The 55,701-nt window shown below is 73.8% G+C and carries 51 protein-coding genes (2 of these 51 cut by a window edge); 23 read left to right on the plus strand and 28 right to left on the minus strand.

The genetic code is table 11. The features are described from left to right. Positions 1 to 1,512 carry the 5' end (the start) of a DEAD/DEAH box helicase gene (locus ACZ50K_RS05345; protein ID WP_468897744.1) on the minus strand. It extends 1,632 nt beyond the left edge of the window, so the window shows 1,512 of its 3,144 coding nt (coding positions 1-1,512); its start codon is at positions 1,510 to 1,512; the stop codon falls past the left edge of the window. A gap of 176 nt (positions 1,513 to 1,688) precedes the next feature. Here ACZ50K_RS05345 and ACZ50K_RS05350 point away from each other — a divergent pair, with 176 nt between their 5' ends. Next, positions 1,689 to 1,871: a hypothetical protein gene (locus tag ACZ50K_RS05350; protein ID WP_468897746.1), complete on the plus strand. Its 183-nt coding sequence runs from the start codon at positions 1,689 to 1,691 to the stop codon at positions 1,869 to 1,871. Positions 1,872 to 1,920: 49 nt separating this feature from the next. On the opposite strand, the gene ACZ50K_RS05355 is transcribed toward ACZ50K_RS05350, so the two are convergent. Further along, on the minus strand, positions 1,921 to 2,376 hold the full coding sequence (locus ACZ50K_RS05355; protein ID WP_468897748.1) for an SAM-dependent methyltransferase: 456 nt from the start codon (positions 2,374 to 2,376) through the stop codon (positions 1,921 to 1,923). 85 nt (positions 2,377 to 2,461) lie between these two features. After that, complete coding sequence (locus ACZ50K_RS05360; protein WP_468898468.1) at positions 2,462 to 3,235, minus strand: hypothetical protein; 774 nt, start codon at positions 3,233 to 3,235, stop codon at positions 2,462 to 2,464. A 208-nt stretch (positions 3,236 to 3,443) separates the two neighbouring features. On the opposite strand from ACZ50K_RS05360, the gene ACZ50K_RS05365 reads away from it, so the two are divergent. After that, positions 3,444 to 4,358 carry an oxygenase MpaB family protein gene (locus ACZ50K_RS05365; RefSeq protein WP_468897750.1) on the plus strand — a complete coding sequence of 305 codons (915 nt, stop codon included), beginning with the start codon at positions 3,444 to 3,446 and terminating at the stop codon, positions 4,356 to 4,358. A 95-nt stretch (positions 4,359 to 4,453) separates the two neighbouring features. Here ACZ50K_RS05365 and ACZ50K_RS05370 read toward each other — a convergent pair whose 3' ends face one another. Continuing rightward, positions 4,454 to 5,053: a class I SAM-dependent methyltransferase gene (locus ACZ50K_RS05370; protein WP_468897752.1), complete on the minus strand. Its 600-nt coding sequence runs from the start codon at positions 5,051 to 5,053 to the stop codon at positions 4,454 to 4,456. Positions 5,054 to 5,228: 175 nt separating this feature from the next. On the opposite strand from ACZ50K_RS05370, the gene ACZ50K_RS05375 reads away from it, so the two are divergent. The 5 genes from ACZ50K_RS05375 (at position 5,229) to ACZ50K_RS05395 (ending at position 10,487) form a co-directional block, all read left to right on the plus strand. Further along, entirely contained in the window at positions 5,229 to 6,032 is an 804-nt protein-coding gene (locus ACZ50K_RS05375; protein ID WP_468897754.1) for an MHYT domain-containing protein, read from the plus strand. Positions 6,033 to 6,122: 90 nt separating this feature from the next. Continuing rightward, on the plus strand, positions 6,123 to 9,008 hold the full coding sequence (locus tag ACZ50K_RS05380) for a sensor histidine kinase (protein WP_468897756.1): 2,886 nt from the start codon (positions 6,123 to 6,125) through the stop codon (positions 9,006 to 9,008). Beyond that, positions 9,005 to 9,448, plus strand: a complete 444-nt coding sequence (locus ACZ50K_RS05385; protein WP_468897758.1) for a roadblock/LC7 domain-containing protein — start codon at positions 9,005 to 9,007, stop codon at positions 9,446 to 9,448. Before ACZ50K_RS05380 ends, ACZ50K_RS05385 begins: the two co-directional genes overlap by 4 nt. Before the next feature lie 14 nt (positions 9,449 to 9,462). Then, positions 9,463 to 9,840, plus strand: coding sequence for a DUF742 domain-containing protein (locus ACZ50K_RS05390; RefSeq protein WP_468897760.1), 378 nt, complete (start codon positions 9,463 to 9,465; stop codon positions 9,838 to 9,840). Beyond that, positions 9,840 to 10,487 carry a GTP-binding protein gene (locus ACZ50K_RS05395; RefSeq protein WP_468897762.1) on the plus strand — a complete coding sequence of 216 codons (648 nt, stop codon included), beginning with the start codon at positions 9,840 to 9,842 and terminating at the stop codon, positions 10,485 to 10,487. The genes ACZ50K_RS05390 and ACZ50K_RS05395 overlap by 1 nt, the downstream gene beginning before the upstream one ends. Here the strand turns inward: ACZ50K_RS05395 and ACZ50K_RS05400 are convergent. Continuing rightward, positions 10,477 to 11,028 (minus strand): PaaI family thioesterase, encoded by a 552-nt coding sequence (locus tag ACZ50K_RS05400; protein ID WP_468897764.1) that lies wholly within the window; start codon positions 11,026 to 11,028, stop codon positions 10,477 to 10,479. The genes ACZ50K_RS05395 and ACZ50K_RS05400 overlap by 11 nt on opposite strands. A gap of 67 nt (positions 11,029 to 11,095) precedes the next feature. Then, positions 11,096 to 11,533, minus strand: a complete 438-nt coding sequence (locus ACZ50K_RS05405) for a PPOX class F420-dependent oxidoreductase (protein WP_468897766.1) — start codon at positions 11,531 to 11,533, stop codon at positions 11,096 to 11,098. A gap of 95 nt (positions 11,534 to 11,628) precedes the next feature. On the opposite strand from ACZ50K_RS05405, the gene ACZ50K_RS05410 reads away from it, so the two are divergent. Beyond that, on the plus strand, positions 11,629 to 12,027 hold the full coding sequence (locus tag ACZ50K_RS05410; RefSeq protein ID WP_468897768.1) for a roadblock/LC7 domain-containing protein: 399 nt from the start codon (positions 11,629 to 11,631) through the stop codon (positions 12,025 to 12,027). A gap of 120 nt (positions 12,028 to 12,147) precedes the next feature. Further along, positions 12,148 to 13,005, plus strand: coding sequence for a DUF6397 family protein (locus tag ACZ50K_RS05415; protein ID WP_468897769.1), 858 nt, complete (start codon positions 12,148 to 12,150; stop codon positions 13,003 to 13,005). On the opposite strand, the gene ACZ50K_RS05420 is transcribed toward ACZ50K_RS05415, so the two are convergent. From ACZ50K_RS05420 to ACZ50K_RS05430, 3 genes are read right to left on the minus strand one after another with little or no spacing between them, the layout of a single operon-like run. Further along, positions 12,969 to 13,367, minus strand: a complete 399-nt coding sequence (locus tag ACZ50K_RS05420) for a YchJ family protein (RefSeq protein ID WP_468897771.1) — start codon at positions 13,365 to 13,367, stop codon at positions 12,969 to 12,971. The two genes, ACZ50K_RS05415 and ACZ50K_RS05420, sit on opposite strands and share 37 nt — an antisense overlap. A gap of 8 nt (positions 13,368 to 13,375) precedes the next feature. After that, positions 13,376 to 14,278, minus strand: coding sequence for an acyl-CoA thioesterase (locus ACZ50K_RS05425; RefSeq protein ID WP_468897773.1), 903 nt, complete (start codon positions 14,276 to 14,278; stop codon positions 13,376 to 13,378). Between the two features lie 46 nt (positions 14,279 to 14,324). Continuing rightward, positions 14,325 to 16,838 (minus strand): DEAD/DEAH box helicase, encoded by a 2,514-nt coding sequence (locus ACZ50K_RS05430; RefSeq protein WP_468897775.1) that lies wholly within the window; start codon positions 16,836 to 16,838, stop codon positions 14,325 to 14,327. Between the two features lie 121 nt (positions 16,839 to 16,959). Between ACZ50K_RS05430 and ACZ50K_RS05435 the strand changes: the two genes are divergently transcribed. After that, positions 16,960 to 17,751: a metal-dependent hydrolase gene (locus ACZ50K_RS05435; RefSeq protein ID WP_468897777.1), complete on the plus strand. Its 792-nt coding sequence runs from the start codon at positions 16,960 to 16,962 to the stop codon at positions 17,749 to 17,751. A 129-nt stretch (positions 17,752 to 17,880) separates the two neighbouring features. Here ACZ50K_RS05435 and ACZ50K_RS05440 read toward each other — a convergent pair whose 3' ends face one another. The 4 genes from ACZ50K_RS05440 to ACZ50K_RS05455 all read right to left on the minus strand — a co-directional run bounded on the left by ACZ50K_RS05440 (position 17,881) and on the right by ACZ50K_RS05455 (position 25,069). Further along, positions 17,881 to 19,662: an ABC transporter ATP-binding protein gene (locus ACZ50K_RS05440; protein WP_468897779.1), complete on the minus strand. Its 1,782-nt coding sequence runs from the start codon at positions 19,660 to 19,662 to the stop codon at positions 17,881 to 17,883. After that, positions 19,659 to 21,473, minus strand: coding sequence for an ABC transporter transmembrane domain-containing protein (locus tag ACZ50K_RS05445; protein WP_468897781.1), 1,815 nt, complete (start codon positions 21,471 to 21,473; stop codon positions 19,659 to 19,661). The genes ACZ50K_RS05440 and ACZ50K_RS05445 overlap by 4 nt, the downstream gene beginning before the upstream one ends. Before the next feature lie 137 nt (positions 21,474 to 21,610). Next, on the minus strand, positions 21,611 to 24,538 hold the full coding sequence (locus tag ACZ50K_RS05450; RefSeq protein WP_468897783.1) for an FAD-binding and (Fe-S)-binding domain-containing protein: 2,928 nt from the start codon (positions 24,536 to 24,538) through the stop codon (positions 21,611 to 21,613). A gap of 30 nt (positions 24,539 to 24,568) precedes the next feature. Then, the gene (locus ACZ50K_RS05455; protein WP_468897785.1) at positions 24,569 to 25,069 is read right to left on the minus strand and encodes a MarR family winged helix-turn-helix transcriptional regulator; all 501 of its coding nucleotides are present in this window, start codon (positions 25,067 to 25,069) and stop codon (positions 24,569 to 24,571) included. 91 nt (positions 25,070 to 25,160) lie between these two features. On the opposite strand from ACZ50K_RS05455, the gene ACZ50K_RS05460 reads away from it, so the two are divergent. Together ACZ50K_RS05460 and mltG are read left to right on the plus strand one after the other, a co-directional pair. Then, complete coding sequence (locus ACZ50K_RS05460; protein ID WP_468897787.1) at positions 25,161 to 27,005, plus strand: ABC transporter ATP-binding protein; 1,845 nt, start codon at positions 25,161 to 25,163, stop codon at positions 27,003 to 27,005. 63 nt (positions 27,006 to 27,068) lie between these two features. After that, positions 27,069 to 27,905 carry an endolytic transglycosylase MltG gene (gene mltG / locus ACZ50K_RS05465; RefSeq protein ID WP_468897789.1) on the plus strand — a complete coding sequence of 279 codons (837 nt, stop codon included), beginning with the start codon at positions 27,069 to 27,071 and terminating at the stop codon, positions 27,903 to 27,905. A 3-nt stretch (positions 27,906 to 27,908) separates the two neighbouring features. Here mltG and ACZ50K_RS05470 read toward each other — a convergent pair whose 3' ends face one another. From ACZ50K_RS05470 to ACZ50K_RS05495, 6 genes are all read right to left on the minus strand, one after another. Further along, positions 27,909 to 29,006, minus strand: coding sequence for an NAD(P)-binding domain-containing protein (locus ACZ50K_RS05470; protein ID WP_468897791.1), 1,098 nt, complete (start codon positions 29,004 to 29,006; stop codon positions 27,909 to 27,911). A gap of 117 nt (positions 29,007 to 29,123) precedes the next feature. Continuing rightward, complete coding sequence (locus ACZ50K_RS05475; RefSeq protein ID WP_468898471.1) at positions 29,124 to 30,473, minus strand: cytochrome P450; 1,350 nt, start codon at positions 30,471 to 30,473, stop codon at positions 29,124 to 29,126. A gap of 63 nt (positions 30,474 to 30,536) precedes the next feature. Continuing rightward, positions 30,537 to 31,340, minus strand: coding sequence for a DUF1295 domain-containing protein (locus tag ACZ50K_RS05480; RefSeq protein WP_468897793.1), 804 nt, complete (start codon positions 31,338 to 31,340; stop codon positions 30,537 to 30,539). Continuing rightward, complete coding sequence (locus ACZ50K_RS05485; protein ID WP_468898474.1) at positions 31,337 to 32,545, minus strand: class I SAM-dependent methyltransferase; 1,209 nt, start codon at positions 32,543 to 32,545, stop codon at positions 31,337 to 31,339. Before ACZ50K_RS05485 ends, ACZ50K_RS05480 begins: the two co-directional genes overlap by 4 nt. An 11-nt stretch (positions 32,546 to 32,556) precedes the next feature. After that, positions 32,557 to 33,294 (minus strand): DUF1365 domain-containing protein, encoded by a 738-nt coding sequence (locus tag ACZ50K_RS05490; RefSeq protein WP_468898477.1) that lies wholly within the window; start codon positions 33,292 to 33,294, stop codon positions 32,557 to 32,559. Further along, positions 33,288 to 34,586, minus strand: coding sequence for an NAD(P)/FAD-dependent oxidoreductase (locus tag ACZ50K_RS05495; RefSeq protein ID WP_468897795.1), 1,299 nt, complete (start codon positions 34,584 to 34,586; stop codon positions 33,288 to 33,290). The genes ACZ50K_RS05490 and ACZ50K_RS05495 overlap by 7 nt, the downstream gene beginning before the upstream one ends. 150 nt (positions 34,587 to 34,736) lie before the next feature. Here ACZ50K_RS05495 and ACZ50K_RS05500 point away from each other — a divergent pair, with 150 nt between their 5' ends. The 3 genes from ACZ50K_RS05500 (at position 34,737) to ACZ50K_RS05510 (ending at position 38,844) form a co-directional block, all read left to right on the plus strand. Beyond that, positions 34,737 to 36,368: an SDR family oxidoreductase gene (locus tag ACZ50K_RS05500; protein ID WP_468897797.1), complete on the plus strand. Its 1,632-nt coding sequence runs from the start codon at positions 34,737 to 34,739 to the stop codon at positions 36,366 to 36,368. A gap of 15 nt (positions 36,369 to 36,383) precedes the next feature. Beyond that, positions 36,384 to 37,757, plus strand: a complete 1,374-nt coding sequence (locus ACZ50K_RS05505; RefSeq protein ID WP_468897799.1) for a cryptochrome/photolyase family protein — start codon at positions 36,384 to 36,386, stop codon at positions 37,755 to 37,757. Between the two features lie 61 nt (positions 37,758 to 37,818). Further along, positions 37,819 to 38,844: a MerR family transcriptional regulator gene (locus ACZ50K_RS05510; RefSeq protein ID WP_468897801.1), complete on the plus strand. Its 1,026-nt coding sequence runs from the start codon at positions 37,819 to 37,821 to the stop codon at positions 38,842 to 38,844. Here ACZ50K_RS05510 and ACZ50K_RS05515 read toward each other — a convergent pair. The 3 genes from ACZ50K_RS05515 to ACZ50K_RS05525 form a co-directional block, all read right to left on the minus strand. Beyond that, complete coding sequence (locus ACZ50K_RS05515) at positions 38,768 to 39,358, minus strand: RNA polymerase sigma factor (RefSeq protein WP_468897803.1); 591 nt, start codon at positions 39,356 to 39,358, stop codon at positions 38,768 to 38,770. The genes ACZ50K_RS05510 and ACZ50K_RS05515 overlap by 77 nt on opposite strands. Positions 39,359 to 39,478: 120 nt before the next feature. Then, on the minus strand, positions 39,479 to 40,156 hold the full coding sequence (locus ACZ50K_RS05520; protein ID WP_468897805.1) for an HAD family hydrolase: 678 nt from the start codon (positions 40,154 to 40,156) through the stop codon (positions 39,479 to 39,481). 48 nt (positions 40,157 to 40,204) lie between these two features. Beyond that, complete coding sequence (locus tag ACZ50K_RS05525; RefSeq protein WP_468897807.1) at positions 40,205 to 40,684, minus strand: Lrp/AsnC family transcriptional regulator; 480 nt, start codon at positions 40,682 to 40,684, stop codon at positions 40,205 to 40,207. Between the two features lie 109 nt (positions 40,685 to 40,793). Here ACZ50K_RS05525 and ACZ50K_RS05530 point away from each other — a divergent pair, with 109 nt between their 5' ends. Together ACZ50K_RS05530 and ACZ50K_RS05535 are read left to right on the plus strand one after the other, a co-directional pair. Then, complete coding sequence (locus ACZ50K_RS05530) at positions 40,794 to 41,696, plus strand: sterol desaturase family protein (protein ID WP_468897809.1); 903 nt, start codon at positions 40,794 to 40,796, stop codon at positions 41,694 to 41,696. A 234-nt stretch (positions 41,697 to 41,930) separates the two neighbouring features. Then, positions 41,931 to 43,424 carry an FUSC family protein gene (locus ACZ50K_RS05535; protein ID WP_468897811.1) on the plus strand — a complete coding sequence of 498 codons (1,494 nt, stop codon included), beginning with the start codon at positions 41,931 to 41,933 and terminating at the stop codon, positions 43,422 to 43,424. Between the two features lie 19 nt (positions 43,425 to 43,443). Here ACZ50K_RS05535 and ACZ50K_RS05540 read toward each other — a convergent pair whose 3' ends face one another. Then, positions 43,444 to 45,702 carry a HelD family protein gene (locus ACZ50K_RS05540; RefSeq protein ID WP_468897813.1) on the minus strand — a complete coding sequence of 753 codons (2,259 nt, stop codon included), beginning with the start codon at positions 45,700 to 45,702 and terminating at the stop codon, positions 43,444 to 43,446. Positions 45,703 to 45,852: 150 nt separating this feature from the next. Here ACZ50K_RS05540 and ACZ50K_RS05545 point away from each other — a divergent pair, with 150 nt between their 5' ends. The 4 genes from ACZ50K_RS05545 to ACZ50K_RS05560 all read left to right on the plus strand — a co-directional run bounded on the left by ACZ50K_RS05545 (position 45,853) and on the right by ACZ50K_RS05560 (position 49,143). After that, positions 45,853 to 46,194 (plus strand): thioredoxin family protein, encoded by a 342-nt coding sequence (locus tag ACZ50K_RS05545; protein ID WP_468897815.1) that lies wholly within the window; start codon positions 45,853 to 45,855, stop codon positions 46,192 to 46,194. Between the two features lie 28 nt (positions 46,195 to 46,222). Further along, a complete protein-coding gene (locus ACZ50K_RS05550; RefSeq protein WP_468897817.1) occupies positions 46,223 to 46,768 on the plus strand; it encodes a GNAT family N-acetyltransferase in 546 nt (181 codons plus the stop codon). A gap of 137 nt (positions 46,769 to 46,905) precedes the next feature. Beyond that, on the plus strand, positions 46,906 to 48,042 hold the full coding sequence (locus ACZ50K_RS05555) for a nitric oxide synthase oxygenase (protein ID WP_468897819.1): 1,137 nt from the start codon (positions 46,906 to 46,908) through the stop codon (positions 48,040 to 48,042). A 54-nt stretch (positions 48,043 to 48,096) separates the two neighbouring features. Beyond that, positions 48,097 to 49,143 carry a lactonase family protein gene (locus ACZ50K_RS05560; protein ID WP_468897821.1) on the plus strand — a complete coding sequence of 349 codons (1,047 nt, stop codon included), beginning with the start codon at positions 48,097 to 48,099 and terminating at the stop codon, positions 49,141 to 49,143. A gap of 115 nt (positions 49,144 to 49,258) precedes the next feature. Here the strand turns inward: ACZ50K_RS05560 and ACZ50K_RS05565 are convergent, their stop codons facing one another. From ACZ50K_RS05565 to ACZ50K_RS05575, 3 genes are all read right to left on the minus strand, one after another. Further along, the gene (locus tag ACZ50K_RS05565) at positions 49,259 to 50,188 is read right to left on the minus strand and encodes a sirohydrochlorin chelatase family protein (protein ID WP_468897823.1); all 930 of its coding nucleotides are present in this window, start codon (positions 50,186 to 50,188) and stop codon (positions 49,259 to 49,261) included. Between the two features lie 154 nt (positions 50,189 to 50,342). Next, entirely contained in the window at positions 50,343 to 51,032 is a 690-nt protein-coding gene (locus tag ACZ50K_RS05570; RefSeq protein ID WP_468897825.1) for a uracil-DNA glycosylase, read from the minus strand. Between the two features lie 11 nt (positions 51,033 to 51,043). Beyond that, positions 51,044 to 52,159, minus strand: a complete 1,116-nt coding sequence (locus ACZ50K_RS05575; RefSeq protein ID WP_468897827.1) for a WD40/YVTN/BNR-like repeat-containing protein — start codon at positions 52,157 to 52,159, stop codon at positions 51,044 to 51,046. Positions 52,160 to 52,298: 139 nt separating this feature from the next. On the opposite strand from ACZ50K_RS05575, the gene ACZ50K_RS05580 reads away from it, so the two are divergent. Continuing rightward, on the plus strand, positions 52,299 to 53,378 hold the full coding sequence (locus ACZ50K_RS05580; RefSeq protein ID WP_468897829.1) for an NADH:flavin oxidoreductase/NADH oxidase: 1,080 nt from the start codon (positions 52,299 to 52,301) through the stop codon (positions 53,376 to 53,378). A gap of 58 nt (positions 53,379 to 53,436) precedes the next feature. Continuing rightward, positions 53,437 to 53,787 carry an ArsR/SmtB family transcription factor gene (locus ACZ50K_RS05585; RefSeq protein ID WP_468897831.1) on the plus strand — a complete coding sequence of 117 codons (351 nt, stop codon included), beginning with the start codon at positions 53,437 to 53,439 and terminating at the stop codon, positions 53,785 to 53,787. Positions 53,788 to 53,812: 25 nt separating this feature from the next. On the opposite strand, the gene ACZ50K_RS05590 is transcribed toward ACZ50K_RS05585, so the two are convergent. Both ACZ50K_RS05590 and ACZ50K_RS05595 read right to left on the minus strand, forming a co-directional pair. Next, positions 53,813 to 55,333, minus strand: coding sequence for a cytochrome ubiquinol oxidase subunit I (locus tag ACZ50K_RS05590; protein WP_468897833.1), 1,521 nt, complete (start codon positions 55,331 to 55,333; stop codon positions 53,813 to 53,815). 102 nt (positions 55,334 to 55,435) lie between these two features. Beyond that, a protein-coding gene (locus ACZ50K_RS05595; protein ID WP_468897835.1) for an FUSC family protein crosses the window boundary here: on the minus strand, positions 55,436 to 55,701 show its end. 790 nt of this gene lie beyond the right edge of the window; 266 of the gene's 1,056 nt are visible here — the last part of the coding sequence; the start codon falls outside the window, past its right edge; its stop codon occupies positions 55,436 to 55,438.

Genomic DNA, 55,701 nt, shown 5'->3' on the forward strand with positions numbered 1-55,701 from the left:
GTCCGCGGCGGTCACCTTGCGGTCCTGCCGGGCCCGGGCCCGGCGCGCCTCGGCGGGATCGACCAGCACCCACTGGTCGCGGAGCCGGACCAGGGGGCGCCGGGACTCGGCCAGCCGGTCGAGTTCCTCTGCGGTGACCTCCCCGGCCAGATCGCCGAGGGCGAACCGCCAGTCGAAGGAGAGCAGCGCACCGGGGGAGAGCAGACCGGAGGTTTCGACCGAACGGGAGGTGGAGACGGCGGTCGGCACGGGAGCGGGAGCGGGGGCGGTCGGATCCTCGGAGCCGACCACGGCCCGGGTGCCGAGGCCGCGGGCCACCCCGCGCGGCCAGTGCACCCGCACCCCGTCGGCGGCCAGCACCCGGGCGGCCTCCCCGAGGAGTTCGGTGACTTCCTCGTCGGCGAGGTCCACGGAATCCGGGACGGCGGCGGTCAGCATCGGGGTCAGCGGGGGCCACAGACGGGCCGCGCGACGGAGCGCCAGCAGGGCGTCCATACGGGCCCGCGGTCCGAAACCGGCCGTGTCTCCCGCCCACAGCCGGGCGGCGTCGGTGACCAGGGTCGGATCGGCCAGGCTGTGCAGCTGGAGCACGGCCCGGAAACCCGGCGCGCCACCACCTTCTCCGCCGCCACCCTCCTCGCCGTCGCCACCGTCCACGCCGCCGGTGAGCTCGATCCGCAGGGAGAGCCGTATCCCCGCGTCATGGCCGGCCGCGACCTCGGCGGCCCAGGAGCGGAGGGCCGGGTGGCGGGCCGGTTCGGCGGCGGCGAAGGCCGGACCACCGGCCGCCGCGGCCGCGGCGGGGGAGCGGGGGAGGGTATCGGCCACGGCGTCCAGGAAGGCGCGCAGCAGAGGTTCGGGCGAGGGCAGCCGTAGCGCCCCGTCCTCCCCGTCCTCCCCCTTCCCTTCCGTCGTGGGGATCGGTACGCAGTGGGCGGCGGCGGGCATGGCGGCGGCCAGCGCGCGCACCCGCTCCAGGTCCGCCTGCTCCAGCGGCCCGATCCGCCAGGCGTCGTGATCGGTGGCCGTCAGCCCCGGCAGCAGCAGCCCGCGGGCGGCGAAACCCAGGGCGAGCAGCGCGGCGGCACCCCAGAAGGGGGTCGCGGCGGCCGGCCCGCCCCCGTCGGTGCCCGCTCCGCCCCCGCCCCTGCCGGCGGCCGCGCGGGCCCGGGTGAGCAGCGGAAGCGCCGCGGGCAGCGGCAGCACCAGGGCGGTCACCGAGACGGTCCGGAGTTCCGGTGTGACGACCCGCAGTTCCTCGAACCGACCGGACCCCGCAGACCCCGCAGACCCCGCAGACCCCGCAGACCCCTCGGACCCTTTGGATCCCACCGACCCCTTTTCCGGGCCCGTGCCCGGCGGCCCGGCCAGGTCCCAGAAGGCGATCCTGGCGCCCCGGGAGGCATCGGCGGGCAGGAATACGGCGGAGCAGCGGAGGAGGCCGGAGATCTCTGGGAGCACGGGTTCCTCAAACTTGACTACCGGGTACGGGGGCGGCCGAGGGTACCTCATTCGGCCACCCCGACGGCCGTGCCCCGGCCGAGATCCGGTGGTGAGCCGAATCACGTCTCCGCCGGCCGTCCCCGCGGAGGCTCCCCGTCGGCCGTCCTCGGGCCGGGAACGGTCGGCGGCCACGGTGCGTTGTAGCGGGTGGCAGGAAGTCATGGCGAGCAGGAGGAGGTGCCGGGATGTCGACCAGTGGAAAGGTCGCCGCCGCCGGTGTGGTGGCCGCGATCGTACTGTTCTGGACCGTCGGGTTCTGGCCCGGACTGCTGGTGCTGATCGGGGTGCCCGTGGCGGCGTATCTGATGCTGGACTCCTCCCAGCGGCGCAGGCTCCGGCACGTCAGCAGAAGGCAGATCGGCCGCTGACTCCGCCCCGGCCGTTCCGGCCCGGGGCCCGGAGCGGGTCAGCAGTAGGTCAGTAGTAGTCCCGCATCAGTACGGTGGCCCACTCCGGCTGGTGGAGTTCGCCGCGCGGCCCGAACTCCGCCATGTACGGCTTGAGGTCGAGCACCGGAGTGCCGGCCACCGCGTCCAAGCCCTCGACGTGGACGTCCAGCCCGTCCACCTTGAGCACCCGGCAGCGGGACACCCCCAGCCGGTTCGGCCGGTTCTTCCCCCGTTGGGCGAAGATGCCGACCAGCGGCCAGTCCGGGTTGTTCCTCGGGTGCCGGGCGCCGGTCTCCACCTTCTCGGCGGGCACCCGGTCGAAATGGAAGACGACCTCCAGATGTGAGAAGTCCGCCAGCCCGTAGAGGGCCTCCGGCCCGAACCGGCCGGAATCCAGCCGGATCACCGCGGTCTCCGCACCCCAGTCGTCATCGGCCACCTCCGCCCGCCCGCCCAGGACCGTGCCCACCGGTTCGCACTCCACGCCCACAACCGCCCCCGTCCGCCGTCTTCCACACCGACATCCTCACCAACACCTGCGCCAACCACCCGCGCCCGCCCGAGGCGCCTCAGGACGGCCGGACGGCCACCCGGTCCAGGCCTGCCAGCAGCTCGGGCAGATCCTCGTCCCGGGGCACCGGGATGACTCCGCTCGGTTCCTCGTCGAGCAGGACGAACGCCACGTCGTCGGTCCGTGCCACCAGTGACCAGCCGGGCCCGTCCACCCGGAGCATCCGGGCGTCCTCCCCGGCGAACGCCGACCGCACCCGGCCCGGCGGCGGCGGGGTCCGCGTGTACGCGCGGGCCTCGTCCAGCACCCGGGCCAGTCCGGGATGCGCGACCGGTGCCTCCCCGTCCGTCTCGAACCGCTCCCGCCAGTCCGCCCACTGGAGCGCGATCTGATCGGCGCCCATCCGCCGCTGCGCCGGACCCCACACATCGGCGGAAGGCGGGGTCAGCGGCACCCGGCCGGTGCCGTCCGCGCCCTGCTCCGGATCGTGCGGCTCGGGGATCCCCGGTGCCGCCACCGCCAGCCCCAGCGGCCAGCCCGCCAGGGACACCACGATGGTCCGCTCGTCCGGCGAGAGGTCGTACTCCATCCCGCAGTCCCAGGAGGCGATGGCCATCGCGACCAGCGAGACGTCGTCGATGACCACGGTCCAGCGGGCACCCGTCTCGTCCTGGCCGAGGACCAGGCCGTACCCCTCCGCCACCGCGGGGACCCCCAGCAGCGCGCAGGCCTGCGGGTAGTCGTCGCCCAGGATGCTGGGGAACTGGGCGGGGGTCAGCAGCACGGCGGTCAGCACGTACAGCGAACCGTCGTCCGCCTCCTCCTCGCCGATTCCGTCGGCGGCCCCCGGGGCGGCCCCGACGGATCCCACCGGTGCCTCGGATTCCTCGGACTGCTCGGACACAACGCCTCCCGGTGGTTCTCTCGTCGGCGCACCCTAACCAGCGGGTAACCCGCCCGTCGAGAGCCCACGGGCGCCGATTTCCAAGCCCACTACCTGCACGTAGAGTTGGGGGTCCGCCACAGAAAGGCTGACCCCGGTGCAGCGTTACGACCGGCTGAAGGAGATCCTCCGCCTCGACGCCGACCAGGACTTCCTCACCGTCTACCGGCTCATCGCCACCTACGAGTTCCCCTGGGACTTCGCCCGCGCCCTGGAGCTCGCCCTCTACCGCACCTACGCCGTCCCGAGCATCGGACGGCTGCTGGCCGAGACCGCCGAGTTCACCACCCGTACCCAGCGCCGCTACGACGACACCGCGCTGCTCCTCGACGCGGTGGTGGAGCACGGGTTCGACAGCGACACGGGCCGCACGGCCATCCGCCGCATCAACCGGATGCACCACGCCTACGACATCTCCAACGAGGACATGCGGTACGTCCTGTCCACATTCGTGGTGATTCCGAAACGCTGGCTGGACGACTACGGCTGGCGCCCGCTCACCGGCCATGAACTCCGTGCCTGCGCCCGCTACTACACCACCCTCGGCCGTCACCTGGGCATCGAGGACGTCCCGGACTCCTACGAGGAGTTCGAGCAGACCCTCACCGGCTACGAGAAGGAGCGGTTCGGCTGGGACGAGGGCGGCCGCAAGGTGGCCGACGCCACCCTGGACCTGATGGCCTCCTGGTACCCGGCTCCGCTCGCCCCGCTGCTGCGGACCGGCAGCCTGGCCCTGCTCGACGATCCGCTGCTGGCAGCCCTGCGCTACGAGCGTCCCGCACCGGCCGTCCGTCGGGCGGTCCGGGGCGCCCTCCGGCTCCGGGGCCGCGCCGTCCGGCTGCTGCCCCCGCGCCGGACCCCGCACTACGCCCGGCAGAACCCGGAGATCAGGAGCTACCCCGACGGCTACGACGTGGGCGAGCTCGGCACCCGTCCGGTCCCCGGAGCCGGTGGCTGCCCGGTCCCGCACCAGCGCCGCCCGGCCGGCGCCGAGGCCCCGCCACAGGGCTGACCGGGCGGCCCCTCAGGGCCCGCAAGCCCTTCAGCCCTTCAGCCCTCCAGGCCGCCAGACCCTCGGGACTTCGGGACTTCGGGCAGACGGGTCCGTCATGAGGAGCGCACGGCCAGCGCCAGGAAGCGGGCGTCCTCATCGGCGTACGAGGTCATCCGCCAGCCCGAACCGGCGAGCAGCGGGCCGAGGTTCCGCTCGGCCCGCAGGTCCTCCGGGGTCAGCCGGCGGCCGTGCCGGGCGGCCAGCGCGGCCCGCCCGATCGGGTGGAACAGGGCCAGCCGGCCGCCGGGGCGCACCACGCGGGCCAGCTCCCGCAGGTTCGCCGCCGGCTCCGGCAGGTGCGCGATCAGTCCGGCGCCGAACACGGCGTCCAGCACCCCGTCGCGCAGCGGCAGCCGGGCCACGTCCGCCTGCATCAGCACGCCCTCGGCGTCCCGGCCGGCGCGCACCGCGGCGGCCAGCATCCCGGGGGTCAGATCGGCTCCGAGGACCGTACCGGTCGGGCCCACGGCCGCCCGGAGCGCGGGCAGCGCGCGCCCGGTGCCGCAGCCGGCGTCCAGCACCCGGTCCCCGGGGTGCAGGCCGAATTCGGCGATGCCGGCGGCGAAGGCCGGGCCGTCCCCGGGGAACTTCCGGTCCCAGTCGTCCGCGCGGGCGCCGAAGAACTCCTGCACATGCGTGTGGTCATCGCTCATGTGCCCATGATCCCGCACCGGCCGGCCCCGGGCCGCAGGCCCCCTCCGTACCGTGTGCAGACTGATACTCGGCGTGATCGAACGCGAACGTAGCTCTGTCATATTCCAGCAGTTACAGCAGGTTTCGAAATGCGCCCCGTGTTCGTGTCCTCACCCGGACTAGCGTCCCTGGGCCATGGGACACCTGGACCACGCGGCCTACGGCTGGCTGACACCCGCCCTCTCCTACGTGATGGCATCGATCGGCGCCGCCCTCGGGCTGCGCTGCACCGTCCGGGCGCTCGCCGCCACCGGACGCTCCCGCCGCAACTGGCTGCTCACCGCGGCCTCGGCCATCGGAACCGGTATCTGGACCATGCACTTCGTGGCCATGCTGGGCTTCAGCGTCACCGGCACCGAGATCCACTACAACGTGCCGCTGACGATCCTCAGTCTGCTCGTCGCCATGGTGGTCGTCGGGGCGGGCGTCTTCGCCGTCGGATACGGCAAGGACCGCGGCCGGGCCCTGGTGCTCGGCGGCCTCACCACCGGCCTCGGCGTGGCCAGCATGCACTACCTGGGCATGGCCGCACTCCGCCTGCACGGCCGGATCTCCTACTCCCCGCTGACCGTCGGCATCTCGGTGGCCATCGCGGTGGTCGCCGCCACCGCCGCGCTCTGGGCCGCGCTCAACATCAAGTCCCCGGTCGCCGTGGCCGTCTCCTCCCTGGTGATGGGCGCCGCCGTCAGCAGCATGCACTACACCGGGATGCTGGCGGTCGCCGTCACCGTGACCCCCTCCGACGCGGCGCTCCCCGGGGCCACCGCCATGCAGTTCATCTTCCCCCTGGCCGTCGGCCTCGGCTCCTACCTGTTCATCACCTCCGCGTTCGTCGCCCTCTCCCCGACCGCCGACGAACGGGCCGCCTCCGCCCACGCCCGCCGCCTGACCCCCCAACCCCCCACCCACCCGACCCCACCCACCCCGGCCACCCCCTAGGCCGGGCGCCGGTCCCGAACGCCCGACCGACCGCCCGCCCGCCCGACCCGAAAGCCCCGAGCCGACGGCCCGCACCCGAACGAGGAGCCCATGCGCACACCCCGCAGGACCCCGGAGGCCCCGGCGCCCCGGCTGCCCGCGCCCCCGGCCCGCGGCCGCCGGGCCCACGCCGGCCCCCCGGCCAGGGAAGCCGCCCCCGGCGCCCCCGGATCCCCGTACCCCCCGGCCGCCGCCGCCGCCGCCGCCGACGGCCCGGACCGGGCAGACGGCCCAAACCGGGCAGACGGCCCGGACCCGGCCGCCCGGGCCGACCGGGGCGGCCCGTTCCGGCCGGGATCCTTCCGTCCCGGCACGGTCCGCGCGAAGATCGTCTCGCTGCTGATGGTCCCCGTGGTCTCCCTCCTCGCCCTCTGGGCCTTCGCCACCGTCAGCACCGCCCAGGACATCGCCCGCCTCAGCCGCGTCCAGCGCATCGACGCCGACCTCCGGGCCCCCGTCGGACAGGCCGTCACCGAGCTCCAGGCCGAACGCCGCGCCGCCCTCCGCTTCCTCGCCGCCCGGACCACGGCCCCGACCACCGCCCCCGCCACCGATGCCCCGGCCACGTCGGACGGCGGCGGCGACGACACCGGGCGGGCCACCGCCCTGGAGGAGTCCGGCCGCCGCACCGACACCGCCGTGCACCGCCTCCGGCTCGGAGCCCGCCACACCGTCGCCGACTCCGGGGACTACCCGCCCGAAGTGGTCGCCCGCTTCCGTGCCTTCGTCGAGGCCGGTGAGGCCCTCGGCTCCGCCCGCGCGGACATCGCGGCCGGCCGTGCCACCCCGGACGCCGCCTACGCGACGTACACGAAGGTCATCGACTCGGCCCTGGCCGCCACCGGCGCGCTCACCGCCATCGAGGACGCCGGCTCCGGCGGTGAATCCCGGGTGCTGCTCGAATTCGCCCGGGCCGCCGAGCTGCTCGCCCGCGAGGACGCCCTGCTCGCCGCCCCGGGCCGGCGCTCCGCCGAAACGCTTCGCCGGTTCACCGGAGCCGTCGAGACCCGCCGCACCCTCACCGACGCCGCCTCCCGCGACCTGCCCCCCGCGCAGGCCGCCGCCTGGCGGGCCGTCCTCGCCGGCCCCGGCTACACCGTGCTGACCGCCGCCGAGGACGCCGCCCTGGCCGCCGGCACCGGAGCCGGGGCGTACGGCGTCCCGGCCGGCTGGGACGCCGCCCACACCTCGGTCGCCCGGGCGATGGCCGAGGTGGAGTCCGCCGCCCGGGACGGCGCCGCCGACCGCGTCGACCCGTTCGCCGAGGGGGCGCTGAGCCCGGCCGGCGCCGCCGTCCTCCTCGGACTCCTGGCGGTCGCCGCCTCCCTCGTGATCTCCGTACGGATCGGCCGGGGCCTGGTCATCGAGCTGGTCTCGCTCCGCAACACGGCCCTGGAGATCGCCCACAGCAAGCTCCCGCACGCGATGGACCGCCTCCGGTCCGGCCAGCAGATCGACGTCACCGCCGAGGCCCCGCCCGGCCGGCCCGGGGACGACGAGATCGCCCAGGTCGGCGAGGCCCTCTCCACCGTCCACCGGGCCGCCCTGTCCGCCGCCGTCGAACGCGCCGAACTCGCCAGCGGCATCTCCGGGGTCTTCGTCAACCTGGCCCGCCGCAGCCAGGTCCTGGTGCACCGCCAGCTGAACCTGCTGGACGCCATGGAACGCCGGGCCGACGACCCGGGCGAACTCGGCGACCTGTTCCGGCTCGACCACCTCACCACCCGGATGCGGCGGCACGCCGAAAGCCTGATCATCCTGTCCGGGGCGGCCCCCGGCCGTGCCTGGCGGACCCCCGTCCCGCTCACCAACGTGGTCCGGGCCGCCGTGTCGGAGATCGAGGACTACCCCCGGGTGGAGGTCGGCCGGCTGGCCGAGGCCGCCGTGACCGGGGCCGCCGTCGCCGACCTGACCCACCTCTTCGCCGAACTGATCGAGAACGCAACCCAGTTCTCCCCGCCGCACACCAAGGTCCGGGTCAGCGGCGAGCCCGTGGGCACCGGATACGTCCTCGAAGTCGAGGACCGCGGACTGGGCATGGGCCGCGAGACCCTCGCCGAGGCCAACCGCCGCATCGAGCAGTCCGAGGACCTGGACCTCTTCGACAGCGACCGGCTCGGCCTGTTCGTGGTCAGCCGGCTGGCCGCCCGGCACGCCGTCCGGGTCCACCTCCGGCCCTCCCCGTACGGCGGCACCACCGCCGTGGTCCTGCTGCCCAACTCCGTCCTCCAGGGCGCGCTGCCGCCCGGGCGGACCACGGCCGCCGACCCCGCCGCCGCCGGCCCGCACGACCCGGGCCGGGAGCCCGAGCCCGAGGCCGTACGCCGGCCGGCCCGGGAGGCCGCCCGCGAGGCGGCCCGGGAGTCGGCGCGGGAGCCCGTACCGGAGGCCGTACGCGAGGCCGTGCGGGAGTTCGCACACGAGGCCGTGCCGGAACCGGCCCGCGCGACGGCGGAACCCGCCGGACCCGCCCCCGGGCCGGGACCCGCCGCCCGCCCGGCACCCTCCTCGGCCCGGCCGGCCCCGGTCACCACCCTCCGGCTGCGCGGCCCCGCCGGCCCCGCACAGCCGGCCGGCCCGCCGGCGCCGTCCGCCGCGGGACCGGTGTCCGTACCGAAGCCCGGCAGCGGCTCCAAGGCCAGGACCTCCGGCGGCACCCCGCTCGCCGAGGTCACCGAACTGCCCCGCCGGGTCCGCCAGGCCAGCCTCGTCCCGCAGCTCAGGGAACTCCCCGGCACCGCCCCCGCGGGGACCGCGCCCCGCACCCCGGAGGACCCGCCCGGCCGGAGCCCCGAGGAGGCCCGCGACCGGATGACGGCCTACCGGGCCGGCTGGACCCGCGGCACCGAAGACGCCGCACGCGGCGGCAACGTCCACGGCGGCGCCCACGGCAACGCGCACGGCGACGTCCACAGCAGCGAAGGAGACCACCGGTGATCGAACACCGCAGAACCGACCTGGACGGCGGCCGCCGCGGCGGTGAACTCGACTGGCTGCTGGACGACCTGGTGCACCGGGTCCGCGAGGTCCGGCACACCGTCGTGCTCTCCAACGACGGCCTCGCCGTCGGCTCCTCCAGCGGCCTCAGCAGGGAGGACGCCGAACACCTCGCCGCCGTCGCCTCCGGGTTCCACAGCCTCGCCAAGGGCGCGGGCCGGCACTTCCACGCCGGCGGGGTCCGCCAGACCATGGTCGAGATGGACGAGGGGTTCCTGTTCGTCGCGGCGGCCGGGGACGGATCCTGCCTCGCCGTCCTCAGCTCCGCCGCCGCCGACGTCGGACTGATCGCCTACGAGATGGCCCGGCTGGTCAAGCGGGTCGGCGAACACCTCTACACCGCGCCGCGGTTCGCCGCGCACCCGCCGGCCGCGAGCTGAGGACGGAACGGAACATGAACGGCCAGTGGTACGACGCGGAGGCGGGCCCGCTCGTCCGTCCGTACGCCATGACCGGCGGGCGCACCAAACCGGGACCGCACGGAGTCCGCTTCGACCTGATCGCCCTGGTCGCCGTCGACCCCGGGGCGGCGGACGCGGACGACTCCCTGCTGGGCCCCGAACACCGCTCCCTGCTGGGCCTGTGCCGGGCGGAGACCCAGTCGGTCGCCGAACTGGCCGCCGAGGCGGACCTTCCGGTCGGGGTCGTCCGGGTGCTGCTCGGCGACCTGCTGGAGGCGGGCCACGTCCGGGTCAGCCGCCCGGTGCCGCCCGCCCAGCTGCCGGACGAGCGGATCCTGCGTGAAGTCATCGACGGATTGCGAGCGCTGTGATGGGACGAGCCACCGACAAGGCCCGGGGCACGGAGCCCGACGACGCGCGCGCGGACGGATCCGGGGAGGGCGAACTGACCGCGCTGTCCCTGAAGATCCTGGTGGCCGGCGGATTCGGGGTCGGAAAGACCACCCTGGTGGGGGCCGTCAGCGAGATCCGGCCGCTGCGCACCGAGGAGGTCCTGAGCGAGGCGGGCGAACTCGTCGACGACACCGAGGGCGTCGCCCAGAAGACCACCACGACGGTGGCCATGGACTTCGGCCGGATCACCATTCGCAGCGGTCTGTCGCTGTACCTGTTCGGCACCCCCGGACAGGACCGGTTCTGGTTCCTGTGGGACGAGCTCTCCCAGGGGGCGCTGGGGGCGGTGGTCCTCGCGGACACCCGGCGGCTGGAGGACTGCTTCCCGTCCGTCGACTACTTCGAACACCGCCGGATCCCGTTCGTGGTCGCCGTCAACTGCTTCCCGGGCGCCCGCTCCTACGGGGCGCACGACGTGTCCCGGGCCCTCGACCTGGACCAGGGCACCCCGGTGGTGCTGTGCGACGCCCGGGACAAGGACTCGGGCAAGGAGGTGCTGATCAGACTGGTCGAGTACGCCGGCCGGGTGCACACGGCCCGCCTCCTCGAATCGGTCAGCCCCTAGGTTCGGGCAACACCCCCGGGGAGGTTTCGGGGCCGCGCAGCACGGCGCAGGTGGTGGTGGCATGGGCGTACAGCTTGCCGTCCAGCGTTCCGGTGACACGGGCCTCGGCGGTGGCGGTGGTCCGGCCGACGTGCAGCGCGGTGCCCTCGCAGCGCAGTGCGGGGGTGTCCGCGAACACCGGACGGATCATGTGCACGCCCAGCTGCACGGTGGTGTAGGCGGTTCCGGCGGGCAGCCGGGTCAGCACGGCCGAGCCGAGGGCGGTGTCCAGCAGGGTGGCGAGGAAACCGCCGTGGACCGTGCCCATGGTGTTGAGCAGATGGTCGCCGGGGTCGCCCTCGAACACGATGAACCCCTCGCCCACCTCGGTCAGCCGTAAACCCATGGTGCTCATGATCGGTGAGGCGGGCAGGGTGCCCTTCAGCATGGCCCGGAGGACCTCCAGGCCGCTCATGGCCCGTAGATCGGGGGCCGGTTCGGGATGCCGCTGCCAGGTGTGCGTGCGGGTACGGGTGAGGTTGCGGGACGCGTCCGAGGTCATGCCCCGACCCTAGGCGGTGGCCGTGGGCCGGGGCGGCGGGCCGGTGCGGCCGTGGGCCGCGGGTGGGTCAGTCGGCGACCCCGGACTCGGAGATCACCTTCTCGATGCGGACCCGCACCAGAAGCTCGCCCGGTACGGCGTTGCGGCGGCCGAAGGCCTCCGCCCGCTCCTCGCCCATGTAGCGGCCGCCGATCCGGGAGGCCCAGTGCAGCATCCCCTCCGGGTCGTCGGCGTGCTCGGCGATCTCCGCGCGGCCCTGGATCACCACGTAGGAGAACGGCGGGCGGTCGTCGTCCACGCACAGGGCGACCCGGCCGTCACGCAGCAGGTTGCGCCCCTTGACCGTGGTCCTGCCGGTGTTGAACAGGAAGGAGTCCCCGTCCAGCACGAACCAGACCGGGGCGATGTGCGGACTGCCGTCCTCCCGCACGGTCGAGAGCTTCCCGGTGCGCGTCCCGTACGAGACGAAGGCACGCCATTCGTCCTCTGTCATCTTCTTCGCCATGGGCACATCCTCCTTGCCGGAAAGCCGCTGGTGGGGAAGGCTGGCGGAACGACGACGCGGGGCGGTCACAGCCGCGTGAACGGGGAGGGGCTCAAATGGCACTGGACAAGCAGCTCGACTGGCTGCTGGACGACCTGACGCGGCGGGTCCAGCAGGTCCGCCACGCGGTGGTGCTCTCCAACGACGGGCTGGTCACCGGCGCGAGCGCCGGCCTGGCCCGGGAGGACGCCGAGCACCTGGCGGCCGTCTCGGCCGGCCTGCAGAGCCTCGCCAAGGGCTCGGGAAGGCACTTCCGGGCCGGTGAGGTGCGGCAGACGATGGTCGAGTACGACGAGGGCGTGCTGTTCGTGATGGGCGCGGGTGCGGGCAGCTGCCTGTGCGTCCTCAGCGCGGCCGAGGCGGACATCGGGCAGGTCGCGTACGAGATGACGCTGCTGGTGAACCGGGTCGGCGAGCACCTGGGCGTCGCGGAGCGCCGGATGACGGGCGGCTAGCCGGGACGGTCCGGGGAGGTGCCCGCGAGGTTTTCCACAGGCCGAGCGGGCGTGGCTTACGGCGCGTTACGTTCTTCACGCAGAGCGACGGCAGCGATGCCCTGAGTGAAGGAGACCGTCATGCGGACGAGTGCCGAAGAGAGCGCGATGGTGGGCGGAGTGCGGGCCGCGGGGGAACTGGGCCTGCGCCGGGCCGAGTTCGCGTGCGCGGTGCAGCTCGGCATCGTCCGGGCCGGGCCGCCCGGGCCGGGTGGGGCCTCGCGGTTCACCCGGGCGGAGCTCGACCGGATCAGGACCGGTCACGGCTTCCCGGAAAGCCTGCGGGAGCGGGTGAAGACCCTGACGGCCGCGGGCGCCGCCGAACTGCTCGCGGTCCATCCCGGCCGGTTCACCCGGATCGCCCGCTGCGGCCATGTCACCCCGGTCGGATACCGGATCAACCGCTACCGGGCCGTCGTCTGGCTGTATCTGGCCGAGGAGCTCACCGAGTTCGGCGCCCGCCGCCCCGATCTGCTGACCGGCGGCACCCCCGGTGAGGACCGCGAGCGGATCGCCGCCCGGGAGGACCAGCGCCCCAGGAGGTGGCGCGGCCGGCGGGTCGGGCTGCTGCTCCGGCGTACCGCCGACCCCTGGGAACGGGCGGCCGTGCTCGCCTCGGTCCTGCCCCGCGCCGAGCTGGCGGAGGCGGTCCCCGACCCGGTGGAGCGGGCCCGGCTGGCCGGACTGGCCCCGCCACCGCCGTACGGGCATCCGCAGAGCCCGGTGGCCGCGGCCGGCGTGGCGGGCCGGCTGCTCCAGGCCGAGCAGCCGGAGGAGATCCTCTGGTACCGCACCAGCCTGGAGTTCGCCCTCACCGGAGCCCGCAACCAGCCGGCCGCGAACCCATCGGCCGCGAACCGGCCGACCGGGGACCAGCCGGCCGGGGTTCAGCCCGCCGGGGTTCAGTCGAAGTCGACGGGGGACAGCGGGCCGACATAGACCCAGGCCCCGTCCTCCCGGCCGAAGGCGCTGTGCTCCCGCAGGGACCCAGCGTGCCGGCCCTCCCGGTAGTGCGCCCGGAACTCCACCGAGCCCTCCGTCTCGAAGATCCCGCCGCGTTCGGTGCCCAGGATCTCCAGCCGCTCCCAGCGCTGCCCCGGATCCAGGTCCAGGACCGCCGGGCGGGTCGCGGAGTGCCAGGACCGCAGCAGATAGGCGGTGTCCCCGACGGCGAACGCGCTGAACCGGGACCTCATCAGCAGCTCCGCGGTGGAAGCCCGCTGGGCCCCCGAGTGGAACCGGCCGCAGCATTCCGGGTAGGCGGCGGGCAGCCCGCAGGGGCAGGGGAGTGGCGTGGGCACGGAGCGGATCAGTCCTTCGGGGAAGACGGAGCGGAGGGGGAGGAGGTGTAGGGGCGGAACAGGCCCTCCTGGACCACGGAGACCAGCAGTTGGCCCTCGACGTCGTAGATCCGGCCCCGGGCCAGACCGCGCCCGCCGTGGGCGATGGGCGACTCCTGGTCGTAGAGGAACCACTCGTCGGCCCGGAACGGCCGGTGGAACCACATGGCGTGGTCCAGGCTCGCCATGTCGAACCCGCGCACCCCCCACAGCGGTTCCACGGGGATGCGCACCGCGTCGAGGAGGGTCATGTCACTGGCGTAGGTGAGGGCACAGGTGTGGACGAGGGGGTCGTCGCCCAGCGGGCCGACCGCCCGCATCCACACCGCACTCCGCGGATCGGCGTCCTTCAGGTCCTCGGGCGTCCAGCGGAGCCGGTCCACGTACCGGATGTCGAACGGCTGGCGGCGCGCCATTCGTTCCAGCGCCTCGGGCAGCGCGCCCAGGTGCTCACGGATCTCGTCCGCGACCTTGGGCAGCGTGTCCGGGTGCGGGAAGTCCTGACGGGGAGGCAGCTGGTGCTCGATGCTGCCCTCCTCCGGCTGATGGAAGGAGGCGGTGAGGTTGAAGATGGTCTTGCCCTGCTGGACCGCGGTGACCCGGCGGGTGGTGAAGGAGCGCCCGTCCCGGACCCGCTCCACCTGGTACACGATCGGCACCCCGGGAATGCCCGGGCGCAGGAAGTACGCGTGCAGCGAGTGCACCGGGCGGTCGCCCTCGGTGGTGCGGCCCGCGGCCACCAGGGCCTGCCCGGCCACCTGGCCGCCGAACACCCGCTGGAGCGATTCCAGCGGGCTGCGGCCACGGAAGATGTTGACCTCGATCTGCTCCAGATCGAGCAGGTCGACGAGTCTTTCGGCGGGGTTCGTCATCAGGGGTTCTCCACTGCTGTCGGTTGCGGCGGCGTTCCTCGGGGGGTCAGAGCTGGCCGACCGAGGTGACCCGGACGACCGCCCGGCCCTCCTCGTCGGAGGCCGCGAGATCGACCTCGGCGCTGATGCCCCAGTCATGGTCGCCGTTGGGGTCGGCGAAGGTCTGGCGAACCCGCCACAGACCGTGCTCCGGGTCCTCCTCGATCATCAGCAGCTTGGGGCCGCGCGCGTCCGGGCCTGTGCCCAGGTCCTCGTACTCGTCCCAGTAGGCGTCCATGGCCTCGCCCCAGGCGTCGGCGTCCCAGCCGGACTCCGCGTCCATCTCACCGAGTTCCCGGAGGTTGTCCAGGGCCGCCAGCTCCACCCGGCGGAACATCGCGTTGCGGACCAGGACCCGGAAGGCGCGCGCGTTCGCGGTGACCGGCTTGACCTGGTCGGCCTTCTCCTGGGCCTGCTCCGCCGTCTCGATCTCCGGGTTCGCCAACTGCTCCCACTCGTCCAGCAGGCTGGAGTCGACCTGGCGGACCATCTCGCCCAGCCACTCGATCAGGTCCACCAGGTCCTCGGACTTCAGGTCGTCCGGGATGGTGTGGTCCAGGGCCTTGTAGGCCCCCGCCAGGTAGCGGAGCACGATGCCCTCGGTGCGGGCCAGCTCGTAGAAGGAGGTGAACTCGGTGAAGGACAGGGCCCGCTCGTACATGTCGCGGATGATCGACTTCGGCGAGACCGGGTGGTCGCCGACCCACGGGTGGCTCTTGCGGTACACGTTGTAGGCGTGCAGCAGGAGCTCTTCCAGCGGCTTGGGGTAGGTGACCTCCTGGAGCCGCTCCATCCGCTCCTCGTACTCGATCCCGTCGGCCTTCATGGCGCCGACCGCCTCGCCGCGGGCCTTGTTCTGCTGGGCCGCGAGGATCTGCCGGGGATCGTCCAGGGTGGACTCCACCACCGAGACCATGTCCAGCGCGTAGGAGGGGGACTCCGGGTCCAGCAGGTCGAAGGAGGCCAGTGCGAAGGTCGACAGCGGCTGGTTCAGCGCGAAGTCCTGCTGGAGGTCGACGGTGAGCCGGATGGTGCGGCCCTCCGCGTCCGGGGTGTCCAGCTGCTCCACCACGCCGCCGTCCAGCAGCGAGCGGTAGATGGCGATGGCCCGCCGGATGTGCCGCAGCTGGTTCCTGCGGGGCTCGTGGTTGTCCTCCAGCAGCCGGCGCATCGCCTCGAAGGCGTTCCCGGGCCGGGCGATCACCGACAGCAGCATGATGTTGGTGACCTTGAAGCGGGAGGTCAGCGCCTCCGGCTCGGAGGCGATCAGCTTCTCGAAGGTGGTGTCCGACCAGGCGACGAAGCCCTCCGGAGCCTTCTTGCGGACCACCTTGCGGCGCTTCTTCGGATCGTCGCCCGCCTTCGCCAGCGCCTTCTCGTTCTCGATCACGTGCTCGGGGGCCTGGGCCACCACATAGCCCGCCGTGTCGAACCCGGCCCGGCCTGCCCGGCCGGCGATCTGGTGGAACTCACGGGCGCGCAGCGTCCGCACCCGGGTGCCGTCGTACTTGGTGAGGGCGGTGAACAGCACCGTCCGGATGGGCACGTTCACCCCGACACCCAGGGTGTCGGTGCCGCAGATGACCTTCAGCAGGCCGGCCTGGGCCAGCTTCTCCACCAGCCGCCGGTACTTGGGCAGCATGCCCGCGTGGTGGACCCCGATGCCGTGCCGGACGTAGCGGGAGAGGTTCTTGCCGAACTTGGTGGTGAAACGGAAGTTGCCGATCAGCTCGGCGATCCGGTCCTTCTCCTCCCGAGAGCACATGTTGATGCTCATCAGCGACTGCGCCCGCTCCACGGCCTGCGCCTGGGTGAAGTGGACGATGTAGACCGGGGCCTGCCGGGTCTGGAGCAGCTCGGTGATGGTGTCGGTGATCGGGGTGGTGACGTACTCGTAGGACAGCGGGACGGGCCGGGTGGCCGAGCGGACCACCGAGGTCGGCCGGCCGGTCCGGCGGGTCAGGTCCCCCTCGAACCGCGACATGTCGCCGAGGGTGGCCGACATCAGGACGAACTGTGCCTGCGGCAGCTCCAGCAGGGGGATCTGCCAGGCCCAGCCCCGGTCCGGCTCGGCATAGAAGTGGAACTCGTCCATCACGACCTGGCCGATGTCCGCGTGCCTGCCGTCGCGCAGCGCGATCGAGGCCAGCACCTCGGCGGTACAGCAGATCACCGGGGCGTCCGCGTTCACGGAGGCGTCACCGGTCAGCATGCCGACGTTCTCGGTGCCGAAGATCTTGCACAGATCGAAGAACTTCTCCGACACCAGCGCCTTGATCGGGGCGGTGTAGAAGGTGACCTTGTCCTGGGCCAGCGCGGTGAAGTGGGCACCCGCCGCGACCAGGCTCTTCCCCGAGCCGGTCGGAGTGGAAAGGATCACGTTCGCCCCGGAGACCACCTCGATCAGCGCCTCCTCCTGCGCCGGGTACAGGGTGATGCCCTGGCCCTCCGCCCACGTGGAGAAGGCCTCGAAGAGGGCATCGGGGTCGGCGGTCGGCGGCAGCTGATCAATGAGGGTCACGCCCCCATCTTGCCTGGCTTCCGTCCGGATGAGGGAACCGGCGGTCCAGCGAAGATCATCACCGGTAGGCTGTGCCGTCACCAGGACACGGGCAGCGGTAGGGACAGGGGCGGGTACGAGCATGATGGGACCGGCGCACTCACTGTCCGGAGCGGCAGCCTGGCTCGGCGTCGGAGCCGCCGCGGCCGCCACCGGGTACTCCATGCCCTGGCCGGTGCTGGTGGTGGGGGCGCTGATCTGCGCGGGCGCCGCCCTCGCCCCCGACCTCGACCACAAGTCCGCGACGATCTCGCGTGCCTTCGGACCGCTCTCCCGCGGCCTCTGCGAAGTGGTCGACAAGATCTCATACGCCGTCTACAAGGCGACCCGCTCGCCGCGCGACGCCCGCCGGACCGGTGGGCACCGCACCCTCACCCACACCTGGCTGTGGGCCGTCCTGATCGGCGGCGGTGCCTCCGCACTGGCCGTCACCGCCGGCCGCTGGGGCGTGCTCGCCCTCCTCTTCGTCCACCTGGTGCTCGCGGTGGAGGGACTGCTCTGGCGGGCCGCCAGGATGTCCAGCGACATCCTGGTCTGGCTGCTCGGCGCCACCAGCGCCTGGATACTCGCCGGAGTCCTGGAACAGCCCGGCAACGGCGCGGACTGGCTCTTCACCAACCCCGGCCAGGAATACCTGTGGCTGGGCCTGCCGATCCTCCTCGGCGCCCTGGTCCACGACATCGGCGACGCGCTCACCGTCTCCGGCTGCCCGATCCTCTGGCCCATCCCGATCGCCGGGAAGCGCTGGTACCCCATCGGCCCGCCCAAGATGATGCGCTTCCGGGCCGGCAGCTGGGTGGAGCTCAAGGTCCTGATGCCGGTGTTCATGCTCCTCGGCGGAATCGGCGGAGCCTCCGCCCTCGGCTTCATCTGATTCCAGTGATTCCAGCCCGCCGACCGAACTGCACGCCGACCGAACTGCCCGCCGGCCGAACGGCCCAGCCGCCGGGGGAGCCCCGACGGGTGGGCGGACCGGCAGGGCGGGCCGGTCCGCGAAGGCCGGTCAGCCGTGCCAGGAGCGCCAGAGGGCCGCGTACGCGCCGTCCGCGGCGACCAGCTCGTCATGGCTGCCCAGCTCGCTGATCCGGCCGTTCTCCACCACCGCGATCACATCCGCGTCATGCGCGGTGTGCAGCCGGTGCGCGATCGCGATCACCGTCCGGCCGTCCAGCACCCGGGCCAGCGAACGCTCCAGATGACGGGCCGCCCGGGGATCCAGCAGCGAGGTGGCCTCGTCCAGCACCAGCGTGTGCGGATCCGCCAGCACCAGCCGGGCCAACGCGATCTGCTGCGCCTGCGCCGGAGTCAGGGCGGCACCACCCGAACCGACCTCGGTGTCCAGCCCTTCGGCCAGCGCACGCGCCCAGCCGTCCGCGTCCACCGCGCCCAGCGCCGACCACAGCTCCTCGTCCCCGACACCGCTCCGGGCCAGCCGCAGATTGTCCCGCAGCGACCCCACGAACACATGGTGCTCCTGGTTGACCAGCGCCACGTGCTCACGCACCCGCTCCGCGCGCATCTCCGACAGCCGCGCCCCGCCCAGGGTCACCTCGCCGCCCCGCGGCGCGTAGATCCCGGCCAGCAGCCGGCCCAGCGTCGACTTCCCGGCACCCGAGGGCCCCACCAGAGCCATCCGGGTCCCCCGCGGCACCGACATCGACACCTGGTGCAGCACGTCCACACCCTCCCGGTAGCCGAACCGCACCTCCTCCGCCCGGACGTCCCGGCCCGCCGGGACCAGCGCCGCGTCACCGGCGCCCGGCTCGATGTCACGGACCCCCACCAGCCGGGCCAGCGACACCTGGGCGATCTGCAGCTCGTCGTACCAGCGCAGGATGAGCCCGATCGGATCGACCATCATCTGTGCCAGCAGCGCCCCGGTGGTCAGCTGACCCACCGACATCCAGCCCTCCAGCACGCACCAGCCGCCGATCAGCAGCACCGCGCCCAGGATCGTCACATAGGTGACGTTGATGACCGGGAACAGCACCGACCGCAGATACAGCGTGTACCGCTCCCAGGCCGTCCACTCCTTGATCCGCTGCTCGGACAGGTCGATCCGGCGCCGGCCCAGCCGGTGCGCCTCCACGGTGCGCCCGGCGTCCACCGTCTCGGTGAGCACGGCGGCCACGGCCGCGTACCCCGCGGCCTCCGAACGGTACGCCGAGGGCGCCCGCTTGAAGTACCAGCGGCAGCCGACCACCAGGACCGGCAGGGCCACCAGCGCGGCCAGCGCAAGCGGCGGCGCGGTCACCGCGAGCGCCCCGAAGAGCAGTCCGGCCCACACCACCCCGATGGCCAGCTGCGGGACGGCCTCGCGCATCGCGTTCGCCAGCCGGTCCACATCGGTGGTGATCCGCGACAGCAGATCGCCGGTCCCGGCCCGCTCCAGCACCCCGGGCGGCAGCCCCACCGAGCGGACCAGGAAGTCCTCGCGCAGATCGGCCAGCATCTCCTCGCCGAGCATCGCCCCGCGCAGCCGGACCATCCGGACGAACAACGTCTGCACCGCCAGGGCCAGCGCGAACAGCAGCCCCACCTGCCCCAGGTGCAGATCCCGGGCCCCCGCCGCGAGCTCGTCCACCACCCGGCCCAGCAGGTACGGGCCGACCATGGAGGACACCACCGCGACCGCGTTGACCGTCACCAGCAGGACGAACGCCCGCCGGTGCCGCCGCAGCAGACCGCCCACATAGCCGCGGACCGTCTCCGAGGTACCCACCGGCAGGGTCGCGGCCGTTTCCGGGGCCGCCGGATCGTACTCCGGCGCCAACACGCCGATCATGCCGACTCCTCGATCTCCGTGAGCGCTGCCTCCAGCTGGGCCAGCCGCTGTTCCTCGTCGGTCTCCCGGGTGACCACGGCCCGGTAGCGCGGTTCGTCGCGCAGCAGTTCGCGGTGCGTGCCGACCGCCGCGACCGCCCCGTCATGGACCAGGACCACCCGGTCCGCGCGGTCCAGCAGCAGCGGGGAGGAGGCCAGCACCACCGTGGTGCGGCCCGCCCGCAGGGCCGCGACCCCTTCCGCGATCCTCGCCTCGGTGTGCGAGTCCACCGCCGAGGTCGGCTCGTCCAGCACCAGCACCTCCGGGTCGGTGACCAGCGACCGGGCCAGTGCCAGCCGCTGCCGCTGGCCACCGGACAGCGAACGGCCGCGCTCGGTGATCCGGGCGTCCAACGGGTCCACGACCCCGTCCGGCGCCGACTGCAGCAGGGCGTCCAGCACGTCCGCGCACTGGGCCGCGGCCAGCGCCCCGTCCACCCCGACCGTCCCGGACGCGGGGACGTCGAGGAGCTCCCGCAGGGTCCCCGACAGCAGCACCGGATCCTTGTCCTGCACCAGCACCAGGGTCCGCGCGGTGTCCAGCGCCATACCGTCCAGCGGGACCCCGCCCAGCAGCACCGAGGAGGGCTCCGGGGCGTCCCCGGTCGGATGCCCGCCCAGCCGCTCGGCGAGCCGCCCGGCCAGGTCCGGATCCCCGCACACCACGGCGGTGAACACCCCGGCCGGAGCCAGCAGCCCGGTCTGCGGGTCGTACAGGTCCCCGCCCGGGGCGGGCGCCCCGGCCGTCCCGGCGGCGGGCTCCGGGGCGCCGCCCTCGGTCCGGGTCAGCGACAGCACCCGGGCGGCCCGCTTCGCGGACGGCCGGGAGAAGGAGTACGCCATCGCGATCTCCTCGAAGTGCCGCAGCGGGTACATCATCGTGGCCACCGCACTGAACACGGCGACCAGTTCGCCCACCGAGATCCGCCCGGCGAGCACCAGGGTGGCCCCGTACCAGACCACGGTGATCAGCAGGGCTCCCGGCAGCAGCACCTGGATGGCCGAGATCAGGGCCCACATCCGGGCGCTGCGCACGGCGGCCCGGCGCACCTCCTGGGAGGCCTCCCGGTAGCGGCCGAGGAACAGCTCCTCCCCGCCGATGCCGCGCAGCACCCGCAGCCCGGCCACCGTGTCGGAGGCCAGCTCGGTGGCCTTTCCGGCCTTCTCGCGCTGGACGTCGGCCCGTTTGGTCGCCAGCGGCAGCAGCGGCAGTACGGCCAGCGCCAGCGCGGGAACCCCGAGGGCCACGACCAGTCCCAGCGCGGGGGCGTACAGCAGCAGCCCCACACAGATCGCCACCACCGCGAACGCGGCGGCCAGGAAACGGGACACCGCCTCCACGAACCAGCCGATCTTCTCCACGTCCCCGGTGGAGACGGCGACCACCTCACCGGCCGCGACCCGCCGGGTCAGGGCGGAGCCCAGCTCGGCGGTCTTGCGGGCGAGCAGTTGCTGCACCCGGGCGGCGGCGGTGATCCAGTTGGTGACGGCGGTCCGGTGCAGCATGGTGTCGCCCAGGGCGATCCCGATGCCGATCAGGAACAGCAGCGCTCCGACCAGCAGCAGCCGGGTGCCGTCGCGGTCCACGACCGCCTCGACGCCCATGCCGACGGCGAACGGGAGTCCGGCGATCCCGCAGAAGTGGAGCAGCCCCCAGCACAGGCTCCTGATCTGGCCGCCGAGCTGGTTGCGTCCGAGCCAGAGCAGGAACCGGGGGCCGGACCGGACGTCCGGTACGCCCGGGTCCGGATACGGAAGATCACTGATCTGCATGATGCCCCAGGGCTCGGTGGGTGGTTCAAACCGTGCAAGGTTCGCGCTCCTGGGCGCATCAGGGCAATCGATTTTCCGCATGCCAAGGTGTATACCGGCCAGGTTCCGTCCGGTCGGCGGCGGGTGCCGGCAGCGGCTCAGGGCCGGGTGGCCCACTCCAGTTCCAGCAGGACGGAGCGGTAGGAGCGGCCGGTGGCCCGGTCCATGCCCACCTCGCACATCCGGTTCGCCGACAGATGGGCGTCGAAGGCCCGTGAACCGACCTCGGCGGCCTCCCGGGCGGTGGCCGAGGCGGTCAGCTCGGGATGGAGCATCCCGCGGTCGCCCGCGAACGCGCAGCACCCGGCGTCCACCGGCACCACCACCTCCTCGGCGCAGGCCTCGGCGAGGGTCCTCAGCCGGTCCGCGTCGCCCAGCTGGTGCATCGAACAGGCGGGGTGCACCACCGCCGAACCGGCCCGGCGGAGGATGTCCAGTTCGGGCAGCAACTCGTCGGCGGCCCACACGACCGAGTCGACCACGGTCAGTTCGGCGTGCAGGGACCGGTTGTCCTCGGTCAGGTAGGGGACCACCTCGTGGGCGATGCCCAGGGTGCAGGAGGAGGCGTCGACCACCAGCGGCAGGCGTCCGCCCGCCGTCCAGCCCCAGGCCGCCTCCACGATCCGGTTGGCCATCAGCCGGTTGCCGGCCTCGTAGCCCTTGGAGTGCCAGATGGTGGCACAGCAGGTGCCGGTCAGGTCCCCGGGGATCCACACCGGCCGGCCGGCCCGGGCGGACACGGCGACCACCGCCTCCGGCAGGGAGAGCGGTCCGGGGCTGCCGAAGATCCGGTTGACGCAGGCCGGGTAGTAGACGGCCGCGGCGCCGGTCCGGCGGGTGGCCGGGAGCCGGCGGGCCGCCGCGCCGGGGATCTGGGGCAGCCACTGGGGCACCAGGTCGGGGCGGACCGCCTTGCGGACGGCCCCGGTCGCGGCCCGCAGCGGGGCGTCCCCGATCCGGCCGGTGATCCGGTCGGCGGCCGCCACGGCGGCCCGGGCCGCCCGCTCGACGGCGGCGAACCGCCGGGCGGCGAGTTCGGCGGCCTTCTCCTCCCGGGGGCTGTGCCTGCGGTGCCGGAACTCCTTCATCAGCGCACCGGTGTCGATGCCCACCGGACAGGCCAGGGCACAGCTGGAGTCGCCCGCGCAGGTGTCCACGGCGTCGTAGCCGTAGGCGGCCAGCAGTCCGTCCAGCACCGGGGAGCCCGGCTGCTGGCGGAGCATCTCCCGGCGGAGCACGATCCGCTGCCGGGGGGTGGTGGTCAGGTCCCCGCTGGGGCAGCCCGGTTCGCAGAACCCGCACTCGATGCAGGGGTCCCCGATCGCCTCGACCCGGGGGATGGTCTTCAGCCCGCGCAGATGGGCCTCCGGATCGCGGTCCAGGACGATGCGGGGGGCGAGCAGTCCGTCCGGGTCGATGATCTGCTTGGTGCGCCACATCAGTTCGGTGGCCCGCGGACCCCATTCCAGTTCCAGGAAGGGGGCGATGTTGCGGCCGGTGGCGTGTTCGGCCTTCAGGGAGCCGTCGAAGCGTTCCACGGTCAGGGTGCAGAAGGCGTCCATGAACGCCGCGTAGCGGGCGACGTCGGCGGGCTTCGCCGCGTCGAAGGCGAGCAGGAAGTGCAGGTTGCCGTGGGCGGCGTGGCCGGCGACGGCGGCGTCGAACCCGTGCTCGGCCTGGAGGGCGAGCAGGGCCTCGCAGGCCTCGGCCAGCCGGCCGGGCGGGACCGCGAAGTCCTCGGTGATCAGGGTGGTGCCGGAGGGCCGGGTGCCGCCCACGGCGGTGACGAAGGCCTTGCGGGCCTTCCAGTAGCCGCCGATGGTGCGTGGGTCCCGGGTGAAGGCGTTGGTGACCGAGGGGACCGGGGCGACCAGCTCCAGTCCGGCGGCCAGTTCCGTGGCGGCCCGTCGGTGGGCCTCCGCGCCGGCCTCGTCGGGGGCCCGGAACTCCACCAGCAGGGCGGTGGTGTCCTTGGGCAGCTCCGCCCAGTCGGCGGGCACCCCGGAGACCGCCACCGAGGCCCGCAGGGTGTTGCCGTCCATCAGTTCCACCGCGATGGCCCCGGCCGCGTTGAAGAGGGGTACGGCCGCGGCAGCGGCGGGCAGGGACGGGAAGAACAGCAGGGCCGAGCAGACCTCGCGGTCCAGCGGCAGGGTGTCGAAGACGACCTCGGCGATGAAACCGAAGGTGCCCTCCGAGCCCACCATCAGTCCGCGCAGGATCTCGACCGGGGTGTCCCCGTCCAGATAGGCGTCCAGCCGGTAGCCGTTGGTGTTCTTGATCTCGTGCTTGGCGCGGATCCGGGCGACCAGCTCCGGTTCGGACTCGATCTCCGCCTTCACGGCGAGCAGCCCGTGGCACAGGGCCGGTTCGGCGCGCAGGAGTTCCTCGTCCGCCAGCGGGTCCGCGGTGTCCACCACGGTGCCGCCGGGCAGCACGAACGTGAGCGAGGACAGGGTGCGGTAGGAGTTGCGGGCGGTGCCGGCGGTCATTCCGGAGGCGTTGTTGGCGACCACTCCGCCGAGGGTGCAGGCGATCGCGCTGGCCGGGTCGGGACCGAGCACCCGGCCGTACCGGGCGAGCGCGGCGTTCGCGCGGACCACGGTGGTGCCGGGCCGGATCCGGGCCCGCAGCCCGTCCTCCAGCACCTCGACCCCCGACCAGTGGCGGCGGACGTCCACCAGGATGTCCTCGCCCTGGGCCTGGCCGTTGAGCGAGGTGCCGGCCGCCCGGAACACCACCTCGCGCTGCCGTCCGTGGGCGTAGGAGAGGACCGTGGAGATGTCGTCGATGTCCTCGGCGACCACCACCACCTGGGGCACGAACCGGTACGGGGAGGCGTCCGAGGCGTACCGCACCAGGTCGGAGACCTGCCAGAGGACCTTCTCGGGGCCGAGCAGCGCGGTGAGCTCGGCGCGCAGCACCTCCGGGGTGCCGGTGGCCCGCCGCTCGGGCACCCGGTCGGGGGCGGGACCGCTGAGGGTACGGGGGCGCAGGGCGCCCGGGTTAGGCTCCAGCAGCGGCATGGCGGTGCCCCCTCGGGCTCGGCGGTTCGCTCAGCAGGCGGGCTCCGCCGGGACGTCCGACAGGGCCTTCAGCAGTCCGCCGAGCACCTCGCGCTGATCGGCGGTCAACGGAGCCAGGATCTCCTCTGCGGCGTCGGTCCGCGCGTTGCGCAGCCTCCGCAGCGTGGCGCGGCCGGTCCCGGTGAGTTCGATCCGGGTGACCCGGCGGTTGGCGGGATCGGCCACCCGGCGGACGCAGTCGGCCGCCTCCAGCCCGTCCACCAGGGTGGTCACCTGGCGCGGCACCACTTCGAGGCGGGCCGCGAGATCGGCCATCCGGGGGGCCTCCTCGGCGGAGAAGTGGGCGACCACCCGCAGCAGCCTGCCCTGGGCCGGGGTGATGCCGATCGGCTCCAGATGCCGCTTCTGGATCCGGTGCAGCCGCCGGGTCAGCCGGAGCAGCTGCTCGGCGAGGAGGCGGTCGGCGTCGGCGGCGGCCTCGTGAGCGGCGTCGGAGGCGGCATCGGAGGCGGCGTCGGAAGCGGGGCTCATGACGGGAACCTTATCAGGACCCCGTTCATTGTGAGTATAGGTAACAATGAGCTATGCTCTCATGGAGATACCGTCGAAGCCGAGGGAGCCCATGCGCCCGGAAGAACCGAACTGGACCCCGTCCAAACGCCCGCTCGACCCCAGCCGCCCCGCACCGGCGGAACAGCCGCGCGAGCTGCGCCGGATCGCCCGCCTGTTCCGCCCCTACAAGGGCCGGCTGGCCGTCGTCGGCCTGCTCGTCGCCGCCTCCTCGCTCGTCGGCGTGGCCTCGCCGTTCCTGCTGAAGGAGATCCTCGACACCGCCATCCCCGAAGGCCGCACCGGACTGCTCAGCCTGCTCGCCCTCGGCATGATCCTCACCGCCGTGGTCACCAGCGTGTTCGGCGTGCTCCAGACCCTGATCTCCACCACCGTCGGCCAGCGGGTCATGCACGACCTGCGCACCGCCGTCTACGCCCGGCTCCAGCAGATGCCGCTGGCCTTCTTCACCCGGACCCGCACCGGCGAGGTGCAGTCCCGGATCGCCAACGACATCGGCGGGATGCAGGCCACCGTCACCTCCACCGCCACCTCGCTGGTCTCCAACCTCACCGCGGTGGTCGCCTCCGTGGTCGCCATGCTCGCCCTGGACTGGCGACTCACCCTGGTCTCCCTGCTGCTCCTGCCGGTCTTCGTCTGGATCAGCCGCAGAGTCGGCCGGGAACGCAAGAAGATCACCACCGAACGGCAGAAGCAGATGGCGGCGATGGCCGCCACCGTCACCGAATCCCTCTCGGTCAGCGGCATCCTGCTGGGCCGCACCATGGGCCGCTCCGACTCGCTCACCCGCACCTTCGCCGAGGAGTCCGAGAAGCTCGTCGGGTTGGAAGTGCGCTCCAGCATGGCCGGACGCTGGCGGATGTCCACCATCGGCATCGTCATGGCCGCCATGCCGGCCCTGATCTACTGGGCGGCCGGCGTGGCCCTCCAGTCCGGGGCGCCCTCCCTGTCCGTCGGCACCCTGGTCGCCTTCGTCAGCCTCCAGCAGGGGCTGTTCCGGCCCGCCGTGAGCCTGCTCTCCACCGGAGTGCAGATCCAGACCTCGCTCGCCCTCTTCGCCCGCGTCTTCGAGTACCTCGACCTGCCCGTGGAGATCACCGAGCCCGCCGAACCCGTCCGGCTGGACCGGGCCAAGGGGGAGGTCCGCCTCGAAGCCGTGGACTTCGCCTACGAGCCGGACCGGGAGGAGACCCGGCAGACCCTGTCCGGGATCGACATCACCGTCCCGGCCGGCAGCTCGCTCGCCGTGGTCGGCCCCACCGGATCCGGCAAGAGCACCCTCAGCTATCTGGTGCCCCGGCTCTATGACGTCACCGGCGGCCGGGTCAGCCTCGACGGGGTGGATGTCCGCGAGCTCGACTTCGACTCCCTCGCCCGCTCCATCGGAGTGGTCTCCCAGGAGACCTACCTCTTCCACGCCTCCGTCGCCGACAACCTCCGGTTCGCCAAACCGGAGGCCACCGACGAGGAGATCACCGAAGCGGCCCGCGCTGCCCAGATCCACGACCACATCGCCTCCCTCCCCGACGGATACGACACCCTGGTCGGCGAGCGCGGATACCGGTTCTCCGGCGGGGAGAAGCAGCGACTGGCCATCGCCCGCACCATCCTGCGCGACCCGCCGGTGCTGATCCTCGACGAGGCCACCAGCGCCCTGGACACCCGCACCGAGCATGCGGTGCAGCAGGCCATCGACGCCCTCTCCGAAGGCCGGACCACCATCACCATCGCCCACCGCCTGTCCACCGTCCGCGACGCCGACCAGATCGTGGTCCTGGACGCCGGCCGGATCGCCGAGCGAGGCACCCACGAGGAACTCCTCGGCGCCGGCGGACGCTATGCCGCCCTGGTCAGACGCGACACCCAGCTGACCCCCAAGGACTCCATAAAAGTGTGATCGTATGACCGGAATACTGGGGAAATGCCGGGAATTCGCCCCTGGCCGGGTTAGCGTGCCCGCATGTTCACCGAGCACCGGCCGAAGAAGGGCCGGACCCGCCTCACCCGCCGCGGCCGCCTGGCGATCTTCCTCGGGCTGCTGCTCGCCACCGGCGCAGCCCTCTTGGTCCCGCTGCTGCTGCCCGAGCACCGGGAGGAACAGCCCCGCCGGCTGCTGATCCCCGAAGGCTGGCGGGCCGCCCAGGTCTACGCCGCCATCGACCGGGAGCTGAAGGTGCCGCCCGGCACCGCCAAATCCGCCGCCGGTGCCATGGCGCCCGGACTGCCCCCCGAATCCAAGGGCAACCCGGAGGGATACCTCTTCCCCGCCACCTATCCGGTGACCTCCAAGACCACCGCCACCGAACTGCTCGCCTATATGGTCCGCACCGCGGGGGAGAAGCTCGCCACCCGCGCGGTGGCCACCGGAGCCAGGACCCACGGTATGACCCCTTACCAGACCGCCACCCTGGCCAGCATCATCCAGGCCGAGGCCGAAACCCCCGCCGACATGGGCAAGGTCTCCCGGGTGGTCCACAACCGGCTCGCCCGCTCCATGCCCCTCCAGATGGACTCCACCATCAACTACGCGCTCAACCGCAGCACCGTGGACACCAGCCTCTCCGACACCCGGATCGACAGCCCCTTCAACACCTACGAACGCCAGGGACTGCCACCCACCCCCATCGACAGCCCCGGACTCCAGGCCATGACGGCAGCCGTCACCCCCACCCCCGGGGACTGGCTGTTCTTCGTCACCGTCAAACCCGGAGACACCCGCTTCTCCGCCACCTACGAGGAACACACCCGGCATGTCGCCGAGTTCAACCGGCTCCGCGCCCAGGCCCGCCGCGCCTGAGGCTCAGCCGACCGCCACCGGCACCCGGTCCCGGCCCCGGTTCCGGTCCAGCAGTCGGCGGATCTCCCGGACCGCCGCCCCGCCCGCCCGGTTCGCGCCGATGGTGCTCGCCGAAGGCCCGTAGCCCACCAGATGCACCCGTGCGTCGCGCGCCGCCCGGGTCCCCTCCAGTCGGATACCGCCGCCCGGCTCGCGCAGACCGAGCGGAGCCAGATGGCCCAGGGCCGGGCGGAAGCCCGTGGCCCAGAGGATCACATCGGCCGCCACCGAGGTGCCGTCCGCCCACACCACCCCTTCCGGAGTGATCCGGTCGAACATCGGCCGGCGTTCCAGTACCCCCGAGGCCAGCCCCGCCCGCACCGCCTCGCTCATCGGCAGCCCGGTCACACTCACCACGCTCCTCGGGGGCAGCCCCCGGCGCACCCGTTCCTCCACCAGGGCCACCGCGGCCCGCCCCTCCGCCTCGCCGAAGGAACCCTCCCGGAACACCGGGGGCCGCCGGGTCACCCAGGTGGTCTCCGCCGCCACCTCCGAGATCTCCAGCAGATGCTGCACCGCGGAGGTCCCGCCACCCACCACGACCACCCGGGCCCCCGCGAACCCCTCCGGCCCCGGATAGCCCGCCGTGTGCAGTTGCCGCCCCCGGAAGGAGCGCTGCCCCGCCACCCGAGGCCAGAACGGCCGTTCCCAGGTGCCGGTGGCATTGATCAACGCCCGTGCCGACCAGTCGCCCGCGGAGGACTCGACCAGCAGCCGGCCCCCCACGCCCTCCCGCACCGCCCGGACGCGCACCGGCCGCAGCACGTCCAGGGAGAACTCCCGCTCGTAGTCCGCGAAGTACGCGCTGATCACCTCGGAGGAGGGCCGCTCCGGATCCGCGCCCGTCAGCTCCATCCCGGGCAGCGCGTGCATTCCGTGCACCTTGGAGTACGTCAGCGAAGGCCAGCGGAACTGCCAGGCCCCGCCGGGGGCGGGCGCGTGGTCCAGGACCTGGAACCCCAGCCCGGCCCGCCGCAGATGGTAGGCGCTGGACAGCCCCGCCTGACCGGCTCCGACCACCACCACGTCCACGTCCACCGTGTCCCGCACAGAATCGTTCACGGTTCTACTAACTCGGTGGGGTCGGGAGATCTTCCCCGGGCTCGGTACCGTACCCGGCGCCCGGCCTCAGCCTCCGCCCGGCCTCAGCCTCCGCCCGGCCTCAGGCCCCGCTCGGCCTCAGGCCCCGGGCGGGCGCAGGGTGGCCAGGACCGGTCCGGTCGGCTGGAGGGTGAGCCCCGGGAACACCCCGACCCGCTCGGCCCCGCTGTCCAGATGGAACCGCTGCCCGAGCACGGCCAGCACCAGTACGGCCTCCACCAGGGCGAACCGTGCCCCCAGACAGGCCCGGGGCCCGCCGCCGAAGGGGAACCAGGCGTGCTCCGGCACCGGATGCGGGGCGTCCTCGTCCCACCGCTCCGGCCGGAAGGCCTCCGGATCCGGGAACCAGCGGGGGTCCCGGTGCATCGACCACGGGCTGATCCACACCGAGGTGCCCACGGGCACCGGCCGCCCCCCGAGGCTCGCCCCCGGCTCGGCCACCGCCGAGATCAGCCAGATCGGCGGATAGATCCGCAGGGCCTCCTTGACCACCTGCCGGGTCCAGGGCAGCCGCGCATAGTCCTCGTAGGAGGGCAGTCGGCCGCCGAGCACCCGGTCCAGTTCCCCGGTCAGCCGCGACCGGGCCTCCGGGGCCCCGGACAACAGCTGCCAGGCCCAGGTCAGGGTGGTGGAGGTGGTCTCATGGCCGCCGATGTAGAGGGTGATCGACTCGTCCCTCAGCTCCCGCCGGGACAGCGGTTCGCCGTGCTCGTCGCGGGCGGCGAGCAGCCGGCTCAGCAGGTCGTCCCGCTCGGCCCCGGCCGCCGAGGCCGCCTGGTGCTCGGCGATGACATGGTCGATCTCCCGGTCCAGGACCGCGACGGCCTCCCGCATCCGGCGCCGGCCCGGGGTCCGCACCCACGGCGGCAGGAACAGCGTCAGCCCGCGGAACTCCGCCCCCAGCTCCCGCTGGGCGGTGGCCATCGCCGCGCTGATCGGCTCCTCCCGGCCGGCCGCGTCCCCACCGAACAGGGTCCGTACCGCGATCCGCTGGGTCAGTCCGGCCATCTCCCGGTGAACATCGATCCGGTCGCCCGCCCGCCAGCCCCCGACGAGGGCGTCCGCGCACTCCACCATGGTCGCGGCGTACGAGCGGACCTGGCGCGGCCGGACGGCGGGCTGCACCAGCGCCCGCTTGCGCCGCCAGTCCGCCCCGCTCGCCACCACCACCCCGTTGCCCAGCAACTGGCGGAAGGCCCAGCCCAGTTCCGTCGGCCGGAAGCTGCCCTCCACCGCCCCGAGCAGTTCGCCGGCGTGCTCGGGCCGGGAGACCAGCACATTGCGCTGGGGTCCCAGGGCCCACGGCACCCAGTCCCCGTACTCGTCGCGCAGCGACTCGAAGAAGGCCAGCGGATCACGGGCGAACGCGGGCAGGTTCCCGAGCAGTGGCCAGCGGCGCGGCCCGCGGCCGGCACCCGGCGGCGGCATGGTTGCGGTCACGCGGGCATGGTGGCAGCCGCCGTGCCAGGACACCAGAGCGGCGGCCCCCTCTCAGCTCCCGCCGGCCGGGGAGCGCCGGGGCGGCCGGGGGAAGAACCCGCTGGTGCGCGCCCGGTATTCGGCGAATCCGGGCCGGTCGGCCATATGCCGTTCCAGCAGGCGTTTCCCGCTGCCCCCGATCAGCAGGTAGGACATGAACAGCGGTGCCACCACCGACACAGCGGCGGCCTGCACCGATCCGGCGGCGACCAGGAAGATGCCCCACCAGACGCAGAAGTCGCCGAAGTAGTTGGGGTGCCGGGTCCAGGACCACAGACCCCGGTCCATGATCTTGCCCCGGTGGGCCGGATCCGCCTTGAAGCGGGCCAGCTGGTGGTCGCCGACCGCCTCGAAGAGGATGCCGGTGAGCCAGAGCAGCACCCCGGCCGCGGCGAGCGGCCCGAGGTCCCCGCCGCTGTAGGCGCCCGCCTGCACCGGCAGGGAGACCAGCCACACCAGGGCCGCCTGGAGCAGGTACACCATGCGCAGGGCGAACAGGTTCCGGTTGCCCGGCGCCCTGCCCAGCATCCGTTCGTAGCGGGGGTCCTCTCCGTGTCCGCGGCCCCGCCAGGCGATGTGGCCGGCCAGCCGCAGCCCCCACACCACGGTGAGCACCGTCAGCAGCAGGGCCCGGCCGCCGCCCGCGCCGGAGGCCGCCCAGGTGGCCAGGGCCACGGCGGCGAAGGCCAGTCCCCAGGCCACGTCGACCCCGCGGTGCCGGCCCAGCCGCACTCCCACCGCGAAGGCGGCGAGCATCACGGCCAGCGAGGCGGCCGCGGCGACCGCCAGATTGACCCCGAAACCGGACCAGTTCACGCCCGGGCTCCTTCCTCGGTCAGCAGGATCTGGTGCACGTCCAGGTATCCGGAGGCGAACCCGGCCTCGCAGTAGGCGAGGTAGAAGGTCCACATCCGCCGGAAGGTCTCGTCGAAGCCCAGCGCGTGCACCCGGTCCGCCCGCTCGGTGAACCGTTCCCGCCACAGCCGCAGGGTTTCCGCGTAGTGCGCCCCGTACCCCTCGCGGCGGGTCACCCGCAGTCGGGTGTGGGTGCGGGCCATCTCCTCCACCACCCGCACCGAGGGCAGCATCCCGCCGGGGAAGATGTACTTGTGGATCCAGGTGTAGGTGTTCCTGGTGGCCAGCATCCGATCGTGCGGCATGGTGATCGCCTGGAGCGCCACCCGGCCGCCGGGGGCGAGCAGCCGGTCCAGGGTGGCGAAGTACACCGGCCAGTACTCGGCGCCGACCGCCTCGATCATCTCCACGCTGACCACGGCGTCGTAACTGCCTTCCGCCTCGCGGTAGTCGCAGAGCCGTACGTCCACCCGGTCGGACAGGCCGGCGGCCGCTATCCGCCGCAGGGCGAGCTCGCGCTGCTCGCGGGAGAGGGTGAGGGTGACCACCCGGGCGCCGCGCCGGGCGGCCCGGATCGACAGCTCGCCCCAGCCGGTGCCGATCTCCAGCAGCCGGGTGCCCGGTCCGACCTCCGCCAGGTCCAGCAGCATGTCGATCTTGCGGTGCTGGGCGGCGGCCAGGTCCCCGAACCGTGCGGGCAGTGCGGGGAACACCGCCGAGGAGTAGGTCAGGGTGGGGTCCAGGAACTCGGCGAACAGCTCGTTCGACAGGTCGTAGTGGCGTTCGATGTTGCTGCGGGATCCGTCGGGGGTGTTGCGGTCCCGTTCCGGGTGCCGGGCGGCCCACAGTCCGCGCAGCCGCTGGAGCGGCCGGGGGATCAGCGCGGCCACCTGCCCGGCCATGACCGTCAGCACGGCCACCGGGTCACGGGCGTCCCATTCGCCCGCCACATAGGACTCCCCGAACCCGATCAGGCCCTCCGTGGAGATCCGGCGCTCGAAGGCCACCGGGTCGTGGACCGCCATCGCGGGCCCGCCCCGGCCCAGGGTGCCGTCCGGACCCATCCGGACCTGGAGCGGCAGCCGGTCCAGGGCCCGGCGGATCAGCAGCCGGCCCACCGTCGCCCGGGTTCGGGAACACGGCGGCACCTCCGGAAGCGCCGTCATGGTCGTCGTGCTCACTTCATACCCTCCTGGGGCAGGTGTGGGGGCCGCGGCCGCACGGGCAGCCCGCGCAGCAGCAGCCGGATTCCGTGGAAGCGGATGCCCGCCGTCACCGCGGCGGTGGACCACGGGTGGCGGAGCGCCGCGCGCAGCAGTCCCCGCGCACCGGCAGGCCGGCGGACGCCCCGGACGGTGGCGGTCAGCCGGGCCCCATCCGAGCCCCCGGCCAGGGCCACGTCCATGGCGAGCCGGTCCTGCGGAACCGGCAGCCGCATCCGGTAGTCGCCCTCCACCGCGAGGAACGGGGAGACGTAGAACTCCTTGGCCACCCGTCCCGAGCCCTCGGCGGCCTCCGGACCGAGCAGGTAGCAGTGCCGGCCGCCGTACGTGTTGTGGACCTCGGCGACCACCCGGAGCAGGGCGCCGTCCGGGCCGTGGCACCAGAACACGGTGAGCGGGTTGAACACATGGCCCAGCACCCGGGCGTGCGCCAGCATCAGCACCCGGGCACCGGGCGGCAGCGGAACGCCCCGGGCCGTCAGGAAGCGGTCCAGGCCGGCCCGGATCGTGGGCAGGTCGCCGCCGAAGTGGTCGCGGGCGTCGAACCGGGCCAGCGGACGCAACGGCCCCGGCAGCCGGGGCGGTTCGGCGAGGTCCACCAGCCACAGGTAGCTGCGCCGGCGCAGGCCGTAGCGGTGGGCTCCGGTCCGCACGTGCCGGATGTCGCACTCGTACAGGGCGGGTCTCACCAGACCACCCCCAGCGCGGCCGCCGCCGCCACGCCCGAGCGGCAGCCGTCCTCGTGGAACCCCCAGCCGTGGTAGGCGCCGGCGTAGGCGGTGACCGGGCCGGACAGGTCGGGCAGCAGGCGCTGGGCGGCCACCGACTCCGGGGTGTACACGGGGTGTTCGTAGACCATCTCGGCCAGCACCCGGTCCGGCCGGACGGAGTCCCCGGCGTTCAGGGTCACCAGGTAGTGCTCCGGGGCGGTCAGCCCCTGGAGCCGGTTCATGTCGTAGCTCACCCGGACGTGCGCGTCCTCCGGGCGGCAGCCGGACAGCAGGTAGTTCCAGCAGCCGCGGGCACCGGAGGCCCGGGGCAGCACCGAGTCGTCGGTGTGCAGCACGGTCCGGTTGCGGGAGTAGCCGAAGGCGCCCAGCGCCGCCCGCTCGGCCCCGGTGGGATCGGCCAGCAGACGCAGTGCCTGGTCCGCGTGGACGGCGACGACCACCGAGTCGTGGTCCGCGCCCGATCCGTCCGCGAGGGTGATCCGCACCCCGTCCGGGGTCCGGGCCAGCGAGCGCACGGGCGCGGACACCCGGACCGCGGCCGGGCCCAGCTCCTCGCGGATCCGCTGCACGTAGCGGGCCGAGCCGCCCTCCACGGTGCGCCACTGCGGGGAGCCGCCGACCGCCAGCATCCCGTGGTGGGCCAGGAACCGGAACAGGTACCGGGCCGGATAGCGCAGCGCGGTGTCCGGCGGGCAGGACCACACCGAGGCCACCAGCGGGATCGCGAAGTGCCCGGTGAAGTACGGTCCGAAACCGCCCCGCTCCAGGAACTCGCCCAGGGTGGGCTCCGTCCCGCCCGCCGGGGCGGCCAGCAGCCGCCGGGCCTGCCGGTGGAAGGCCGGCACCCGCGCCAGCATCCGCAGGTAGTCGGGCCGCAGCGCGCTGGACGGCCGGGCGAACAGCCCGCGCGGACCGCGGGCGCCCGCGTACTCCAGTCCGCAGCCCCGGCAGCGCACCGACAGGCTCATGGTGGTCGCCCGGGTGGCCACGCCCAGTTCCCCGAAGAGCCGGAGCAGGTGCGGGTAGGTACGGTCGTTGTGGACGATGAACCCGGAATCCACCGGGCGCACCACCCCGTCCGGTCCCTTGACCTCATGGGTGTGGGCGTGCCCGCCCAGCCGGTCGTCGGCCTCGTAGAGGGTCACCTCATGGGTCCGGGCCAGCACATAGGCGGCCGTCAGCCCCGAGACGCCCCCACCGATCACAGCGGTGCGCGGTCGTCGCGGCCGTCCCGGTCGTCCTTGTTCCGTCATCTCGCTCCCTCCCTCGCTGCTACTTCGGAGCCGGAGGGGGTGTCGGATGCGCCGGACGGGCGATCGGTGCGCATCCGTTCCGGGCGTCCCGGGGGAATCCCCGAGGGGAGGGACCGGACCGCACACGGCGTACGAGGAGCGGAGACAGCCATGACGGGCCTGAACTGCCTGGTCACCGGGGCCACCGGCTATATCGGTGGCCGTCTGGTGCCGGAACTGCTCGATGCGGGCCACCGGGTGCGGTGCATGGCCCGGTCCCCGGAGAAACTCCGCGACCTGCCGTGGGCCGGGCGGGTGGAGACCGTCCGGGGCGACGCCACCGATCCGGTCTCGGTGGCCGCCGCGCTGGAGGGCATCGACGTGGCCTACTACCTGGTGCACGCCCTCGGCGGCGGTTCCGGTTTCGAGGACCGGGACCGGGACGCCGCCCGGATCTTCGCCGAGCGGGCCCGGGAGGCCGGGGTCCGCCGGATCGTCTACCTGGGCGGGCTGACCCCGGCGGGCATCCCGGCCTCCGGTCTGTCCCCGCACCTGCGGTCCCGTGCCGAGGTCGGCGAGATCCTGCTGGCGGGCGAGGTGCCGGCCACCGTGCTGCGCGCCGCCGTGATCATCGGATCCGGGTCGGCCTCCTTCGAGATGCTGCGCTACCTCACCGAGCGGCTCCCGGTGATGGTGACCCCGAGCTGGGTGTCCACCCGCTGTCAGCCGATCGCCGTCCGTGACGTGCTGCGCTATCTGGTCGGCAGCGCCGGCATGCCGCCGGAGACCAACCGGGCCTTCGACATCGGCGGCCCGGACGTGATCACCTACGAGGAGATGATGCGCCGCTACGCGCAGGTGGCGGAGCTGCCCAAACGGCTCATCCTGCGGGTTCCGATGCTCACCCCCCGGCTGTCCAGCCACTGGATCGGCCTGGTCACCCCGGTGCCGCGGGCGCTGGCCCGGCCGCTGGCCGAGTCCCTGCGGCACGAGGTGGTCTGCGCCGAGCACGACATCGCCCGGCTGGTCCCGGACCCGCCGGGGGCGCCCATCGGCTTCGACCAGGCCCTGTCGCTGGCCCTCCAGCGGGTCCGCGAGGCCAAGGTGACCACCCGCTGGTCCTCCGCCTCGCTGCCCGGCGCGCCCAGCGACCCGCTGCCCACCGACCCCGACTGGGCGGGCGGCAGCCTGTACACGGACTGCCGGGAGCGGGAGGTGGACGCCTCGCCCGGGGCCCTGTGGCGGGTGGTGGAGGGCATCGGCGGGGAGAACGGCTGGTACTCCTTCCCGCTGGCCTGGTCGGTGCGGGGCTGGCTGGACCGGCTGGTGGGCGGGGTCGGCATCCGGCGGGGCCGGCGCGACGCCTCCCGGCTCAGGGTCGGGGACTCCCTGGACTTCTGGCGGGTGGAGGAGATCGAACCGGGCCGGCTGCTGCGGCTGCGGGCCGAGATGCGGCTGCCCGGGCTGGCCTGGCTGGAGATGCGCGCGGACCCGGGCGCCGGGCCCGGCCGGGCCGGCTACACGCAGCGGGCCCTCTTCCACCCGCACGGGCTGCTCGGGCACCTCTACTGGTGGAGCGTGTCCCCCTTCCACGCGCTGGTCTTCGGCGGGATGGCCCGCAACATCGCCCGGGCCGCCGAGCGCCTGGACGCCGACGCGGCCGCAGAGGCGGACGCGTCCGCGGGCGGCCCGGCGCCGGAGGCCGGCCGGGCGGGCGCAGCGGGCGCATCCGCGGCGACCGCATCCGCGGCGGGTCCGGCGGCCGAAGTACCGCCCGACAGCAGCAGTACAGCCAAGTCCTGAGGCGGAGCGAGAGCCATGAACACCGCGGTCGTCCTGTACACCTCCGACCTGCGCCTGCACGACCACCCGCCGCTGCGGGCGGCCCTCTCCTCCAGCGAGCGGGTGGTGCCGCTGTTCGTCCGTGACCGGGCCGTGGAGGCCGCCGGGTTCGCCCCGCCCAACCGGCGGGCCTTCCTCGCCGACTGCCTGGCCGATCTGGACGCGGGCCTGCGCGAACGCGGCGGCCGGCTGGTCCTGCGCTCGGGGGACCCGGTCGCCGAGGTGCTGGCCGTGGTGCTGGAGACCGACGCCGACGAGGTCCACATGGCCGCCGGGGTCAGCGGCTACGCCCACGGCCGGGAGGAGCGGCTGCGGGCCGCGCTGGAGGCCGAGGGCCGCCGGCTCTACGTCCACGAGGCGGTGGTCACCGCGGTCGCCCCCGGCGGGGTCCACCCGGCCGGCTCCGACCACTACGCGGTGTTCACCCCCTACTTCCGGCGCTGGGCGGCCGAGGCCCCCCGGCCGGTGGTGACGGCCCCCCGTACGGTCCGGGTCCCCGAGGAGGTCGGCTCCGAGCCGCTGCCCGAGCGCGCCTCGGTGGCCGGGGCCTCCCCGGGGCTGGCCCGGGGCGGGGAGCGGGAGGCCCGCCGGCTGCTGGTGAACTGGCTGCGCTCGGGCATCTCCCGGTACGAGGACGTCCATGACGACCTGGCCGGTGACGCCACCTCCCGGCTCTCCCCGCACCTGCACTTCGGGACCCTGTCGGCGGGCGAGGCCGCCCAGCGCGCGGACGCCGTGGGCGGGCCCGGCGCGGAGGCCTTCGTCCGGCAGCTGTGCTGGCGGGACTTCCACCACCAGGTGCTCGCCGCCCGTCCGGGGGCGGCCGCCGGGGACTACCGGGACCGCGGGGACCGCTGGCGGACCGGCCGGGCCGTGGAGGAGGAGGTGCGGGCCTGGAAGGAGGGCCGCACCGGCTATCCGGTGGTCGACGCCGCGATGCGGCAGCTCCGCCACGAGGGCTGGATGCACAACCGCGGTCGGCTGCTCGCCGCGAGCTTCCTGTCCAAGACCCTGTACGTGGACTGGCGGATCGGCGCCCGGCACTTCCTGGAGCTGCTGGTGGACGGGGACCTCGCCAACAACCAGCTGAACTGGCAGTGGGTGGCCGGCACGGGCACCGACACCCGGCCCAACCGGGTGCTGAACCCGGTCCGGCAGGCCCTGCGCTACGACCCGGACGGCAGCTATGTGCACCGCTGGGTGCCCGAGCTGGCCGGGCTGCCGGCCCCGGCCGTCCACGAGCCCTGGCGGCTGACCGGCCCGGACCGGGCCCGGTACGACTATCCGGACCCGCTGGTGGAGCTGGCCGAGGGCCTGGACCGGTTCAAGCGGGGCCGGGGGGCCGAATGAGCGGCGGGTGGGAGCGGGTGCGCCCCGGACCGGGGCGGCGCCCGGCCGTATCGTGAGGCGGGTGCAGCCCGTGCCGCCCGGACCCGCGCCGTCCGACGACCTTCCCGCCGCCGCCCTGAGCACCGGAGCGGTGGCCCGCCGGCTCGGCGTGTCGCCGACCACCCTGCGTTCCTGGGAGCGCCGCTACGCCATCGGCCCGGCCCGCCGGGAGGACGGCCGGCACCGCCGCTGGACCCCGCAGGACATCGCCCGTCTGGAGCTGATGTGCCGGCTCACCGGCCAGGGGGTGCCCCCGGCGGAGGCGGCCCGGGCCGCCCGCGACGGAGCCGCCCCGGAGGCCGGTGCCCGGCCGGCCGGCCGGGCACCGGGCGGCCCGGACTCGCTGCCCCTGGGGGAGGTCCGGCCGGAGTGCCGGGGGCTGGCCCGGGCCGCGGTCCGGCTGGACGCGCCGTCGGTGGACGCCATGCTGGACGCCGCGGTGGCCGAACTCGGGGTGGTCACCGCCTGGGAGGAGGTGATCGCGCCGACCCTGCACGCGGTGGGCCGCAAATGGGCCTCGGCGGGGGAGCGTTACGTGGAGGTGGAGCACCTGCTGTCCTGGCACGTGTCCTCCGCCCTGCGGCGGGTCCGGCCGGCGGCGCCGCCGCGGGGCGCGGCCGCCGCCCCGCTGCTGCTGGCCTGTGTACCGCGGGAGCAGCACAGTCTGCCGATCGAGGCCCTGGCCGCGGCGCTGGGCGAACGGGGCCTGCCGGTGCGGATGTTCGGCGCGGCGCTGCCGGCCGAGGCGCTGCTGGACGCGGTGCGCCGGACCGGGCCGCGGGCGGTGGTGCTGTGGTCGCAGTCCCGGACCACGGCGGATCAGGCGCTGGCGCGTTCGGTGGCGGGCATCGAGTGGGGGCTGCGGGGTGCCCGGGCGCATTCGGCGCTGCTGCTCGCGGGGCCCGGCTGGGGGTCGGGGCTGCCGGATCCGAGGGCCGGGCGGCTGTTCGGTCTGCGGTCGGGCCTGGAGGTCATCGCGGGACTGGCAGCGGGCCCGGTTCCAGGGAGCGCCGCAGGCCGTGCAGGGCCCGCCGCATATGGCTCTTGACGGTGCCGAGCGGCAGCCCGGTGCGGTCCGCGATCTGTGACTGGGACAGGTCCGCGTAGAACGCCAGCCGGACCACCCGCTGCTGGGCGGACGGGAGCCGGGCCAGTTCGCCGAGGACCAGCATCCGGTCCAGGGTCCGCTCCGGTTCCAGCTCCGGCCGGGACACCGCGCCGGGGTGCGGGGCCAGCTCGGGGCAGCTGCGGGCGGCGGCCGTCGCCCTGGCCCGCCGGGTCCGGGCGGCCAGGGCGTCGGCCACCTTGTGCCGGGTGATCCCGGTGAGCCAGGCGCCGAGGCCGCCCGGTCCGGGCCGGTATCCGTGCCGGCCGCGCCAGGCGGCCAGGAAGACCTGCTGGGTCACGTCCTCCGCCTCGCGCTCGTCGCCCAGCGCCCTCCGGGCGAGTGCCTGCACCAGGGGCCGCCAGCGCCGGTACACGGCCTCCATGCTGTCGTCGTCCCCGGCGACGAACCCCGCCGCCACCCGGTCGTCGAGCCCCTCGCGCACTGTCTCGTCCATGGGTCGAGCCTGCTCAGGGCGCCTCGGTGAATCAAGTCGCAGCGTTTACGCATCGAATTTTCGGGACGCGTCGAATCCGCGGCGGATCGGCAGTGGATCAGCGGCGGATCAGCGGCGGATTCACGCCGCCCGGCGGTCCGCCACATAGCGGTGGGCGGCCTCGGCGGTGAACTCGCGCTGCCCCTCCCGGAACAGCAGTCCGGCCGTGGCGAACGCCGGGTCGTCGGCGGTGGCGGCCACATAGGGCACCGCCACGCAGTCCATCCCGGCGGCGAACGCGGCCCGGGCGCCCGGGGCGGCGTCCTCCAGCACCACGCAGTCGGCCGGGTCCGCGCCCAGCCGGCGGGCCGCCTCCAGGAACACGTCCGGGGCCGGTTTGCCGTGCGCGACCTCCTCGGCGGAGACCACCGTGGTCAGCAGGGCGTCCAGTCCGGTGCCGGCCAGGACCGCGTCGATGGCCTCCCGGGAGGAGCCGGAGGCCACGGCCATCGGCACCCCGTCGGCGGCCAGCCGCTCCACGAACTCCCGCATCTGCGGATAGACCTCGGTGGCCGTCCGTGCCAGCTCCAGATAGGCCGCGTTCTGCTCGTCCAGCAGCTGGTCCACCGGGGCCTCGATCCGGTACCGCTCGCGCAGGACCTCCAGGGTCTCGCGGGTGCCGATGCCGATGAACGCGGCGTGCTGCTCCCAGCCGAAACCGGTCACGCCGTGGCGCTCCAGGGTGCGCCGCCCCGACGCGTAGTAGTTCGGCTCGCTGTCCACGAGAGTGCCGTCGAGATCGAATATGACGGAGATCATCCGCTGTGCCCGTTCTGCCGGTCGTATGCCTTTTGTACCTCCATCCTGTCAGGAGTTCCGGGCCGCCCGTCCCACCGCCTCCACCAGCGGCAGCATCCGGTGCGCCACCCGCTCCCGCAGCGCCACCTCGGTACGGGTGCGGACCACGCCCGGCAGCCGGATCAGCCGCTGGATCACGTCCTCCAGATGGGCGTTGTCCCGGGCCGCCACCCGGGTCAGCAGATCGCCGCCCCCGGTGATCGAGAAGGCCTCGATGATCTCCGGCACGGCCGCCAGCCGGTCCCCGACCTCGTCCAGGTGCCCCTGGGTCACCTCGATGTGCACGAAGGCCAGCACCGGATGCCCCAGCGCGGCCGGCGACAGCACCGGCCCGGTGCCGGTGATCACCCCGGTCCGCTCCAGCCGTTCCATCCGGGCCTGCAGGGTGCCGCGCGCGATGCCGAGGAGCCGGGCGTACTCCCGCACACTGGTGCGCGGCTGCTCGATCAGCAGCCGGAGGATCCGGGTGTCGAGTTCGTCCACCGTCATGGCGGCCATGATCGCAGCAGGCACCGCAGGTCGCAGCCGTGTGGGCCACCCGGGTGACCGCAGCGGATCCGTCCAAGGCGGCCCGTCCGGTCCGACGCACGCTGACCCCATGGGAATCCTCGTGCGCTACGCCTACGCCCCCTTCCTGCTGCTCGGGATCAACGGGGCCGGTATCGCCCTGCTGGCCTCCGGCGCCTCCCGCTGGTGGCTGCTCGCCCTCCTGGCGGCCGCCATCGCCGCCTCCTTCACCGCCGAACGCCTCCTGCCCTACCTCCCGGAGTGGAACGACCCGGCCGGGGACGGCGGCCGGGACACCGCGCACGCCGCGGTCAACGAGACGCTGGTGCTCCTCAGCGTGAGCTCCATCCCGCTGCTCGCCGTCGCGGTCACCGTCGCCGACGTGTGGCCGCACGGCTGGCCGTTCGCCCTCCAGGTGGTCTTCGCGGTCCTGGTGACGGACCTCGGGGTCACCCTGGTCCACATGGCCAGCCACCGGGTCGGCCTGCTGTGGCGGTTCCATGCCGTCCACCACTCGGTGGGCCGGTTCTACGGGTTCAACGGCCTGATGAAGCACCCCCTCCACCAGAGCGTGGAGCTGGCCGCCGGGGTCGCCCCGCTGGTGGCCATCGGGCTCCCGGTGGACGTGGCCGCCGCACTGTCCCTGGCGGCCGCCGTGCAGCTGCTCCTCCAGCACTCCAACGCCGACTACCGGGTGGGCCCGCTGCGCGGGATCCTGGCCCTCAACGAGGGCCACCGCTTCCACCACCTGAAGTGGGCCGGGGTCGGGGACGTCAACTTCGGGCTGTTCACCCTGCTCTGGGACCGGATGCTGGGCACCTACTCCTTCGACCCCGGCCGCCGGTTCACCAGCGAGGACCTCGGCATGGCCGAGCACCCGGACTACCCGGTCCGCTATCTGGCCCAGCTGGCCGAACCCTTCCGCCCGCGCGGCCCGGCGGAACGGGAGGTTCCCGGAGCCCCCTGGACCGTTGGCCCGTCCCGGCCGGAATGACCCGCCCCGCACCGGGCCAATGGCCCAGTCATCCACCCCCGTGTTGAGCCACCGCACCCCCGGATGGTTATCTGTGCTGTAACCATCTATATTTCGGCGCCGCGCGGCGCCGGCCCGGCGACGAAGCCGGACCGGAGCGCGGCGCCTTCGACGTGCCCGTGCGCCCCCACCACCCCAGGGCGGCCACGGCCGGCGAGCGCAACACGAGGGGGGCGGCCCACCGCCGTGAAGAGGATGTTCATCGCTCCGGACCCGGGACTGCTCCGGCTGCGGACCGCACTGCGCGCCGTCCTCGGCGTCGGCCTCGCGGTCGCGCTCGCCGAACTCGCCGGACTCTCCCTGACCGCCTCCATCACCGGAGGCCTCGCCGCCCTGCTCGCCCTGTTCACGGTGACCGACCAGACCGTCCGCGACCAGGCCCGCACCACGGCCCTGCTGCCGGCCGCCGGATTCCCGGTGCTGGCCCTGGCCACCACCCTGCACGGCATCACCCCGCTGCGCGACGCCGCCTTCCTGCTGGTGGTCTTCTGCGGGGTCTACGCCCGCCGCTGGGGCCCCCGCGGACACGCCCTCGGCATCTTCGCGTTCATGAACTTCTTCATCACCCAGTTCCTGCACGCGCACCCCGGACAGCTGCCCGAACTGTTCTTGGCCGTGGGCATCGCCCTGGCCGCCTCCTCGGCCGTGCGCTTCCTGCTCTGGCCCATCGAGCGCCGCACCCCGCCCGCCCGGCTCCCGGCCCCGCTGCCCGGCACCGGACTCGCCCGGGTCAGCACCCGGCAGGCCTTCCAGGCCACCGCCGCCTGCACGGCGGCCCTCAGCCTGGGACAGGTGCTCTCCGAGGACCGCTGGTACTGGGCCGTGGGCACCACCTGGTGGATCTTCGTCAACACCGCCTCGCGCGGCGAGACCCTGGTCCGCGGCTTCCGCAGGGTGCTCGGCACCGTGGTCGGCATCGCCGCCGGCATGCTGATCGCCATCCCCCTGCACGGCGCCCCCGCCCCCACCGCCGCCCTCGTCGCCCTCTGCGTGTTCGGGATCTTCTACACGGCCGCGGTCTCCTACAGCTGGATGATGCTCGCCGTCACCGTCATGGCCGGCCTGCTCTACGGCCTGCTCGGCGTGCTCGACCCCGGCCTGCTCCTGCTCCGTCTGGAGGAGACCGCCGTCGGCGCCGTCTCCGCCGGCCTCGCCGTGGTCCTGGTGCTGCCGGTCACCACCCACCAGACCAACGACGCCTGGATCCAGCGGGCCCTGCACCGGGTCCGGGCCGCCACCGCCGCCTCCCTCCGCCGGCTCGACGGGGACCCCGACGCCGACCCCACCCCGCACGTCGCCGAACTGGAACTGCTGCTCGGCCGGGTCCGGCTCTCCCTGGCACCGCTGGTCCACCCGCTCAGCCCCTACCGGGCCCGCAAGGCCCGCGCCCGCGAGGTACTCGTCCTGCTCGACGCCTGCGCCGTGGAACTGCGCGGACTGGTCGCCGTCGCCGCCGACCCGGCCGCCGGACACGACGCCCGGCTGGCCGCCGCCTGCTGGCGGGTGGAGGCCGCGGTGGAGGCCCTGACCGGCGACGGCACCCCCGCCGCCCCGCAGCGCGAGACCCCCGCCCCGGTCCCCGCCCTCACCCATCTGCACGGCCTGGAGCACGCCCTCGCCGCCCTCGCCGCCCCGCTGCGCGGCACGCCCGAGCGGCGCGGCGAACCCCCGCTGGTGGTCAGCGCCTGAGCGGGCCGGCCGGGCCGGCTCAGCCCAGCCCGGCCGGCAGCCGCCCGGTGTGCAGCACCCCCAGCCGCTGGGTCGCCCGGGTCAGCGCCACGTACAGGTCGCTGGGCGACTGGTCGGCCGGCTCCACCACGATCACCGTGTCGAACTCCAGCCCCTTGGACTGGCGCGGATCCAGCAGCACCACGCTCCGCGTCAGATCCGGTTCCGCACCGGCCCGCACCCCCGGCAGCACCGGAGCCAGCACCGGGTGCAGCGCCCGGGGCGCGATCACCGCCAGCCGGCCCTCCGCCGGAACCCCCTCCGCCACGGCGGCGGCCACCGCCCCCGGCAGGTCCCCGGTCCGCCGTACCCACGGCAGCACCCCGGTGGACCGCACCGAGCTCGGCGGCTCGAACTCCGGGTTCCGGGCCCGCAGCACCCCCGCGGCCAGCTCCATGACCTCCGCCGGGGTCCGGTAGTTCACGCCCAGCCGCACCAGCTCCCAGCGGTCCCCGACGTACGGCGCCAGGATCCGCTCCCAGGAGCCGAGACCGGCCTCGTCACCGGTCTGCGCCGGATCGCCCACCAGGGTCATCGACCGGGTGGGGCAGCGCCGCATCAGCAGCCGCCAGGCCATCGCCGACAGCTCCTGCGCCTCGTCCACGATCAGGTGCCCGAAGGCCCAGCCGCGGTCGGCCGCCGCCCGCTCGGCGGTGCTCCGGTGGTCGGCCTCCTCCTGCCGCTCCGCCATCCGCTCGGCGTCGATGATGTCGTGCGCCGCCAGGTACTCGTTCTCCTGGTCCTCGAACTCGTACGACTCCGAGCCCTCGGAGAGCTCCAGCACCCCCTGCGCGTAGGCGATCCGCTCCTGGCGCTCCCGCTCCTCGGCCGCCCGCTCCGCGCTGTCGTCATGACCGAGCAGCTCGGCGGCCTCGTCCAGCAGCGGCACGTCCGCCGGGGTCCACGGGCCCCCGTCCCGCCGGATCAGCTCGGCGTCCGCCGCCGGCAGATGCGCCGGATCCGCGAGGAACTCCGCGACCAGCCCCTGCGGGGTGAGCTCCGGCCACAGGGCGTCCACGGCCGCGTGCACCTCGGCACTGGTGGCGATCTCCTTGCCCAGCTGGGCGATGTCGTCGGGGCCCAGCAGATTGGGCCCGCCGTACGGGTCCGCGCCCAGCCGGTCGGCGAGCTGCTCGGTGAGGGCGTCGATCACCTGGAAGGCGAAGTACGGGCGGGCCAGGTTGTGCGGCAGCCCGGTGGCCCGCGCCCGGTCCCGGGCCCGGTGCGCGATCGTCCGGTCCAGCAGCAGGGTGCCGTGGTCCTCGTGCGCGATCTCCAGGGCGGGCTCCGGCAGCACCTCGCTGTCCTCGCCCGCCCCGGCCGGCACCGTCTCCGGCAGCCGCTGCCGGTCCCGGACCACCGCGGCCAGCACCTCCGCCATCTCCGCCCGGCCCTTGACCGCGGCCGCGCCGGGCCGGTCGGTGCCGGTGGCCCGCACCCCGGGGAACAGCTCGCCCGGGGTGGCCAGCAGCACCCCGGTCTCGCCCAGGGCCGGCAGCACCTCCCCGATGTAGCCGAGGAAGGCCGGGTTGGGGCCGACGATCAGCACCCCGCGGCGGGCCAGCAGCTCGCGGTGGGCGTACAGCAGATAGGCGGCCCGGTGCAGGGCCACGGCGGTCTTGCCGGTGCCCGGACCGCCCTCCACCACCAGCGCGCCCCGGTGCGGGGACCGGATGATCCGGTCCTGTTCGGCCTGGATGGTCCGCACGATGTCGTGCATCCGGCCGGTCCGGGCGGCATCGAGGGCGGCGAGCAGCACGGCGTCCGCGTCCGCCCCCTCGTGGCCGGTGCGCTCGGCGTCCGCGAGGTCCAGGATCTCGTCGTGCAGGGCGGTCACCTCACGGCCCCGGGTGGTCAGATGGCGGCGCCGGCGCAGTCCCATCGGGGAGTACCCCGTGGCCAGATAGAACGGGCGTGCCATCTCCGCGCGCCAGTCCAGGACCAGCGGGGTGCGGTCCGCGTCGCCCTGCCTGATTCCGATACGGCCGATGTGGTGGTCGCGTCCGTCGGAGAAGGTGAGCCGGCCAAAACACAAGCCGTTCTCCCCGGCATTCAGGGCGGAAACCAGACCCGATTGCTCGGCGACCAGGACATCCCGTTCCAGCCGGGCCTGGAAGCCGCCGCCATCCGCCCGCAGGGCCGTCCGTACGGCCTGTTCGGCCTGGTCGCGCAGCCCGTCGAGGCGGGCATAGAGCTCCGTGACGAATCGCTGTTCATTCCGGAATTCCTCGGTTGACAATTCCACTCCCGCCGCGATACAGTGACTTCACACGGTGTTTCATGTCCCTTTTCAGGACTGCCGTGAAACATCCAATATACGCAGATGATCGCCCTGGCCGTCAATATTCGGTCGGGGTATTTTTATGCCGTGGAACCCGGGAGTGAACCGATGCCGAACCACCTCCACCAGCCACTGGAGGACGCCGAATTCGACTTCGTCCTCACCATGTCCGGACCCACCCCGGTCCTCGCCTACTTCCGCGGCGGCTGGCCCAAGGTCGCCGAGACCTGCCGGACCATGGACCAGGTGGTCGGCGACACCGTCCAGGCCTACGGCGGCCGGATCACCGCCGTCCGCACCGACATGACCCGCTGCCCGGCCGCCACCCGCCGCTACGCGGTGGCCTCCGCCCCCACCCTCGTCCTGATCAAGGACGGGGTACCCGCCGCCACCCACGAGGGCCCCCTGGACCGGACCGGACTCGCCGCGTTCCTCGACTCGGCGCTCTGACCCGCCGCCACCCGCGTACGGTCGGAGGGTGACCATCACCTACCGGGCGGCCCGCCCCGAGGACGCCGCCGCCATCGAAGCCCTCGACAGCTCCTTCACCACCGGCACCGTCTTCCGGGCCGAGGCCGCCGAGGGGTCCATGGGGTTCACCCTCCGCGAGGTCCCCGTCGACCCGCCCGTCCACAAGGTCTTCCCGCCCGAGGAGCACGACGAGCAGGAGATCGGCACCGGCGGGGACCGCCGCACCTTCGTCGCCCTCGACGGCGACACCCTCTGCGGATTCGCCGCCGTCGGCTACAGCCCCTGGAACCGCCGGCTCACCGTCGAGGACATCGAGGTCGCCCCCGGACGCCGCGGAACCGGAATCGGCCGGACCCTGATGGAGCACGCCGCCGGCTTCGGCCGCGAACGCGGCGCCCACCAGCTCTGGCTGGAGGTCTCCAGCGTCAACGCCCCCGCCGTGCACGCCTACCGGCGGATGGGCTTCACCTTCTGCGGACTCGACACCACCCTCTACGAGGGCACCCCGGCCGCCGGGGAGCAAGCCCTCTACATGGCGCGGCCGTTGTCGTGAGATTCACCCGAACGGGTGTATCGACCGTAGAGCGGTGACGCTGCTGACCTGCGGCGTGTACAACGGGTGAGTGCTCACCGCACATTCATCCGGCATGTACAGGGTGGATCTGGTCGGACAGGGGGTAACCGCCCGGGATGAACATACGGCAGCAGTGTGTGACGGGCACACAGGTAGGCGAAGAGGCCGAGGAGTTCATCCGGCTCTTCCACCGGGAGAACCCGGGAAGCGGCGATCCGCGGGACCGGATCGCCGCCGTCCGGGCCGAGTTGGCCGCCACCGGAACCTATCGGCACACCGAGGCAGAGCTGGTCCACGGCGCCCGCGTCGCCTGGCGCAACAGCAACCGCTGCATAGGCCGGCTCTACTGGAACTCCCTGCGGGTGCGCGACCGCCGGGGGCTCACCGGCGGGGACGAGATCGCCGCCGAGTGCGTGGAGCACCTGCGCGACGCCACCAACGGCGGCCGGGTCCGCCCCACCATCACCGTCTTCGCCCCCGACGCCCCGGGCCGCCCCGGCCCGCTGATCTGGAACGAGCAGTTGATCCGGTACGCCGGCTACGGCGACCACCCCTCCGTCACCGTGGGGGACCCCCGCAACCGGGAGCTCACCGAGGCGCTGCGCGACCGGGGCTGGCCCGGCGGCCCCGGCACCCCCTTCGACCTGCTCCCGCTGGTGGTCCAGGGCTGCGACGACAAGCCCCGCTGGTTCGACCTCCCCGCCGAGGCCGTGCTCGAAGTGCCCATCGAACACCCCGACGGGGACCGTTGGTCGGACTGGGGCCTGCGCTGGCACGCCGTCCCCGCGATCTCCAACATGTGCCTGGAGATCGGCGGGATCCACTACCCGGCCGCCCCCTTCAACGGCTGGTACATGGGCACCGAGATCGGCGCCCGCAACCTCGGCGACACCGACCGCTACAACCTGCTGCCGCAGGTCGCCCGCCGGATGGGCCTGGACACCACCAGCGAGCGCTCGCTCTGGCGGGACCGGGCCCTGGTCGAACTCAACCGGGCCGTGCTGTCCTCCTTCGACCGGGCCGGGGTCACCATCGCCGACCACCACACCGAGTCCCGCCGCTTCCTCTCCCACCTTGAGCGCGAGGAGGGCAAGGGCCGCCGGGTGGGCGCCGAATGGTCCTGGATCGTCCCCCCGATCTCCGGCTCCGCCACCCCCGTCTTCCACCGCACCTACGAGGACCGGCAGCAGAGCCCCGCCTACACCCACCACCCCGGGGCGGAGGACCGGGCCCGCGGCCGAGATCTGGTCTAGACCTTCTGTTACCGTCGGCTGCTACGTCGGGTGCACGGTGGAGAGGGGCGCAAGGTGGCGCAGCGCGAAGGTCGGGTCCACATCGGCTCGTTCACATCGGCGGGGGGCCGCGGGATCACCACCGCGGCCGTGGACCCCGACACCGGGGAGCTGACCCCGCTCGGCACCACCGGGGGCCTCGCCGACCCCTCCTACCTGGCCCTCGGCCCGGACACCGGGGTGCGCTACGCGGTCAGCGAGAGCGACCCCGGCGCCGTGGCGGCCTTCCGCGCCGCCCCGGACGGCCTGCTCCCGCTCGGCGGGCCGGCCGGGGTCGGCGGGGCCGGACCCACCCAGCTGAGCGTGAGCGGCCGCTGGCTGTTCACCGCGAACTACACCTCGGGCAGTCTCAGCGTGCTGCCGCTGGCCCCGGACGGCTCCTTCGCCGGGCCCGCCTCGGTGCTGGTCCACCGGGGCTCGGGCCCCGACCCGGACCGTCAGCGGGCGCCGCACGCCCACCAGGTGCTGCCCGATCCCGGCGGCCGCTGGGTGCTCGGGGTTGACCTCGGCACCGACACCGTGCGGGTGCTCGCCCTGGACCCGGCGGCGGGGGTGCTGGAGGTGCGTGCCGAGGTGGCGCTGCCGCCCGGCAACGGGCCCCGGCAGCTGGCCTTCCACCCGTCCGGCGGGGTGGTCTACGTACTGAACGAGCTGCGGCCGCTGCTGACCGTCTGCCGCTGGGACGGGCTCACCGGATCCCTGGAACCGGTCGCCGAGGTTCCGGTCGCCCCTGAGGGCCTTCCAGGGGCCGTGCGGGCCTATCCCTCGGCGGTGGTGGCCTCGCCGGACGGCCGGTTCGTCTGGGCGGCCGTCCGCGGCACCGACACCATCGCGGTGCTCTCGGTGGCCGGGGACCCGCTCGCGCCACGGCTCACCGGCAGCGTGGACTGCGGCGGACGGTGGCCGCGCGACCTCGTGGCGAACCCGGAGGGCAGCCGGCTCTACGCGGCCAACGAACGCTCCGGGGACGTCACCTGGTTCACGGTGGACCGGGGCACCGGACTGCCCCGGCGGGCCGGATCCCTGCCGGTGCCGGCCGCCAGCAGCGTGCTCTTCGCCTGACCGGCGCGCCCGGAGCGCGGTACGCGGACGGGCCCGCCCCCGGAAATCCGGCGGCGGGCCCGTGTCCGCGCGTACGGTGTGTGCGTACGGGCGCCCGGTGCGCGGGGTGGGCGGGTCAGTGCGCGGAGGCGCTCTGCGGCAGGCCCAGGGCGGCGGAGTACTGGGCCACCGCCAGCTTGCCCAGCGCCGGGTAGGCGCCCAGCACCTCGGCGGCCGCGCATTCGGCCTCCTTGCAGGCGCTGTCCAGCAGGCCCTCGGCGGCCTCCGGGCCGATCAGGCAGGGGGCCAGCGCCAGCTGGGCGGAGCCCGAGCCGCGCAGCTGCTCGGCGACCGCCGCCACCGAGCCCTCCTGGTCCAGGGCGGCCGCGATCACCGGGACCGCGAGGCGGGCGGCGAGCAGCATGCCGGTGATCCCGGCGGCCTGCACGGCCTCCTCGCCGCCGGTGGTGGCCAGGATGATGCCGTCCGCGGCGGTGGCCACGGTGAACAGCCGGGCCCGGTCGGCGCGGGCCAGCCCGGCCTCGGACAGCCGGACGTGCAGGCCCTCGGCCAGCAGCGGGTGCGGTCCCAGCACATCGGCCAGCTCGGCCGCGGCGGTGGAGTCCATCAGCGCCCGCCGCATCCGGCGCAGCAGGTCCGCGTCCGGGCCGGCCAGCAGCGGCACCACCACGGCGTCCGGGCCGGTGGGTGCGGGCACCTCCTGGCCGGTGGCGCGGGCGAACTCGGCGCGGGCGGCGCGCTCCCCGGCGATCGAGGTCAGCACGGCGGACAGCGAGGGGAACTCGGGGGCGGAGCCGCCGTCCCCGGGCTCACCGTCCAGAAAGCCGATCCGGGCGTCCAGGCCGGGCAGCTCGGACCGGCCGATGCTCAGGATCTCCTCGGCCAGGCTCCGGGAGGCGGCCGAGGGGGCACCCGGTACGGCGAGCACCAGCGCGGGCGCGTTCTCGGGCGCCACCGCGGGCTCGGGACGGCGGTGCCGTCCGCTGGGTCGGGGTCGCGGCATTCGTACGGGCAGGCCGTTCGCGGGGCCAGTGGGGGTGCTCATGGCGCCGCATGCTACTGGCTTTCCCCGACCCGCTGTTCGGGCAGGGTTCGCCCGAGAGGCATCTGTCCGTATTTATCCGTTGAATATCAGATACGACCATCTACGGTGGACATGCGTGGTGCTTACACGGGCTCGCCTGCGGTGCGGGCGCCGCTCACCCGGGCTGGGACGGCAGTTGCCAGGTCACCGGTTCCGCACCCTGCCTGACCAGCAGGTCGTTGGTCCGGCTGAACGGCCGGGAGCCGAAGAACCCGTAGTCGGCGGAGCGCGGGGAGGGGTGCGAGGACTCGATCGCGGGCAGATCGCCCAGCAGTGGCCGCAGGTCCCGGGCGGCCCGCCCCCACAGGATGGACACCAGCGGTCCGCCGCGGGCCGCCAGCGCGCGGATCGCCTGCTCGGTCACCGCCTCCCAGCCCTTGCCCTGGTGGGCGCCGGGCCGGCGCGGGGCGGTGGTCAGCGACCGGTTCAGCAGCAGCACGCCCTGCCGGGTCCACGGGGTGAGGTCCCCGTTGAGGGGCCGTCCGGTGTTCAGGTCCCGGTGCAGCTCCAGGAAGATGTTGTCCAGGCTGGGCGGCACCGGGGCGACCTCGGGGGCCACCGAGAAGGACAGCCCCACCGCGTGACCGGGGGTGGGATAGGGGTCCTGGCCGACTATCAGCACCTTCACCTGGTCGAAGGGCTGCTGGAAGGCGCGCAGGACGTGCGCCCCGGCGGGGACGTAGGTCCGGCCCGCCGCGATCTCGGCGCGCAGGAAGTCGCCCATCGCGGCGATCTGCCCGGCCACCGGTGCCAGGGCCTCGGCCCAGCCCGCTTCGACGATGTCACTGAGAGGTCGTGCTGCCACGGGAGGTCACTCTAGTGGCCGATCACCGCGGCCCGCACACAGAGGACATCGGGCAGGTGGGAGGCGAGCAGCCGCCAGCTGTCCCCGTCGTCGTGGCTCGCGTACAGCTCGCCGTTGCGGTTGCCGAAGTAGATCCCGGCAGGCCCCTTGCCGTCCTCGCCCTCGTCCGTGCACAGGGCGTCGCGCAGCACGGTGCCGTAGTGGTCGCCGGCCGGCAGGCCGTTGCTCAGCGGCTCCCAGCTGGCTCCCGCGTCGCGGGTGCGGAAGACCCGGCAGCGGTGCCCGGCCGGCACCCGGTCGGAGTCGGCGTTCAGCGGGAACAGGTAGGCGGTGCCGGGCAGGCGGGGGTGGGCGGCGACGGCGAAGCCGAAGTCGGAGGGCAGTCCGGCGCCGATGTCGGTCCAGCTGTGGCCGGCGTCGTCGCTGCGGTAGACCCCCCAGTGGTTCTGCAGGTAGAGCCGGCGGCGGTCCCCGGCGTCCTGGGCGATCTTGTGCACGCACTGGCCGAACTCCGGGTCCGGATCCGGCAGGAACACCGCGGAGATCCCGGCGTTGGAGGGTGCCCAGGAGGCGCCGCCGTCGCCGCTGCGGAACACCCCGGCGGTGGAGACGGCCACCGTGAGGGCGTCCGGGTCGAGCGGATCGGTGATCACCGTGTGCAGCCCCTCGCCGCCGCCCCCGGGTACCCAGTCCTTCCGGCTGGGGTGCTCCCACAGCGGGCGGACGAGCTCGAAGGACTCGCCGCGGTCGGTGGAGCGGAACAGGGCCGCCGGCTCGGTGCCGGCGTAGACCACCCCGGGGGCCTCGGGGCCGGCCGGGCGCAGCTGCCAGACGCGTTCCAGGGAGGCGCCGGTGTCCTTGGGGAACCGGACCGCCGGGGTGGCCGGTTCCCGCCAGCTGGCGCCGAGGTCGTCGGAGTGGAAGACGGAGGGCCCCCAGTGGGAGCTGTCGGCGCCCACCAGCAGCCGGGGGGCCGGGCCGTTGCGGTCCACGGCCACCGCGTAGACGGCCTCGGCGTTGAAGTGGGGGCCGTCGAACACCCAGGGGGTGTCCTCGGGCGTTCCCTCCGGCCGGCGTCCCAGGAACAGTCCCTTGCGGGTTCCCACCATCAGCAGTGTTTCGGTCATATCGGCATCCTTCTCCTCTCGGGATGAATACGAGACCTTCCGTACTACGAGAGAACTCGTACTACGACCATTCTCGTAGTACGGTGGTTCTCGTACTTGGCCCTGTGGGGCCCGGACGCCCCGACCCTGGAGAGCCCCGATGAGCGCTGCCCTGTTCGAGCCCATGACCCTGCGTTCGGTGACCGCGCCCAACCGCGTCTGGATGGCCCCGATGTGCCAGTACAGCGCCGAGCCCACCGGCCCGCGGACCGGGGTGGCGGGGGACTGGCACTTCGCGCACTACGCGGCCCGCGCCGCCGGCGGCACCGGTCTGATCCTCCTGGAGGCCACCGCGGTCTCCCCGGAGGGCCGGATCTCGCCCTACGACCTCGGCCTGTGGAACAACACCCAGACCGAGGCGCTGCGCCGGATCACCGGCTTCCTCACCGCCCAGAGCACCGTGCCCGGCATCCAGCTCGGCCACGCCGGGCGGAAGGCCTCCACCGGCCGTCCCTGGGAGGGCGGCCGGCCGGTCGGCCCGGAGGAGCACGGCTGGCGGCCCGTCGGCCCCAGCCCGCTGCCCTACGCCGAGGGCCACCCCGTCCCGGAGGAGCTGACTGTCAATCAGATCATCGCGATCGCCGCGCAGTTCGCCGCCGCGGCGGTCCGCGCCCTGGACGCCGGCTTCCGGGTCGTCGAGATCCACGGCGCCCACGGCTACCTGCTCGGCGAGTTCCTCTCCCCGCACAGCAACCACCGCACCGACGCCTACGGCGGCTCCTTCGAGAACCGGGTCCGGTTCCCGCTGGAGGTGGTGGACGCGGTCCGCGCCGTCTGGCCCGCCGAACTCCCGCTGTTCTTCCGGATATCCGCCACCGACTGGCTGGCCGGGGAGGGCTGGACCCCGGACGAGACGGTCCGGCTGGCCGCCCTGCTCCAGGACCACGGAGTGGACCTCCTGGACGTCTCCACCGGCGGCAACGCCCCCGGCCTGCGGATCCCCCTGGAGCCCGGCTACCAGGTGCCGTTCGCCGCCCGGGTCAAGGCGGAGACCACGCTCCCGGCGGCGGCCGTGGGCCTGATCACCGAACCGGCGCACGCCGAGAAGATCCTCGGCAACGGGGAGGCGGACGCCGTCCTGCTCGGCCGGGAACTCCTGCGCGACCCGCACTGGGCCCGCCGCGCCGCCCGTGAACTGGGCGCCGAGGTACGGGTACCTGCCCCCTACCACCGGTCCTGACCGGCCCGGCCTCTCGTACCATGGCGGGACAGGGGCGCCCATCGAACGGAGTACGGCCATGACCGACCGGGACACCAGCCGGGCGCTGCCCCACCCGGAGCCCGGCGAGATCCGGCTGGAGGGGGTGCTGCACGCCCTCTCCGACCCGCTCCGCCTCTCCATCGTCCGCGAACTGGCCGCCGACGACAGCGGACTGGGCTGCTCCGCCTTCGTGCTGCCGGTGACCAAGTCGACCACCACGCACCACTTCCGGGTGCTCCGGGAGAGCGGGGTGGTCCGGCAGGAGTACCGGGGCACCACCAAGCTGAACCGGCTCCGCCAGGCCGACCTGGAGAAGCTGTTCCCCGGTCTGCTGGACACCGTCCTGACGGCCGCCGCGGCCGAGGAGGTCCGGCTCCGGGTCCGGTAGGGCGGGCGGCCGGGGGCCCGGCCGTTCAATAGGAGAACGCCATCGGGCGGTCCGGGTCCTGGTCGTCGCCGCCGATCCGAGTGGGCGGGTTGCGGTCCGCGTCGGTGAGCTCGGGCGGCCCCTTGCGCACCGCCGCCACCAGCAGCCGCACCTCGATCACCGCCAGGAGCGCGTAGAGCAGGGTGAACCCGATCAGCGAGGTGAGCACCTCGCCCTGGGAGACCCCGGGCGACACCGCGTCGGCGGTCCGCAGCACCCCGTAGACCGACCAGGGCTGGCGGCCGGTCTCGGTGAAGATCCAGCCCCAGGAGCAGGCGATCAGGGGGAAGACCAGGGTCCACACCACCAGCCGCCAGTACCAGCGGGTGGCCGTGGAACCCAGGGTCCGGCTCCGGGTCACCGCCAGGTGCGGGACCTCGTCCTCGCAGGTCCGCAGACCCGGCCGGAGCAGGAACCGCTTCCGGGTCAGCCACAGCCCGACCACGCCGACCGCCACCGAGGTCAGGCCGAAGCCCATCATGAACCGGAAGCCCCAGAAGGCGACCGGGATGTCCGGCCGGTAGTCCCCGGGCCCGTACTTCTCCTGCGAGGCCCGGTTGGTGTCGTTGATCCCGGCGACGTACGAGTGGAAGTTCCCCGTCGCCAGGAAGGACAGCAGCCCGGGCACCGACCACTCCACCTTGTTGTGGCCCTCGGAGACGTCGCCGATCGCGAACACCGAGAAGGGGGCCGTGTCCTGGCCGTCCCAGAGCGCCTCGGCCGCCGCCATCTTCATCGGCTGCTGCTTCACCATCACCTTGCCCAGCGTGTCGCCGCTCAGCGACACCAGCACCCCGGCGACCAGCAGGGTGACCAGGGCCACCCGCAGCGAGGTCCGCATCACCGGCACGTGCCGGCCGCGGCGCAGATGGACCGCGGAGATCCCGGCCACGAAGGCGCCGCCGGCCAGGAAGACCGCCGTCAGGGTGTGGTAGACGACCACCAGGGTGGTGTCCTGGGTGAGGACCAGCCAGAAGTCGGTGAGCTCGGCCCGGCCGCGCTCCTCGTTGATCCGGTAGCCGACCGGGTGCTGCATGAAGGAGTTGGCCGCCAGGATGAAGTAGGCGGAGAGCACGGTCCCGACGGCGACCATCCACATGCACGCCAGATGGATCCGCTTCGGCAGCCGGTCCCAGCCGAAGATCCACAACCCGATGAAGGTGGACTCGAAGAAGAAGGCGATCAGGGCCTCGAACGCCAGCGGGGCGCCGAAGATGTCCCCGACGAACCGCGAGTAGGCGGACCAGTTCATCCCGAACTGGAACTCCTGGACGATGCCGGTGACCACACCCATCGCGATGTTGATCAGGAACAGCCGGCCCCAGAACCTGGTGGCGGAGAGGTACTTCTCCTTCCCCGTCCGCACCCAGGCGGTCTGCAGCCCGGCGACCAGCACGGACAGCGAGATCGTGAGGGGGACGAAGAGGAAGTGGTAGACGGTGGTGATGCCGAACTGCCACCGGGCCACCGTGTCGGGGGCCAGAGCCAGCTGCGGTGCCAGGTCCATCCGGTTCTCGCCCTCCGTCGCCCCCGCGGCCGTGTCCTGCGCCCCACTCTCGCCTGCGCGCCCGGGCGGAGACCGGTAGCGGCGGGGCCGGCGGGCCCGGGACTACCCGGACGGCCGATCCAGGGCCCGCTGGTACTCGGCGAGCGCCTGATGGGTCAGATGCAGTCCGGCCCGCAGCACCGCGTCGTGCGCGGTGGGGTACGCGGCCCGGTGCGCGGCGTCCAGCCGCCGGGCCCGGGCCAGCGCGGCCGTGCAGTCCCGGCCGTCCAGCGCCCGGTCCAGGGCGCCGGCGGTGGCGGTGACCAGCGGTGCCAGCTCACGGAGCGCCGCATCGGGTCCGGGACTAGCGGGGGAGCGGTCGGACAGCT

This window comes from Streptomyces sp. NPDC033845 (genome assembly GCF_055576225.1).

What these genes read in the sequence shown, in the direction of transcription:
- ACZ50K_RS05495 (WP_468897795.1), bottom strand. Translation starts at nt 34,586, where the DNA reads ATGACGGAACAAGGACGACCGGGACGGCCGCGACGACCGCGCACCGCT.
- ACZ50K_RS05350 (WP_468897746.1), top strand. Translation starts at nt 1,689, where the DNA reads ATGTCGACCAGTGGAAAGGTCGCCGCCGCCGGTGTGGTGGCCGCGATC.
- ACZ50K_RS05535 (WP_468897811.1), top strand. Translation starts at nt 41,931, where the DNA reads ATGTTCATCGCTCCGGACCCGGGACTGCTCCGGCTGCGGACCGCACTG.
- ACZ50K_RS05405 (WP_468897766.1), bottom strand. Translation starts at nt 11,533, where the DNA reads ATGGCGAAGAAGATGACAGAGGACGAATGGCGTGCCTTCGTCTCGTAC.
- ACZ50K_RS05555 (WP_468897819.1), top strand. Translation starts at nt 46,906, where the DNA reads ATGAACATACGGCAGCAGTGTGTGACGGGCACACAGGTAGGCGAAGAG.
- ACZ50K_RS05520 (WP_468897805.1), bottom strand. Translation starts at nt 40,156, where the DNA reads ATGATCTCCGTCATATTCGATCTCGACGGCACTCTCGTGGACAGCGAG.
- mltG (WP_468897789.1), top strand. Translation starts at nt 27,069, where the DNA reads ATGTTCACCGAGCACCGGCCGAAGAAGGGCCGGACCCGCCTCACCCGC.
- ACZ50K_RS05575 (WP_468897827.1), bottom strand. Translation starts at nt 52,159, where the DNA reads ATGACCGAAACACTGCTGATGGTGGGAACCCGCAAGGGACTGTTCCTG.
- ACZ50K_RS05530 (WP_468897809.1), top strand. Translation starts at nt 40,794, where the DNA reads ATGGGAATCCTCGTGCGCTACGCCTACGCCCCCTTCCTGCTGCTCGGG.
- ACZ50K_RS05475 (WP_468898471.1), bottom strand. Translation starts at nt 30,473, where the DNA reads ATGCCGCCGCCGGGTGCCGGCCGCGGGCCGCGCCGCTGGCCACTGCTC.
- ACZ50K_RS05390 (WP_468897760.1), top strand. Translation starts at nt 9,463, where the DNA reads ATGAACGGCCAGTGGTACGACGCGGAGGCGGGCCCGCTCGTCCGTCCG.
- ACZ50K_RS05515 (WP_468897803.1), bottom strand. Translation starts at nt 39,358, where the DNA reads ATGGACGAGACAGTGCGCGAGGGGCTCGACGACCGGGTGGCGGCGGGG.
- ACZ50K_RS05545 (WP_468897815.1), top strand. Translation starts at nt 45,853, where the DNA reads ATGCCGAACCACCTCCACCAGCCACTGGAGGACGCCGAATTCGACTTC.
- ACZ50K_RS05500 (WP_468897797.1), top strand. Translation starts at nt 34,737, where the DNA reads ATGACGGGCCTGAACTGCCTGGTCACCGGGGCCACCGGCTATATCGGT.
- ACZ50K_RS05585 (WP_468897831.1), top strand. Translation starts at nt 53,437, where the DNA reads ATGACCGACCGGGACACCAGCCGGGCGCTGCCCCACCCGGAGCCCGGC.
- ACZ50K_RS05380 (WP_468897756.1), top strand. Translation starts at nt 6,123, where the DNA reads ATGCGCACACCCCGCAGGACCCCGGAGGCCCCGGCGCCCCGGCTGCCC.
- ACZ50K_RS05400 (WP_468897764.1), bottom strand. Translation starts at nt 11,028, where the DNA reads ATGACCTCGGACGCGTCCCGCAACCTCACCCGTACCCGCACGCACACC.
- ACZ50K_RS05590 (WP_468897833.1), bottom strand. Translation starts at nt 55,333, where the DNA reads ATGGACCTGGCACCGCAGCTGGCTCTGGCCCCCGACACGGTGGCCCGG.
- ACZ50K_RS05580 (WP_468897829.1), top strand. Translation starts at nt 52,299, where the DNA reads ATGAGCGCTGCCCTGTTCGAGCCCATGACCCTGCGTTCGGTGACCGCG.
- ACZ50K_RS05455 (WP_468897785.1), bottom strand. Translation starts at nt 25,069, where the DNA reads ATGAGCCCCGCTTCCGACGCCGCCTCCGATGCCGCCTCCGACGCCGCT.
- ACZ50K_RS05445 (WP_468897781.1), bottom strand. Translation starts at nt 21,473, where the DNA reads ATGCAGATCAGTGATCTTCCGTATCCGGACCCGGGCGTACCGGACGTC.
- ACZ50K_RS05425 (WP_468897773.1), bottom strand. Translation starts at nt 14,278, where the DNA reads ATGACGAACCCCGCCGAAAGACTCGTCGACCTGCTCGATCTGGAGCAG.
- ACZ50K_RS05525 (WP_468897807.1), bottom strand. Translation starts at nt 40,684, where the DNA reads ATGACGGTGGACGAACTCGACACCCGGATCCTCCGGCTGCTGATCGAG.
- ACZ50K_RS05440 (WP_468897779.1), bottom strand. Translation starts at nt 19,662, where the DNA reads ATGATCGGCGTGTTGGCGCCGGAGTACGATCCGGCGGCCCCGGAAACG.
- ACZ50K_RS05460 (WP_468897787.1), top strand. Translation starts at nt 25,161, where the DNA reads ATGCGCCCGGAAGAACCGAACTGGACCCCGTCCAAACGCCCGCTCGAC.
- ACZ50K_RS05395 (WP_468897762.1), top strand. Translation starts at nt 9,840, where the DNA reads ATGGGACGAGCCACCGACAAGGCCCGGGGCACGGAGCCCGACGACGCG.
- ACZ50K_RS05505 (WP_468897799.1), top strand. Translation starts at nt 36,384, where the DNA reads ATGAACACCGCGGTCGTCCTGTACACCTCCGACCTGCGCCTGCACGAC.
- ACZ50K_RS05565 (WP_468897823.1), bottom strand. Translation starts at nt 50,188, where the DNA reads ATGAGCACCCCCACTGGCCCCGCGAACGGCCTGCCCGTACGAATGCCG.
- ACZ50K_RS05370 (WP_468897752.1), bottom strand. Translation starts at nt 5,053, where the DNA reads ATGAGCGATGACCACACGCATGTGCAGGAGTTCTTCGGCGCCCGCGCG.
- ACZ50K_RS05435 (WP_468897777.1), top strand. Translation starts at nt 16,960, where the DNA reads ATGATGGGACCGGCGCACTCACTGTCCGGAGCGGCAGCCTGGCTCGGC.
- ACZ50K_RS05410 (WP_468897768.1), top strand. Translation starts at nt 11,629, where the DNA reads ATGGCACTGGACAAGCAGCTCGACTGGCTGCTGGACGACCTGACGCGG.
- ACZ50K_RS05375 (WP_468897754.1), top strand. Translation starts at nt 5,229, where the DNA reads ATGGGACACCTGGACCACGCGGCCTACGGCTGGCTGACACCCGCCCTC.
- ACZ50K_RS05415 (WP_468897769.1), top strand. Translation starts at nt 12,148, where the DNA reads ATGCGGACGAGTGCCGAAGAGAGCGCGATGGTGGGCGGAGTGCGGGCC.
- ACZ50K_RS05485 (WP_468898474.1), bottom strand. Translation starts at nt 32,545, where the DNA reads ATGACGGCGCTTCCGGAGGTGCCGCCGTGTTCCCGAACCCGGGCGACG.
- ACZ50K_RS05450 (WP_468897783.1), bottom strand. Translation starts at nt 24,538, where the DNA reads ATGCCGCTGCTGGAGCCTAACCCGGGCGCCCTGCGCCCCCGTACCCTC.